Origin of the sequence: Streptomyces sp. NPDC088766, from assembly GCF_044750845.1 — a bacterium.
In the GTDB taxonomy this organism is placed as follows: domain Bacteria; phylum Actinomycetota; class Actinomycetes; order Streptomycetales; family Streptomycetaceae; genus Streptomyces.
The window spans coordinates 57352-100953 of record NZ_JBIVKQ010000021.1; the positions used below are offsets into that span (position 1 = coordinate 57352).

Sequence of the window (43602 nt, forward strand, 5' to 3'; positions counted from 1 at the left end):
AACCGATCTCGCCGGTGCCGCCGGAGGCCCCCCGGCGCAGGGCGCCGTCCAGGACGACGGCCGCGCCCGTGCCGTGGCCCAGCCACAGCAGTACGAAGGTGTCGCGGTCCTGGGCGACGCCCTCGCGCTGTTCGGCCAGGGCGGCGAGGTTGGTCTCGTTCTCGACGGTGACGCGGGCCGCGGGCAGCCGTTCCTGGAGGGCGGCCACCAGGCGGCGGTGCCAGGCGGGCAGGCCGGAGGAGTCGCGCAGTTCGCCGCTGGCGGGGTCGATCAGGCCGGGCGCACCGATGCCGACGGTGTGCAGCCGGTCGGCCCCGGCCTCCTTCACGGCCCGTTCGACCAGGGTCACCGCCTGCTCCACGGCGGGCCCCGTGCCGATGTCGCCTCCGATGGGCACGGACGCCTCGGCGAGCACCCGCCCCACCAGGTCGGAGACCAGCACGGCGACGCCCTCGGTGCGGACGTCCAGTGCCGCCAGGTGGGCCCGGCCCGCGACGATGCCGTAGAGCCGGGCGTTCGGGCCGCGCCGCTGCTCCCCCGCCTCGCCCACGACCTCGATCAGGCCGGCGGCGGTGAGGCGTTCGACGAGGTCGGCGACGGTGGGCCGGGACAGGCCGGTGAGCTGTTTCAACTGCCCTGCCGTCAAGGGACCTTCGTCCTGCAGGAGCCGCAGGGCGAGCCGGTCGTTGATGGCCCGGGCGGTGCTCGGGGATGCGGGCATGCGCGGAATCCTCCCATGGGCGCCGGAGCGTCGCCGTGGACCGGCCTCTATTTATCAGGCAGGGTTCCTGATAGTTTACGCGGACGCCGCGCGGAAGCGGCCTGCGCACGGCACCGCGCCGGGCGGCACACCGGCGAGGAGGGGCCCCGGGAATGAGCAAAGTGACATACGCACCGTCAGAGGTGCGTCGGGCCCGGTACGCGGTGGCCGCCGTGTTCACCGTGCACGGCGCGGTCACCGGCTCCTTCGCCACGCGGGTGCCGTGGATCCAGGACCACGCCTTTGTGAGCGCCGGCCAGCTCGGCTTCGCCCTGGCCTTCACCGCGTTCGGCGCGGCCTGCGCCATGCCGCTGGCCGGCCGGATCACCCACCGCCTCGGCAGCCGGGCCGCCCTGCGCGCACTGCTCGCGCTGTGGACGCTGGCGCTGGTCCTGCCCTCCCTCGCGCCGGACATGCTCACCCTGTGCCTGGCGATGTTCGTCTACGGCGCCACCGCGGGCATGGCCGACGTGGCGATGAACGCCCTCGGCGTCGAGGTCGAGCAGCGGCTCGGGAAGTCGATCATGTCGGGGCTGCACGGCATGTGGAGCGCGGGCGCGCTGCTCGGCTCGGCGGCCGGCACCCTCGCCGCGCACCTGGGCACGGACGCGCGCCTGCACCACGCCCTGGCGGCGGCCGCGCTCACCGCGCTCGGCCTGCTGGCCTGCCGGTGGGTGCTCGACCTGCGGCCCGCCGAGGACGAGGAGCCCCCGCCGCGCTTCGCCCTGCCGCCCCGCTCGGCGCTGCTGATCGGGGCGGTCGGGTTCTGCGCGGTGTTCGCGGAGGGCGCGAGCCTGGACTGGTCGGCGGTCTACCTGGACGACCGTCTCGGCGCCTCGGCCGGTCTCGCGGCGGCCTGCACGACCGGCTTCATGCTGACCATGGCGGTGGCCCGGATCGTGGGGGACGCGGTGGTGAACCGGTTCGGCGCGGTCCGCACGGTCCGTGCGGGCGGGATGCTGGCCACCGCGGGCGGGCTGCTGATCGTGGTGGCGGACCACCCGGCGGCGGCCATCGGCGGGTTCGGGATGATGGGCCTCGGCATCGCCGTCGTCGTCCCGCTGTGCTTCGCGGCGGCCGGGCACAGCGGTCCGAACCCCAGCCAGGCCATCGCGGGCGTCGCGACCATCACCTACACCTCGGGGCTGATCGCGCCGAGCCTGATCGGCGGGGTGGCGCAGGCGACCAGCCTGGTGGTGTCGTTCGGCGTGGTGACGGTGCTGGCGTTCGGGCTCGTCGTGTTCGCGGGCGTGCTGCGCGGCGGCGAGCGCAGGCTCGTGAAGGTCAGTGCGCCGGACGCAGCAGTGCCCGGCCCGCGCTCCTGAACGTCTCGCTCCACGGCGCCGGGCGCATGGTCGCGGGATCGAGGCGGACCAGGACGCGGGTGCCCCGCGCGTAGGTGAGCGCCCCGTCGGCCGAGCAGAACCGGAAGCCGTAGGTCAGGCCGGTGTTGCCGAGCCGCTCCAGCCACAGGTGGACGGCGTAGGTGCCCGGCTTGGTGACGGGTGCCTCGTAGCCGATGCGCAGTTCCTTCACGGCGTTGCAGGCGTCGCCGGCCGCGGCCCAGTCCCCCTCGAAGCGCACGCCGTGCTCCTGCCACAGCTCGGTCCAGGCCCGCTCGACCATCAGCGGATAGCGGGCGTTGTGCAGCAGTCCGAGCGCGTCGAGGTCGTCGAAGTGGACGGTGACGGGCATCAGCCGGCCGTGGGACAGGGCGGGGGCGGCCGGGGCTTCGGCGGTCACGGGCGGGGCTCCTGGGGGACGAAGGAAGATGTACGAGGCAATCACCCCTATCCTAAGCGGTCGCTCACCCTCCGGATTCGCGTGAGAATGGGCCGGACATCCACACCGCGCCGGACGACTTCCGCACCGCACCGGAATGGCTTCCGCACCGGGACGACTTCCGCACCGGGACGGCTCCGGCGCCGCACGAACGAAAGCGAAACCCACCATGGATCTTGGCGTCCGCTGGAAACTGCACGGCGACGGGCGCACGCCGGAGCCCGGAGCGGTGGTCCGCCCCGACGAACGGCTCTCCTGGCCCCGCACGGCCGGCCTCGGCGCACAGCACGTGGTGGCCATGTTCGGGGCGTCCTTCGTGGCCCCCGTCCTGATGGGCCTGGACCCCAACCTGGCCATCATGATGTCGGGCGTCGCTACCATGATCTTCCTGCTCGCGACCCGTGGCCGGGTGCCCAGCTACCTCGGCTGCTCGCTGTCGTTCGTGGGCGTCGCGGCGGTCATCCGCGCCCAGGGCGGCACGAGCGCCACCGTCACCGGCGCGGTCCTCGTCGTGGGTGTCGCGCTGTTCCTGGTGGGCGTGGCCGTGCAGCGGTTCGGCGCCCGGATCATCCACGTCGCGATGCCACCGGTCGTGACGGGCGCGGTCGTGATGCTGATCGGCTTCAACCTCGCCCCCGTCACCGCCTCCACCTACTGGCCGCAGGACCAGTGGACGGCCCTGCTGGTCATGCTGTTCACCGGTCTGTCCGTGGTCTGCCTGCGCGGCTTCTGGTCCCGCATCGCGATCTTCCTCGGTCTGCTCTTCGGCTACGGCATCTCCTGGGCGTTCGACCGGATCTTCGGCCGGATCCACTCGGCGGACGCGAGCGGCAAGGTCGTCGACCACTGGCGGCTGGACCTCTCCGCCGTGGGCCGGGCCGACTGGATCGGCCTGCCGTCCTTCCACGGCCCGAGCTTCGAGTGGTCGGCGATCCTGGTGGCCCTCCCCGTCGTCATCGCGCTGGTCGCGGAGAACGCCGGGCACGTCAAGGCGGTCGGCGAGATGACCGACGATCCGCTGGACGACCGGCTGGGCACGGCGATCTCGGCCGACGGCATCGGTTCCGTGCTGTCCACGGCGGTCGGCGGCCCTCCCACCACCACGTACTCCGAGAACATCGGCGTGATGGCCGCGACCCGCGTCTACTCCACGGCCGCCTACTGGGCCGCGGCGGGCTTCGCGCTGCTGTTCGGCCTGTGCCCCAAGTTCGGCGCGGTGGTGGCCGCGATCCCGGGCGGCGTCCTCGGCGGCATCACCGTCATCCTGTACGGCATGATCGGCCTGCTCGGCGCCCAGATCTGGCTCAACGCCGGGGTCGACCTGCGCAACCCGCTGAACCTGGTCCCGGCCGCCGCGGGCATCATCATCGGCGTCGGCAACGTCACCATGGAGTTCACCGACACCTTCTCGCTCAGCGGCATCGCGCTGGGCACCCTGGTCGTCATCACCGGCTACCACGCCCTGCGCGCCTTCGCCCCCGCCCACCTCAAGACCCAGCCGGCGCTCCTCGACGAGGGCACCAGTTCCTACGACGAGTCCGGCTCGTAGGCGTACCCGCAGGGGCGCCCGCCCGATCACCGTCGCGGCCGGTGCGGCGGCGGGTGCGGCGCCCCGCCGTCCGCCCCGCGACCCGGGTGTGGCCCGCACGCGCCGTTCCGCCTCCCGCGCGACGGACCTGTTCGCCCGTTCCGGGGAAGCACCGGGCCTGCGGGCCCACGGGCCCGCCCGGGGCTGCGCCCCTTCCTGCATGCCGCACCCGGAACAGTTCGTCCCTCCCCTCGGCGCGTCCGTCGACGCCGGCGGGGTGCTCTCCCGTATGCGCGCCCTCCACGCGGCCCTCCCGCCACAGGACGGGACCGCCGTCTTCAACCGCGGCTGTCTCGCCGTGGCGCAGGAGGCGGACCGGCACACCGGCCGGTTCGGCGCCCTCGGGTCCGGGGTCGCGCTGGACGTCCGGTTCGCGGAGCGCTACCTCGCCGCCGTCGACGCGGCCACGGCCGACCGCCGTCCCCCGGCCTGCCGGCGCCCGCTGTTCCGGCTCCGCCACCATCCGGGCGTACGGCCACCGCAGTTCGCACCTGCGGGCATCAACGCCCACGTCGGGCACGACCTCGCGCTCGCCGTGGTGGACGTCTGCCAGAGCCCCGGCTGCGAACCGGCCGAACCGGAGGACGAGTTCGACCGGGTGGGCGATCTCCTGGCGGCGCTGGAGGAGCGCGTGCGCGAGGACCCGATGCCCGGCCCCGACCTGCTCCGGATCGCCGATCCGCTCACCCACCTGCTCGGCTCCCGGAGCCTGGAGCGGGCCCGCGACGCCACCTGGTCCGCGGCCCGCGCCCTGTGGGTCCCGCGCCGTCTCCCGGACGTCATCGGGGAGTTCACCGACCGCCTCGACGCGGCGGTCGGCTTCGCGGGCCGCATGCTCCTGCCCCCTGCCGGACCGGCCGGGCGGCGGAGGCCTGTCCCGGCTCCGAAGCCGGAGGGCCGACGGCTCCTGGGGTCTTTCGTTGGGATCAGGCCGAGCCCGGCATGATCCCAACGAGAGGCCCTAGTCCTCCGGGAGTTCGACCGGGGCGATCTCGTCGTACACGTCGCCCGGACCCGGATTGGTCGCGTCCGTCGTCCCGCCGAGGTGGTGCATCACGCCCCACACCGCGTTGAGGGCGGTCTGGACGGCGCCCTCGGCCCAGCCCGCGGTCCAGGAGATGTCGTCGCCGGCGAGGAAGATGCCCCGCTTGTCCTCGGGCAGCCGGTCCTGCATGAAGTGGGTGAACAGGCGCCGCTGGTAGCGGTAGTGGCCGGGCAGGTTGGCCTTGAACGCGCCCATGAAGTAGGGCTCGTTCTCCCAGGAGACGGTGACCGGGTTGCCGATGACGTGCTTCCTGATGTCGACGTTCGGGTAGATCTCGCCGAGCGACTTGAGCATGACCTCCATCCGCTCGTTCGCGGACAGCGGCAGCCACTTCAGGCTGTCGTCGCACCAGGTGTAGGACAGGCAGATCACGGCGGGCCGGTCCGGGCCGTCGTCGAGGAGGTAGGTGCCGCGGGTCATGCGGTCGGTGAGCGTCATCGACATGACGTCCCGGCCCGTGTCCGCGTCCTTGTCCAGCCAGAACGGCCGGTCGACGGGGACGAAGAGCTTGGAGCTCTCCATGTAGTGGGTGCGCTCGATCGCCGTCCAGTGGTCGATCGGGAAGAGCGAGTCGTCGCAGGCGATCTTCGACAGCAGCATCCAGGACTGCGCGGTGAAGACGGCGGCCCGGTAGGTGCGGATGTCCCCGTTCGCGTCGGTGACGGTGATGCGGTTGCCCGCGGTGCGGTTGAGGCGGGTGACCGCAGGGCGGGGCTCACCGCCCTCGTGCAGGCTCGCGAGCGAGGTGCCGTAGGGCCAGTGGACGATCTTCTCCGGCTCGCGCTCCCACAACCGCAGCGGCAGCTGCTGGGAGCCGCCGACGATGCCGCGGTGGTGGTCGTCGGCCTCGGTGTAGACGACCCGGAGGATCTCCAGGATGGAGTTGGGGAAGTCGGTGTCCCAGCCGCCGGTGCCGAAGCCGACCTGGCCGAAGATCTCGCGGTGCCGGAAGGACCGGAAGGCCTCGGAGTCGCAGAGGAAGCCGTAGAAGGTCTGGTTGTCGAGCTTCTCGACGAGCTTCGCCCAGATCTCGCGGATGCGCGGCACGTCGCGCTCGCGCATGGCCCGGTTCATGTCGGAGAAGTCGGCGCCCTCCTCGAGGCACTTGTTCCAGGCGGCGGCGACGTCCCGGTAGACCTGCGGCAGGTCGTCGATCGTCTCGGCGTAGTGGGACTCGCCCTTGAGGTCGACGACGGTCGAGGGCGTGGCCTCGGCGAGCGGGTTGGGGAACGGCCGGGTCTCGAGGCCCACCAGGTCGATGTAGTGCTGGAGGGCCGTGGAGGACGGCGGGAAGCGCATCGCGCCCATCTCGGCGGTCAGCGAGGGGTCGCAGCCGTCGAAGCCCACCGTGCGCAGCCGCCCGCCGATCCGGTCGGCCTCGTACACGACGGGCTTGAGGCCCATCTTCATCAGCTCGTAGGCGGCGACGATCCCGGACAGCCCGCCGCCGATCACGGCGACCTCGGTGCCGTGCTCGGTGGCCGGTATCTGGCCGAGGCCCGCCGGGTGGGCGAGGAAGTCGTCGTAGGCGTACGGGAAGTCCGGGCCGAACATCGTGATCGGCGGCTGCTGCTCGTCTGCGTGCTCGACGGCGTTGGGCACGGTGGACGTCATGGGGTGCGGACTCCTTGCGGCAACGAGGAAGGGAAGACAGGGGGGTTTCAGACCAGGGACCCGTAGAGGCCGGGGCGGCGGTCCTTCAGGTACGGGTTCGCCTCGCGGGAGGCGGCCACGAAGGCGGGGTCGGCGTCGGCGAACACGAGTTCCTCGTCGCGTCCGGCGCGGGCGCGGGCGACGCCGTCGGGACCGGCCAGGGTGGAGAGCCCGACGAACTCGAACTCCCCTTCCCGGCCCACCCGGTTGACGTAGGCGACGTACATCTGGTTCTCGAAGGCGCGCACCGGGATCATCGACTCGGCGACGAACTGGAAGGGGTGCATCTGCGCCGTCGGCACCACCAGCAGGCCGGTGCCGGCCAGGGCGTGGGCGCGGACGTTCTCCGGGAACTCGACGTCGTAGCAGATCATGAGGCCGACGGTCAGGCCGCCGAGTTCCGCCTGGACGACGGGCTGGTCGCCGGGCGTGAAGTGGTCGCGCTCGAAGCAGCCGAAGAGGTGGGTCTTGCGGTAGTTCGCGAGGCGGACCCCGTCGGCGGAGATCAGCTGCGCGGCGTTGTACACCGTCTCGCCGTCGCGCTCCGGGTATCCGTAGGCGACCGCGACACCGTGCCGCCCGGCGAGGTCGGCGACCGCGTCCGCGGAGTCGCCGTCGGCGGGCTCGGCGAGGCGGGCCACGTCGTCGCCGATCGCGTACCCGGTCAGGAACATCTCCGGCGCGACCAGCAGTGCGGCGCCCGCGGCGGCGGCGCGGCCCGCGGCCTCGTCGAGGACCTTGAGGTTCTCGACGACGAAGCCGGGGCGGCCGGAGCTCTGGAGCAGGGCGATGCGCATGCGTGTTCCTCACCGGAGGCGGAAGGGTGTGGGGGACACCTAGACGGTACGGTCCGCCGGCCAGGGCGGACAAGGAGGAGCCGTTGCGCGCCGGTGAGCTGTTCGTTGCGTGCGGGGGGCGCGGGGCGGCGATTCGTTGCGCGGCCCCGCGCCCTGGATCACCGCCGTGGAATCACCGCCGTAGGGTCACCGCCGCACGGCCACCAGCAGCGCGGTCACCAGGCAGGGCGCCGCGAGCAGCGCGAAGGCGGTGCCGTGCGCGGTCGCCGAGGCGAGCGGGGCGTAGGTGACGTACACCGCGATCGTGGTGAGTTCGGTGCCCAGGCCCGCGACAGAGGTGAGAGTGGCCCGGCCGGTGCCCTCGATGCGCCGCTGGAGGCGGGCGTCGGCCAGTACGGTCGCCAGCTGGAAGCCGCCGAAGGCCAGAGCCACCAGGGCCAGGCCGGCCGGGGTGCCGGCGCCCGCGCCGACGGCGAGAGCGAGCGCGGCGGCCGTGAGCAGGGCGGCGAACCCCTTGCGGCCCAGGCGCCCGGCCGGGCCGGCCAGGAGGCTTCCGGCGGTGACACCGGCCCAGATCATCATCAGCAGGTGGGGGATCGCCGCGTCGGGGGCGCCGGTGTCCCGCGCCAGCAGCGGGGTGTACTCGTCGAGCGCGCCCCAGACGGCGGCGACGGCCGGGACGAGCAGGAGGGCGCCGCGCACGGAGCGGTCGCGGCGGGCCTCGGCGAGGCCGGCCCGCAGGGTCGCCGCCCAGCCCTCGTCGTCACCGTCGGCGGGAGCGGGGGCGCGGTGTTCGGGGAAGCGGGTCGCCGTCGCGGCGCACAGCAGGCAGGCCAGCACACTGGCCGCGCCGACCGCCGGATAGCCGTACCCCGCGAACACCGGACCGGCCAGGGCCATCGCCGTCATCACCGCGGCCTGTCCGGCCGCGTGGGCCCGGCCCATGAGGCGGGCGTACCAGTCCGCCGCGCCGAGCCGCTCCAGCTCCTCGTAGACCAGGGCCTCCAGGGCGCCCGAGCCGAGCGCCCCGCGCGCGCCCCAGAGCACGAAGCCGGCGGCGAAGGCCCAGTACGACGGGAACAGCACCCACAGCGCGAAGCCGGCCGCGCCCAGCAGCGGACCCAGCCACAGCAGCAGCCGGCGCGAGACGGCGTCCGCCCAGGCGCCGGAGGGGACCTCCAGCAGGACGCCGGTCGCCGACCAGAGGACGAACAGCGAGGACATCTGCCCGACGGACAGCCCGGTGTCGGCGAACAGCAGCGCGTACACCGGGTAGAGCAGGACGAACTCGTCCAGGAACGCATAGCCGTACAGCGTGGTCGTGAGCCGCCGTACGCCCGGTGCGCCGATCGGCGCACGGGCAGGTGAGTGAGTCATGAGGCCTTCCCGCAGGGACGTTTCGGACACCGGGGGTACGGCGTCCGAGGCGGCCCTCGGGAGGCACGGCTGCTGGATCAATGTCGCCAGGTCATGGGACCGAGGGTAGACCTGGGCCCGGCCCGTTCACCACCGCTTTGCGGAGCCGGCGGCCGCGGAGCCGGCGGCCGCGGAGCCGGCGGCTCTCAGGCCGGCGAGCCGGAGGAGAAGCGGCGCAGCAGCGGGGAGAGCACCAGCACCGACTTCGTGCGCTCCACGAAGGGCTCCCCCGCGATCCGTTCCAGGACCCGCTCGAAGTGGCGCATGTCGGCGGCGAAGACCTGGGCGATCGCGTCCGCCTCCCCGGTGACGGTGGAGGCGGCCACGACTTCCTGGTAGCGCTCCAGGCCCCGCTGGATGGTCTCCGGCGAGGTGTTGCGCCGGCAGTAGATCTCGACGTACCCCTCGGTCTCCCAGCCCAGGGCCGCCGGGTCGACGCGCACCGTGAACCCGGTGATGGCTCCGGTGGCGCGCAGCCGGTCCACGCGCCGTTTCACGGCGGGCGCGGAGAGTCCGACGAGCTGCCCGATGTCCGCGTAGGAGCGGCGGGCGTCCTCGGCGAGGGCGTGCACGATGCGTTCGTCGAGATCGTTCAGCACTGCGGGTCGTTCACTTCACTTCGGATGACGCGAGGCGGGAGCGGCGGTGGCCGTAGAGGAAGTAGAACACGAGCCCGACCGCCATCCAGACACCGAAGACCACCCAGGTGACGGCGGAGAGGCTGCCCATCATCCAGACGCAGAAGGCGAAGCCCAGCGCGGGCAGCACCGGCGACAGCGGGACGCGGAAGGTGCGGGGCATCTCCGGGCGGGTCCGGCGCAGCACCACGACGGCCACGTTGACCAGGGCGAAAGCGAAGAGGGTGCCGATGCTGGTGGCGTCGGCCAGCCGGCCGAGCGGGACGGCGGCGGCCAGGACACCGCAGAACAGCGAGACGATCAGCGTGTTGGCGCGGGGCGCGCCGGTCTTCGGGTGCACGCGGGAGAACACCTTGGGCACGAGCCCGTCCCGGGACATCGCGAAGAGGATGCGGGTCTGGCCGTACAGGACGGTCAGGACGACGCTGGCGATGGCGACGACCGCGCAGAAGGCCAGCAGGGTGCCCCAGAAGGCCTGGCCGGTGACGTCGCGCATGATCTGGGCGAGCGCGGCCTCCGAGTCGGTGAAGCCCCGCCAGGGCTTGGCGCCCACGGCGACGGCGGCGACCAGGACGTACAGGGCGGTCACGATGACGAGGGACAGCATGATCGCGCGGGGCAGGTCGCGCTGCGCGTTCGTCGCCTCCTCACCGGCGGTGGAGGCGGCGTCGAAGCCGATGTACGAGAAGAAGAGGGTGGCTCCGGCGGCGCTGACGCCGGCCATGCCGAGCGGCATGAAGTCGGCGTAGTTGCCGGAGCGGAAGCCCTGGACGCCGATGGCGCAGAAGAGCACCAGCGCGGCGATCTTCACGACGACCATGACGGTGTTGGCGCGGGCGGACTCGCGGGCGCCGCCGAGCAGGAACGCCATCGCGAGCAGGACGACGATCAGCGCCGGCAGGTTGAAGACGCCACCGTCACCGGGCGGGGCGGACAGCGCGGCCGGGATGGTGACGCCGATCGCGCCGTCGAGCAGTTCGTTGAGGTACTCGCCCCAGCCGACCGCGACCGCGGCGACCGACACGCCGTACTCCAGCACCAGGCACCAGCCGCAGACCCAGGCGATCAGCTCGCCCATCGTTGCGTACGCATACGAGTAGGAGGAGCCGGCGACCGGGATGGTGCCCGCCAGTTCGGCGTAGGACAGGGCCGAGAACAGCGCCGTGAGTCCGGCGATCACGAAGGACAGCGTGACGGCCGGGCCGGCCTTGGGGACCGCCTCGCCGAGGACGACGAAGATGCCGGTGCCGAGCGTCGCGCCGATGCTGATCATGGTCAGCTGCCACAGTCCGAGGGAGCGCCGCAGGGCCCCTCCCTCGCCCTGGCCACCCTCGGCGACCAGGCGTTCCACGGGCTTGCGCCGCATCAGGCGCGCGCCGGGCCCGGGGGGTGCGGGGACGGTCCGACTGCGCTGTTGCGGGGGTGCGCCTTGGTCGAGCACGCGCTGACTCCTTCGTCGCTGCCGATCGGAGCGACGGGGACCGGCGGCACCCCTGCGCGAACAGGAACCCACCGAGCGGGGTCCCCGCCACGCCTTGTACAGCGCACGACCCTACGAGGGGGAGCGTTGCCGGTGTAATGCAGCAACCTTGCGCGTATCCGCAAGATCGTTGCGTCTGTCGCGACGGAGTGCCCATTCGTTGCGCGGTGGCGGCGGAGCCCGTCGGCGGCGCGGAAGGGGACGGGCCCGGCGACGGCCGGACCCGCGCTGTCCCCGCGGCGGGGGCACCGCCCCGCGGGATGCTCAGCTCCAGCTGGCGTGCAGGGGCTGGCCCTCCGCGTAGCCGGCCGCGCTCTGGAGGCCGACGACGGCCTTCTCGGCGAACTCCTCCAGGGAGGCGGCACCGGCGTAGGTGCAGGAGGAGCGGACGCCCGCGACGACCGAGTCGATCAGGTCCTCGACGCCCGGACGGCCCGGGTCGAGGAACATGCGCGAGGTGGAGATGCCCTCCTCGAACAGCGCCTTGCGGGCCCGGTCGTACGCCGACTCCTCGGAGGTGCGGTTGCGCACGGCGCGTGCGGACGCCATGCCGAACGACTCCTTGTAGAGCCGTCCGCCGGCGTCCTGCTGGAGGTCGCCCGGGGACTCGTAGGTGCCCGCGAACCAGGAGCCGATCATCACGTTGGACGCGCCGGCCGCGAGGGCCATCGCCACGTCGCGCGGGTGGCGGACGCCGCCGTCGGCCCACACGTGCTTGCCGTACTTCCTCGCCTCGGCCGCGCACTCCAGGACCGCGGAGAACTGCGGCCGGCCCACGCCGGTCATCATGCGGGTGGTGCACATGGCGCCGGGTCCGACGCCGACCTTGATGATGTCGGCGCCCGCGTCGACGAGGTCCTTGACGCCCTCGGCGGAGACGATGTTGCCGGCGACGACCGGGATCTGCGGATCGAGGTCGCGCACCAGCCGGATCGCGCTGATCATGGATTCCTGGTGGCCGTGGGCCGTGTCGATGACGAGGGTGTCGACGCCCGCGTCCAGCAGCAGCTTGGCCTTCTCGGCGAAGTCGCCGTTGATGCCGACGGCGGCGGCGATCCGCAGCCTGCCCCGCGCGTCGGTGGCGGGCCTGTACAGGGTGGCGCGCAGGGCGCCCTTGCGGGTGAGGATGCCGGCCAGCCGGCCGTCCGCGTCGACCGCGGGGGCGTAGCGCCGGTTGGCCGCGTCGAGGGTGTTGAAGGCCTCACGGGGGTCGATGTCCGCGTCCAGGAGCAGCAGGTCCTTGGACATGACCTCGGTGAGCTGTGTGAAGCGGTCGACGCCGCTGAGGTCCGCGTCCGTGACGACACCGACGGGGCGGGAGTCCCCGTCGACGACGACGCCCGCGTTGTGCGCGCGCTTGGGCAGCAGGGCGAGCGCGTCGGCGACGGTCTGGTGCGGGGCGAGCACGATGGGGGTGTCCAGCACGAGGTGGCGGCTCTTGACCCAGGAGATGACGTCGGTGACGACGTCGATCGGGATGTCCTGGGGGATCACCACGAGGCCGCCGCGCCGGGCCACGGTCTCGGCCATCCGGCGCCCGGCGACGGCGGTCATGTTGGCCACGACCAGCGGGATCGTGGTACCCGTGCCGTCCGGGGAGTTGAGGTCCACGCCCAGACGCGATCCGACCGCGCTGCGGCTCGGGACCATGAAGACGTCGTCGTACGTGAGGTCGTACGCGGGCTGGATGTCGTTGAGGAAACGCACGTGCCGCACATCCCAGTCGATCAGAGGTGACCCCCGGACCGGCCGGCCAGGGGGAAGAGCACGTACTTCATTGTCCCACGAGAGCCGTGATGCCCGGCCCGGGACGATCGTCCAGGCTGGTCAGGGCGGTGTTCGGAGGATCGTCCGAGGGATGCCCGCGAGGTCCGCCGGTCAAGCGCCCGGGACGCCCCCGAGGGCGAGCGCCACCGACAGCCCCGGCGTCCGGTCCACGGCCTGCGTGAACACCTCCTCGGCGACCGCCCACTCCCGCGCGTTCTCCCGCGCGTACGGCCGCCAGCCCCGTACGACGAGCAGCAGCCCCCGGCCGGCGCACCCGGCGGGCCAGACGCCGGGGTCGGCGAGGGAGTCGGCGAGCGCGTCCCAGTTGCGCCCGAACCACTCCGGGAGGTCCAGGGCACGGGCGGCACGGTCCATCAGGCCCGCCTTGTCCGTGATCCCGTCGAGGTCCAGCGTGACCTGGTGCTGCGTCATCTCGGTACCGTCCTGAACGAGTCGTGGTGATCGTCGGTGCGGCAGCCCCGGGTGGGCGGGGAAGCACACGGGGGACGCACCGCGGCAGCGTGCGTCGACACTGTCGCGGTGCGTCCCCCCATGACCTGCCGTCAGGGGCGGTCAGGCCCCGTCGGGGTCCGCCCGGTTCAGGGCGGGCCTGGGCGTCGGACCCGCCGTCATCAGGTAGTCCGCGGCCGAGGTGTCGGTCACCAGGCTGGTGACGAGCCCCGAGCGCAGCACCGCATCGATCGCGGCCGCCTTGCGCTGCCCGCCCGCGATCGCGACGACCTCGGGGATACGGCGGAGCTGGTCCGCCTTGACGGTGATGCACCGCTCGCCGAGGTCCCGGCCGACCCGGCGCCCCTCGGAGTCGAAGAGGTGCGCGGACATCTCCGCGGCGACGCCGAGCGAGGCGTAGTGCGCCCGCTCCTCGTCGCTGAGCATGTCGTGCACCGTCGAGATGCCCGGCTCCCAGGAACCGATGGAGACACAGGCGACCGTGACCTTGTCGAAGTACTCGAAGGCCCGGGCGATCCCGGTCTGGTGGCGCAGCGCGATCGCGGTGGCCGCGTCCGGCAGCAGCATCGGCGCGTAGATGGGGTGCGCGTCGCCGCCGGACACCTGGGCGGCGCGGCGGACGGCCTCGACCGAGCCGCGCTCGGCGGTCCCGGCGTCGTACACGCCCGTCAGCTGCACCACCGTGCAGGGCGGCAGCCGGTCCAGCGCCGCCGCCATGTGGATGGTGGACCGGCCCCAGGCCAGGCCCAGGACGTCCCCCTCGTTGAGCAGCTCGCCGAGCAGGTCGGCGGCCACCTCCCCGAGGTTCTCGGGGTCGGGCGACTCCTCGGCGTCGGCCGGGGACTCGACCACCACGGCGTGCCTGAGGCCGTACCTGGCGCGGAGCGCGTCGGAGCGCTCGGCGTCCAGCTCGGCCGGCACGCGGATCTCGATCCGTACGAGATCCCGTTCGAGAGCGGTCTCCAGGACCCGGGCCACCTTGAAGCGGCTGACGCCGAACTCCTCGGCGATCTGGATCTTGGATTTGCCCTCGAGGTAGAAGCGGCGGGCCATGGCCGCCGCCTGCACCAGCTCAGCGGGTCCCATCCGCATGGCTGACCGGCCCGCCGACATACCCGACACGGCGATCTCCTCACTGCTGTTCACACTCTGGATTCGCCGTTCATCCTTGCAGATGCGGCGCACTCGATCGGCCCTGATCGCGGCCGTTCACGTTCCCTTGGTCCCGCGGTCGCCCACCCGTGCGTCAGTGGGCGCACGCCCAGGACGCCTCGGCGGTCGCCCCCTCCGCCCGTGTGCGCAGTGCACGTACCGCCTCGGCCGGGTCCGATGCCCCGTAGACCGCCGAGCCGGCGACGAAGACGTCGGCGCCCGCCTCGGCGCACCGCTCGATGGTGGCGGCCGAGACCCCGCCGTCCACCTGGAGCCAGAGCTCGAGACCGTGCTTGCTGATCAACTCGCGGGTACGGCGAATCTTCGGCAGCATGATGTCGAGGAACGCCTGTCCCCCGAAGCCCGGTTCGACCGTCATGATCAGCAGCATGTCGAGTTCGGGGAGCAGATCCTCGTACGGCTCGACGGGCGTCGCCGGCTTCAGCGCCATCGAGGCGCGCGCCCCCTTGGCACGGATCTCGCGGGCGAGCCGGACCGGCGCGGCGGTCGCCTCGACGTGGAAGGTGACGGAACCGGCCCCCGCCTCGACGTACTGGGGCGCCCAGCGATCGGGGGCCTCGATCATCAGGTGGCAGTCCAGCGGCGTGTCCGTCGCACGGGCCAGAGACTCCACGACCGGCACACCGAGCGTGAGGTTCGGGACGAAATGGTTGTCCATGACGTCGACGTGAAGCCAGTCGGCTCCCTCGACCGCCTTCGCCTCGTCCGCGAGGCGGGCGAAGTCGGCGGACAGGATGCTGGGGTTGATCTGCGCGGCCATGACCCAAGACTGCCATGTCCGGGCACGTTCGTTCGCGCCGGTCCGTATCAAGGACGTTCATCGGATGTTCCACGGGGGCCGCACGTGCCCTTCCGGGCGCTCCACCGGCACCACGTCCGGGAACGGGGGCAACTGTGAGGCAGCTCGACGTCTGGAAACGGGGTGCCGTCCGGCTCGTCTGCGGACGGCGGTCCAAGTGGCTGGTCCTGATCCTCTGGCTGGTCGTCCTGGTGATCGCGGCGCCCTTCGGCGCGAAGCTGAACGACGCCCAGGACAACGACGCCCAGTCCTGGCTGCCGGGCTCCGCCGAGTCCACCCAGGTCCTCAGCCTCTCCGAGGAGTTCCGGCCGGAGCAGATCCCCGCGGTCGTCGTCTACGCCCGCGCCGACGGGCTGACCGCCCAGGACCGGCGGCGGATCGCCGAGGACGTCCGCCAGGTGAGCGCGCTGCGCGCGCACGGCATCCGCGGCGCGGAGGTCAAGGGCCCGTTCTTCGACCGGCCGACGGCACCGCGGGCCGCCCAGATCTACGTGCCCGTCACCATGGACGCGCAGGGCTGGCAGCGCATCGCCCCCGCGGTCGACTCCATCCGCGACGACGTGGGCCGGGGCGAGGACGGACTCACCGTTCACATCACGGGACCCGGCGGCACGTCGGCCGACTTCTCCAAGGCCTTCGAAGGCATCGACACGACGCTGCTGTTCTCCGCGATGGCCGTCGTGGTCGTGATGCTCCTGTTCACCTTCCGCAGCCCGGTCCTGCTGTTCGTGCCGCTGCTCGGGGTGGTGGCCGCGCTGTACACGGCCCAGGCTCTGATCTACTTCCTCGCCACGCACGCCGGCCTGACGGTCAACGGCCAGAGCGCGGGCATCCTGACGGTGCTCGTCTTCGGTGCGGGGACCGACTACGCGCTGCTGCTGGTCGCCCGCTACCGGGAGGAGCTGCGCCGCCACCACGACCGGCACGAGGCGATGGGGCTGGCCCTCAACCGCGCCGGCCCGGCGGTCGTCGCCTCCGGCGCCACGGTCGTGCTGAGCATGCTGGTGCTGCTGGTCGCCGAGATGAACTCGACCCGGGGCCTGGGCCCGGTCGCCGCCATCGGTGTCGCGGTCGCCCTGCTGGCGATGCTCACCCTCTTCCCGGCCCTGCTGCTCGTCTTCGGCCGCTGGATCTTCTGGCCGGCCGTTCCGCACGAGGGGTCCGCCGATCCCACCGTGGGCGGCGTGTGGGCCCGTACCGGCCGCGGTATCGCCCGCCGTCCCCGCATGGTGTGGGGCATCACGGCCGCGGTGCTGGCGGCCCTGTCCCTCGGTCTGTTCCAGCTGCGCGCGGCGGGCATCGCCAACGCGGACGCCCTCACCGGCGAACCGGACTCGATCGTCGGGCAGAAGGTGTCGGCACGCTACTTCCCGGCCGGCGCAGGTGATCCGCTGGTGATCGTGTCGAACACGGACCGGGCCGAGCAGGTGGGCCGCACGGTCGCCGCGGACCCGGGTGTCGTCCCGGCGAGCATCGGCGTACCGGCCGGAACCGCGCCCGAGCACGACGGGAAGGTGCTGCTGGAGGCGACGATGCGCGCACCCGCCGACAGTTCCGAGGCCAAGGCGACCGTGGAGCGCGTACGCGATGCGGTGCACGCCGTGCCCGGCGCCGACGCGCAGGTGGGCGGCGGCACCGCGGCCCTGCTGGACATGGACGAGGCCCAGACCCACGACAACTACCTGGTCATCCCCCTCGTCCTGGTCGTGGTGCTGATCGTGCTCAGTGTGCTGCTGCGCGCCCTGGTGGCGCCGCTGCTGCTGATCGGGACGGTGGTGCTGTCCCTGGCCACCGCGCTCGGCCTGAGCGCCCTCGTCTTCCGGCACGTCTTCGACTACGCGGGCGAGGACGTGGCCTTCCCGCTGTTCGTGTTCGTGTTCCTGGTGGCGCTGGGCATCGACTACAACATCTTCCTGACGACACGCATCCGCGAGGAGTCGATCCGTCAGGGCACCCGGCCCGGCGTGGTCACCGGCCTGGCCACGACCGGGGCGGTGATCACCTCGGCCGGTCTGGTCCTGGCCGGCACCTTCGCCGCGCTCGGCACGCTTCCCGTACTGGGCTTCGCCGAGATCGGCTTCGCGGTCGCGCTGGGCGTCCTGCTGGACACCTTCGTCGTCCGGTCCGTCCTGGTCACCGCGCTCTTCCTCGACGTGGGCGAGAAGGTGTGGTGGCCGCACCCGATGGCCCGCCGGGACGGCGCGGCAGCGCGGACGGGCCGGCCGGAGGCGCCGGTCAGCCGGTCCTCCGAATGAGCGCCAGGTACATCGCGTCGGTGCCGTGCACGTGCGGCCACAGCTGGACGTCGGGCCCGTCGCCGAGGGCGGGCACGCCCGGGAGCAGGGGCCTGGCATCGACCAGTTCGGCCGCCGGGAACTGCTTGAGCAGGTCGGCGACGACGGCCCGGGTCTCCGCGAGATGCGGGGAGCAGGTGGCGTACCCGACGACGCCCCCGACCCGTACGGACTCCAGGGCGGTCCGCAGCAGGCCGCGCTGCAGGGGTGCGAAGCCGTCCAGGTCCTCGGGCCTGCGCCGCCAGCGCGCCTCGGGCCGGCGGCGCAGGGCGCCGAGTCCGGTGCAGGGGACGTCCATCAGCACCCGGTCGAAGGAACCGGGCCGCCACGGCGGCCGCGTCCCGTCGGCGGCGACGACCTGGTACGGCCCGGGGTTCCCGGCGAGCGCCTTGGCCACGAGCCCGGCCCGGTGCGGCTGCTTCTCCGAGGCGAGCAGCACGGCGCCGCGTTCGGCGGCGAGCGCCGCCAGCAGCGCGGCCTTGCCACCGGGCCCGGCGCAGCCGTCGAGCCAGCGCGTGTCGGAGCCCTCCAGCGGCGCGTTGGCGAGCGCGAGCGCCACCAGCTGGCTCCCCTCGTCCTGCACGCCCGCGCGCCCGGACCGCACGGCCTCGATCGCGCCGGGTTCGCCGCCCTCGGTGAGCCGCACGGCGTACGGCGACCAGCGTCCGGGGACGGCGGCCTCCTCGCGCAGCAGCTCCTCCGTCGTGGCCCGGCCGGGCCGGGCGACCAGGGTCACCTCGGGCCGCTCGTTGTCGGCCTCCAGCAGTTCCTCGATGCCGGCCCGGCCGCCGCCGAGGGAGTCCCACAGCGCGGAGACGACCCAGCGCGGGTGCGAGTGGACGACGGCGAGATGGTCCTCGGGGTCGTCGTCGTAGGGCGGGGCGATCTTCTCGATCCAGGTGTCGAGGTCGTGCTGGGCGACCTTGCGCAGGACCGCGTTGACGAACTTGGCCCGCCCGTCGCCGAGCACCACCCGCGCCAGCTCGACGGAGGCGGACACGGCGGCGTGCGTCGGGATGCGGGTCCCCAGCAGCTGGTGCGCACCGAGGCTGAGCACGTCGAGGACGGGCGGATCGACCTCCCGCAGCGGCCGGTCGACACACGCGGCGACGATCGCGTCGTACGTCCCCTGCCGGCGCAGCGTCCCGTACACCAGCTCGGTGGCGAGGGCGGCGTCCCGCGCGTCGAAGTCCCCGCTCGCCCGCGCCTTGCGCAGCAGCGGCGGCAGCACGAGGTTGGCGTAGGCGTCCCGCTCGTCCACGGCCCGCAGCACCTCGAACGCGAGGAAGCGGACGGGGTCCTTCTTGGGCCGACGGTGGGGCTTGCCGGTGGTGCGGGGACGGCGGGGCTGCTCGCTCACGAAAAAGGTGCTCCGGATTGCAGGATGACGGTACGCCCAGCCTACGACGGGCGGGCGGGCCCCGGTGCGGGAGCGTCGCTCCCCCGGCCGCTCCGCCGGCTGCCCCTCCGGTCGCGCCCTCTGCCGCTCCCCCGGCTGCCCCTCCGGTCACTCCCCGGGCTGCCTGCCCGGCCACCGTTCCGGTCGCCCCTGCGACTGCTCCCGGCGGCTGCCGCCCCGGCCCCGGCGTCGGCTACTCGCCCGCCCGCTGCCCGGCGGGCTCCCCGACCCGCTCGCCGTCCGTGATGCGCACCCCGCGGGCCCAGTCGGCCGCCCGCATCGGCTTCTTGCCCTGCGCCTGCACCCACAGCAGCTCGACGGCGTGCGATCCGGTGCCGACGTGCACGCTGTTCTTGCCGACGGCCAGGGCACCCGGCGCGAGGTCGTCACGTCCCGGCGCGGTCTGCACCTGGACGAGCTTGAGCCGCTCACCGCGGAACGTCGTCCAGGCACCCGGCGCGGGAGTGCACCCGCGCACGACCCGGTCGACGCGCAGCGCCGGAACGGCCCAGTCGACCTGCGCGTCCTCGACGGTGATCTTCGGCGCGAGGGTGATGCCGTCCTGCGGCTGCGGTACGGCCTGCAGCGAGCCGTCCTCGATCCCGTCCATGGTGGCGGCGAGCAGCCCGGCGCCGGCGAACGCCAGCCGGGTGAGCAGGTCACCGCTGGTGTCGGTGGGCCGGATCTCCTCCGTCACCGTGCCGTAGACGGGCCCGGAGTCGAGCCCCTCCTCGATGAGGAAGGTGGAGGCGCCGGTGATCTCGTCCCCCGCCATGACGGCATGCTGCACGGGCGCGGCCCCCCGCCAGGCGGGCAGCAGCGAGAAGTGCAGGTTGACCCAGCCGTGGGCCGGGATGTCGAGGGCCACCTTGGGCAGCAGGGCGCCGTAGGCGACGACGGGACAGCAGTCCGGGGCGATCTCCCTGAGCCGCGCCAGGAACTCCGGCTCGCGCGGCCGGGCCGGCTTCAGCACCTCGATCCCGGCCTCCTCGGCCCGCTGCGCCACGGGGGAGGCGACCAGCCTGCGACCCCGCCCCGCCTGCGCGTCGGGCCGCGTGACGACGGCGGCCACCTCGTGCCGCCCGGAGGCGAGCAGGGCGTCCAGAGCGGGAACGGCGACCTCGGGGGTACCGGCGAAGACGAGCTTCATGGGTGGGCACGGGCCTCTCGAAGGGAACGGACGACGGGCGACGCACAAGTTTATTGCGCCACCGGGGAAAGCCGCCGACGGCACGGAACACCCACGGCGGGCCGAAGGCCGGCCGGCGCCCCTCGCCGGGGGCGTACGCGTATGTCCATACGCCCCCACACCGTGACCAGCGGAGCGCATCCGCGTTGGTCAAGACAGAGTTGACCACACCGGACCGCGCCTCACCGCGGGCCGCCCCTTATCTCTTCAACGCCGGTTCGAGAGGCTTGTTCATGGCCGACCACGCAACCCACGACGCCCAGGCCCGTGCCAGCCTGCAACTGCTGGTGCGGGACATCGAGCGGGTCCGCCGGCAGGTGGACGCGCTGCGCACCCTGACGGCCCAGCTGGGCAACGTCTACCGCCCGCGCCGCTCCGGCCCGTCCACGGGCTTCGTCGTCTACGGACGCGCCCCCGCCCCGACGGTCCGCCTCGCCCAGGAACTGCGGGACAGCGTCGAGACCCTGGTCACCGCGGCGGTGGACTTCGACCGCTCGCTCGGCTTCTCGTGGGACGCGGTGGGCTCCGCGCTCGGCGTGACCAAGCAGGCCGTCCACCGCCGCTACGGCGCCCGCCGTGCCGCCGCCCGGACGGACACGGAGGCCGACCGGACGGCGGCCGAGACACCGGCCTCCCGCACGGTCGACGTGGGCACCGGCATCTCCGTGGTCCCCACGGTCCCTGCGGCCCGCTCGATGCCGACCCAGCCGACGGCGGGCAGCTCGTCCCTGCGCGAGGACGTCAGATCCACGGCCTTCCCCGGCCTGCGGAACGGCTGACCCCTCCCACCTGCCCCCTCGGCGCGCCCGAGGGGGCAGACGCACGTCGTGGCAGCCGGGGCGGACGCACGTCCTGGCCGGCAGGGCGGACACATACAGCTGTCCTCGGCGGTGGTCCGCCGCGGAATCCGGCTCAGAGGCCTGTGGTGCCCGGACCCGCGCCCTGCATCACGGCGTCCTTGACGCTCTGCGGGTCGTCGACGGTGTAGTCGTAGTAGTCCGCCGGGTCCTCGACGCTGCCGCCCGTGACCGGTTCGCCGGTGTCGCCGACGAAGACGTTGTTCCGTTCGACGATGTTGCCCTCCGGTCCCGAGTAGCTGTTGGTCATGGGCTCTTCGACGTCGTCGAAGTAGTTGCCCTCGACGAAGCAGCCCGAGTCCGCGTTGCAGGCAGGGCCGGTGTCACTGTTGTCGAGGAAGTAGTTGTTGTAGATGTGGACCGGGTCGCCGAAGCGGGTGCGCGGATTGCGCTGCGAGGTACGGTCGTACCAGTTGTGGTGGTAGGTCACCTTCAGCCGGCCGATGTCCTGGGCGCCGTTCTTGTCGGAGTGGCCCAGCAGCATGTTCTTGGCGTGGTGATGGGTGCGGTTCCAGGAGACGGTGATGTAGCTGGAGCCCCGCTTGATGTCGATCAGCCCGTCGTACCCGGCGGACAGGTCGTTGTGGTCGATCCAGATGTGGTGCGAGAACATCTGGACGTTGATGGAGTCGTCACTGGCGTTCTTGAACGTCAGGTTGCGGACGATGACGTTGTGCACGGCGTTCGTGGGGGGTGAGGTGACGCTGTCACTCACCGGGAGGCCGATGTTCAGGCCGCCGCCGGTGATACCGGAACTCGCGCCGACACCGATGATCGTCTTGTCGGAGCTGACGTCGTACATCCCGGCAGGCAGCGTGATCATGCCGTTGACGCGGACGGTCGCCGGGCCCTCGGCCTTGACGGCGGCGATGAGGTCGGCGGCGGTGGAGACGGTCACGGTCGGACCGCCCGCGCCGCCGGTGGTGCCGTTCTGGCCCCATGCGTCGACGCTCGCGAATCCGGCCGGCGCCGACTCCGCCAGTACGGCAGGGGCCGAGGGAGTGGGTGAGGGAGCGGCCGCTGTGGCGGTCAGCGCGGCCAGGGCCGTGACGAGGAGGGTGCCTTTGCGATGCATCGTGTGTCCTCCGGGTTCAGGCGATCCTGCCGACACCGACGCCGGCCGGGACGGTGGTGGGAACGGTCGACGGGGCGTCGAGGGTGTACGCGTAGTAGGTGCGCGGCTCGATCACGGTGCCCAGCGTCTGGGGGGCTCCGGAGTTGACGTAGAGGTTGTTCCGCTCCACCACCCGGCCGGGCCCGCTCTCGTCGTAGCCGGAGTAGATCGGATGCGCGACGTCCTCGAAGTAGTTGCCTTCGACCAGCACGCCCGCGTCCTCGGTCGAGGCCACACCGTAGAGCCGGTTGTCGCGGTAGTAGTTGTTGTAGACGTGCACCGGCTCGGCGAACCGCACCCGCGGGTGGCGCTGGTCGGTGCCGTCGAAGAAGTTGTGGTGGTACGTCACGCGCAGCTTGCCCCGGTCGGCTGTGTGGCTGTCGTTGTGGCCGAGCAGACACGTCTTGCTGTGGTCGTGGAAGTGGTTCCAGGAGACGGTGACGAAGTCCGACTCCCGCTTGATGTCGAGCAGTCCGTCGTACGCCCGCGAGAAGTCGCAGTGGTCGATCCACACGTGGTGGGCACGGTTGGTGACGCTGACGGAGTCGTCGGAGCTGTCGCTGAAGCGGATGTTGCGGATGATGACGTTGTTGCCGGGCCTGGTCGTGGAACCGAGTTGGAGACCACCGCCGGTGATCTCAGCGGTGGAACCGACGCCGAGGACCGACTTGTCGGCCACCACGGTGATCATGCCGTCGATCTCGATGCGGCCGGACACCAGGACGACGTACGGGGAGTTGCGGCCCACGTAGTCGGCGAGCTGGGCACCGGTGTTCACCGTCACGGTGGGTCCGGCGACACCGCCCGTGGTGCCGGGCAGGCCCAGCGCGCTGACACTCGCGAAGCCGTCGGCGCTCTGCACAGCCACAGCGGCGAGCCGGCCCGGGCCGGTGGAGGCCGCCCGGGCGCGCGGGGCCGCGCCGACCGCCAGCAGGGCGGCGGAAGCCGCGGTGGCGGTGGTGCCTGCGAGCAGGCGGCGGCGGGTGATCGGGGGGACCGCCGGGGGGACTTCTGACACGAGAGCTCCTTCAGATCCGGCCGGCGCCGGCGCCGGCGGGCACGATGGCGGGAAGGTCAGCGGGGGCGTCGAGGGTGTACGCGTAGTAGGTGCGCGGCTCGATCACGGTGCCCAGCGTCTCGGGCGTCCCGCAGCGCACGTAGACGTTGTTCCGCTCCACCACCCGGCCGGGCCCGCTCTCGTCGTAGCCGGAGTAGATCGGATGCGCGACGTCCTCGAAGTAGTTGCCTTCGACCAGCACGCCCGCGTCCTCGGTCGAGGCCACACCGTAGAGCCGGTTGTCGCGGTAGTAGTTGTTGTAGACGTGCACCGGCTCGGCGAACCGCACCCGCGGGTGGCGCTGGTCGGTGCCGTCGAAGAAGTTGTGGTGGAAACTGATCCGCAGCTTGCCCCGGTCCTGGCTTCCGTTGGCGTCCGAATGACCGATCAGCATCGTCTTGCTGTGGTCGTGGAAGTGGTTCCAGGAGACGGTGATGTAGTCCGCGCCGCGCACGATGTCGATCAGACCGTCCGCGCCCGTGCTGAAGGTGCAGTGGTCGATCCAGATGTGGTGCGAGGACTGCTGGATGCTGAGGGAGTCGTCGTCGGCGCCGGTGAACCGCAGGTTCCGGATGATCACGTTCTCTCTGCGGTACATGTCGAGGCCGCCACCGGTGATCTCCGCGTCGTCGCCCAGCCCGACGATGGTCTTGTTGGAGCGGACGCCCTGCTTGCTGCTGATGCGCAGGGTGCCCGAGACCTGGATGACGTAGGGCTCGTTGCGGTCGCAGTAGTCCAGGAACGTGTCGGCGTCGGTGACGGTGACCACCGGTCCGCCGGCCCCGCCCGTGGTGCCGGACAGACCCAGCGCGGGAACGCCCGCGAAGCCGTCGGCGCTCTGCGCCGCCAGGGCGGCTCGCGTCCGTCGTACCGAAGCGGGTGCGGCGGCCCACGCGTGACCGTTACCGCCGGTGGCCGGCAGAGCGGCGAAGGCCGCGGTGGCGGCGGCGCCCGTGAGCAGGCCGCGGCGGCTGATGTGGGGGAGGTTCTTCATCGTCGACTCCGTCTCTCAGATCTTCCCGACGCCGGCCCCGGCCGGGACGACGGTCGGGACCTCGGCTGCCCGGTGCGGGGTGTAGACGTAGTACGTGCGCGGCTCGACGACCGAACCCCGCGTCTCGATGGCGTGGTTGCACTCGACGAGGATGTTGTCGCGTGCGACGAGTCGGCCGAGGTCACCGCTGAAGTCCACGCGGGCGGGGTTGTTGACGCTGTGGAAGTAGTTGCCTTCCAGCACCACCCCTGCGTCCATGGCGGAGGCCACGCCGTAACTGTTGTCGCGGTAGTAGTTGTTGTAGACGTGCACCGGCTCGGCGAACCGCACCCGCGGATTGCGCTGGTCGGAGGCGTCGAAGTAGTTGTGGTGGTAGGTGACGCGCAGTCGGCCGCGGTCCTGTGCGGCGTTGTCGTCGTCGTGCCCGAGCAGCAGCGTCTTGTCATGGTCGTGGAACCGGTTCCACGACACGGTGACGAAGTCCGAGCCGCGTTTGATGTCCACGGCGCCGTCGTCACCGTTGGAGAAGTCGTTGTGGTCGATCCAGATGTGGTGCGAGAACATCTGGACGTTGATCAGGTCGTCCGTGGCTCCGTCGAACGACAGGTTGCGGATGATGATGTTGTGCACCGCGTCGGCAGGTGGCGAGGTGACGCCTTCGCTCACAGGGAGGCCGATGTGCAGACCGCCGCCGGTCAGGCGGGCGGTGCCGCCCAGTCCGATGACGGTCTTGTCCGAAGCGACCGGGTGCATGCCGTCGCTGGAGCCGGTGGGCAGCGTGATCGTGCCGCTGACCTGCACGACCAGGGGTTCGGGGCGAGAGATGTAGTCGAGGAACTGCGCGGCGGTGGCAGCCGTGACGACCGGGCCGCCCGCGCCACCGGTGGTGCCGTTCTGACCGAGGGCGCTGACGGAGGCGAAGCCGTCGGCGGTCGCGGCAGAGACAGAGGGGGAGAGTGAGGGGGAGGGGGAGGCCGAGAGGGCCGTGGAGGAGGCGGAGGAGAAACCGACCGGCGAGGTGACGAGGAAGGAGGCGAGCAGTGCGGCGGCGGTCGGTCCGGCTCGAGACACGCGGCGTTCGAATAATCGCATGGGGGGACAGCCCTTTCTATGCCATCTTTCGATCATGTCGAAGAGGGTGCTCTTTGAGGGGCTGTGCTGCATGAATGGCGGCCCACTTCGGGGCAAGCGCTTTCTCCAGAACGTAAAACTGTTGTCTTGGGCACGTCAATAGTCGTGCACGTGCGGCGAAGGGACGACGGCCCGCGTCTCCGCTGTGGCCGGTGGGGTCGATGTCGTGGATTCGGCAGCCGCACAGGCTCTCCCCGTCTCGCGCACCCGTCCGAGAGCACACGCCGGCCCCGGCCGTCGACCCTGGCAGGTGCGTCGCGCGGCGGCCGGCCGGACCCGGGCGGCTCTTTCCCCGGCGCGCGAACCTGGAACGGCGGCCGGCCGCGTCGCCACCGCGGTACATCGCCCCCGTCATCTTTTCCGTGGCCCTGCAACGGGGCGCCTGGCCGCCGGGCCCGGTATGGCTGTGTGCCCCCTGTCGTACGGATGACCTGGGGAAGGTGTTGCCGCCGGGCTTCAGGACACCGCTTGACCGCTGACGAGGGGCCTGATGACCACCTGGTCCGACGTTCCCAAAAGCAGTATCAACCCCTGCAGGCCGACCTCACCGGGGTCGACGGAACAGACAGGGGCCCCAGCCGACCGTCACCCGGTGTCCGTCACCCGATGTCGGGCGGATCCACCCGCACCCACACCGCCCCCGAGGCTCCCTCGCCCCGCGAGGCCGCACCGCCCCGCGCCGTCCGTGCGGCCTGCGCCGCCTTGAGCGCGGCGGCCAGGGCGGCCCCCTTCCCCGGCGGCACCCGGACCAGCGCCCGCTCCCACTGCTCACCGGGCGGCGGCGCCCCCGGCCGCCGGGGCCGCCCCGCGGGAGTGACCGGCAGCGGGACGGGGCCCAGCAACTCGGCCTCCCCGGGCAGTTCCACGGAACCGAGGAAAGCAGCAACCGCCTCCCCCGTCCCGATGACGGCCGCCATCCGCGACACCGGAGGAAAGCCCAGCTCGGCCCGTTCCGACAGTTCGCGCACGGCGTGTCCGACGGGGTCCCACCGCACCAGTGCCTGCACCGGCCGCAGGGTCGGCTCGGCGACGACGACCACGGTCCCCCCGTCGGCCTGCGGCCGTACCAGGGAGGCGGCCGCGATCCAGCGCCGCAGCGCGTCCTCCCCGGCCCGCAGGTCGGGCCGTCCGACCATGGCCCAGCCGTCCAGCAGCAGGGCCGCCGCGTACCCGCCCTCGGCGACGGGCTCGGCACCCGGTGTGCTCACGACGAGCGCGGGTGTGCCCGGCACGGTGTCCAGCACCTGCTCCCGCCCGGACGTCCGCACCGGTACGGCGGGGAACGCCCGGCCCAGTTCCTCGGCGGTCCGCCGCGCGCCGACGACCTGCGCACGCAGCCGGAAGCCTCCGCACTCCGGGCAGTGCCAGGCCCCCTCCTCGCGCCCGCACCAGCCGCACCACAGCGCCCCGCCGTCCCGCGCCTCCAGGGGCCCAAAGCAGTGCCGGCACCGGGCGGGTGCCCGGCAGGCGGCGCACGCCATGCGCGGCACGTAGCCGCGCCGCGGCACCTGCACGAGCACAGGCCCGTGCCGCAGTCCCTCGCGGACGGCCTGCCAGGCGAGGCTGGGGAGCCGGGCGGCCCGGGCGGCCTCGTCGCGGGCGAGTTCCTGGTCCCCCACGGTCCGCACCAGCGGCACGGCCCGGCGCACCTGCTCCCGGGTGGCCACCAGGGGCCGCGCCCACCCGCTCTCGACGAGCTGCGCCCCCTCGACGGTGCAGCTCCAACCTCCCATCAGAAAGCCGCACTTGTCCTGCGCCGCCCGCAGCAGCAGCACATCGCGCGCGTGCGGCTGCGGGGCATGCTGCTCGCTGTGGCTGTCGTCCCCGTCGTCCCACACCGCGACCAGTCCCAGGTCGCGCACCGGCGCGAACATGGCGGCCCGCGTTCCGACGACCGCCCGTACGCTCCCGCGCCGCACGGCGAGCCATTCCCGGTACCGCTTCTCCGGCCCGGCGTCGGCCGTGAGCAGAGCATGACGCCCCTCCCCCAGCAGGGCCGTCAGGGCGCCGTCCACGCGCGCGGCGGCCCGCCCGTCCGGTACGACGACGAGCGCCCCGCGCCCCGAGGCCAGCGCCGCGGCGACGGCCCGCGCCAGTTCCTCGCTCCACTCGGGACCGGGCAGCGCGTTCCACACCGCCCTGGGGGACCCTCCCCGGGCCAGCGCGTCGAGGAACGCGGCCCCGTGCTCGTACCGCCCCCACGAGCCCGGTGGCGGGGCCGGTGGCGGGGGAAGCGGCGCGGGTGAGGGCCGCTGCTCGGCCCGGGCGCTGCGCGGCGGCACGGCCAGCTGGAGCACGTCCGCCAGGCTGCCCGCGTACCGGTCGGCCACGGACCGCGCCAGCCCCAGCAGTTCCGGGCTCAGCACGGGCTCGGGCGACACGACCTGGGCGAGGGCGGCCAGCGGCCCGGCGTAGTCCGACTCGGCGAGCCGTTCGACGAGAAACCCGTCGATCAGCCCGCCGCCCTCCCGGCGCCCCTCGCGCACCCGCCCGCGACCGGCACCGAACCGTACCCGCACCCGCACGCCCGGCTGGGCGTCCGCGTCCAGCTCGGCCGGCACCGCGTAGTCGAAGTACCGGTCGAGATGCAGGACGCCCTTGTCGACGAGCACCCGCGCGACCGGCAGCTTCTCGGCGAGCGCGGCCCCCCGCCAGGTCCGCGGCTTCGCCCGCGGCGCCTTGGCCTGCCGCACACTCTCGCGGAGAAGCGCGAGCTGCTCCGGCGGCGCACCGTCCCCGCCGCCACCGCCCTCCCGCTGCCCGTTCTCGCTGCTCACGCCTGCATTCATACCAAACGCCGCTGACAACGGCTGCTCCCGAGCGCCCGCACTCCCCGGTCCCGCCGGCCGCGGGCGACGCCGCGCAACGCCGAGGCCCGGCCTCCCCGAAGAAGTCGGGGAGGCCGGGCCCGGTGAGTCGCGGTGACGGTGGCCTCAGAGGCCCGCCGCCTCCTTCAGCGCGGCCACGCGGTCCGTACGCTCCCACGTGAAGTCGGGCAGCTCGCGGCCGAAGTGGCCGTACGCGGCGGTCTGGGCGTAGATCGGGCGGAGCAGGTCGAGGTCGCGGATGATCGCGGCCGGGCGGAGGTCGAAGACCTCGTCGATGGCCTTCTCGATCTTCTCGGGGTCGATCTTGTGCGTGCCGAAGGTCTCGACGAACAGACCGACCGGCTCGGCCTTGCCGATCGCGTACGCGACCTGGACCTCGCAGCGCGCGGCCAGGCCGGCGGCGACGACGTTCTTCGCGACCCAGCGCATCGCGTAGGCGGCGGAGCGGTCGACCTTGGACGGGTCCTTGCCGGAGAAGGCACCGCCGCCGTGGCGGGCGAAGCCGCCGTACGTGTCGATGATGATCTTGCGGCCGGTCAGACCCGCGTCGCCCATCGGGCCGCCGATCTCGAAACGGCCGGTGGGGTTGACCAGCAGACGGTAGTTCTCGGTGTCGATCTTGATGCCCTCGTCCAGCAGCGCCTTCAGCTCCGGCTCGACGACGAACTCGCGGATGTCGGGCGTGAGCAGCGAGTCCAGGTCGATGTCGGACGCGTGCTGCGAGGAGACGACGACGGTGTCCAGACGGACCGCCTTGTCGCCGTCGTACTCGATGGTGACCTGGGTCTTGCCGTCGGGGCGCAGGTAGGGGATGGTCCCGTTCTTGCGGACGTCCGAGAGGCGCTTCGACAGGCGGTGGGCCAGGAAGATCGGGAGCGGCATCAGCGTCGGCGTCTCGTCGGAGGCGTAGCCGAACATCAGGCCCTGGTCGCCCGCGCCCTGCCTGTCCAGCTCGTCGTCGTCACCCTCGACCCGCGTCTCGTACGCCGTGTCGACACCCTGGGCGATGTCCGGGGACTGCGCGCCGATGGACACCGAGACGCCGCAGGAGGCGCCGTCGAAGCCCTTCTTCGAGGAGTCGTAACCGATCTCCAGGATCTTGTCCCGGACCAGCTGCGGGATCGGCGCGTACGCCTTGGTGGTGACCTCGCCGGCCACGTGCACCAGGCCGGTCGTGATCAGGGTCTCTACGGCGACCCGGGACGTGGGGTCCTCGCGCAGGAGCGCGTCGAGAATGGTGTCGCTGATCTGGTCAGCGATCTTGTCGGGGTGACCCTCGGTCACGGACTCCGAGGTGAACAGGCGACGGGACACAACGCTCCCTGGGGTTGCAGCGGCTGCTGGCTGATCATGGGCGGACGTGACGGGAGCTGCGCCCGTCTTCGTCCGACAACAGTTTATCGGTCGCGCTTCACCACCGGCCCACCCGTCTCGCCTCTCGGGAGCGCTGTGACCTGCGGCACAGGCATTCTGCCGAATGCCTGCCACTGTTGGCCAGGGGCGGCACGCCGAACGGGCGATGCCCGGGGGACCGTGCGCATCAAACAATCACCCCAGCCGCCGCGTCACCAGGTCCCACACGATTTCGGCCAGTGCTTCCTTGGGGCCGTGCGGAACGGGGGTCTCGCTGCCGTCGGCGCCCAGGACGACCGCCTCGTTCTCCTCCGAGCCGAAGGTCCTGCGCTCCCCCACCTCGTTGACGACCAGCAGATCGCAGCCCTTGCGGCGCAGTTTCGTCCGGCCGTTGGCCAGCACGTCGTCGGTCTCGGCGGCGAAGCCGACGACCACCTGGCCGGGGCGGGCCCGCTCGGCGGAAATCTCCGCGAGGATGTCCGGATTACGCAGCAGCACGATGGGGTCCGGCTCCTGCCCGTCCTTCTTCTTGATCTTGCCGGGCGCGTAGGCGGCGGGCCGGAAATCGGCGACCGCGGCCGCCATGACCACCGCGTCGGCGTCGGCTGCCGCCTTCAGCACCGCCTCGCGCAGCTGCACGGCGGTGCCGACCTGGACGACGTCGACGCCGGCGGGGTCGGGCAGCGCGGTGTTGGCCGCGACGAGCGTGACGCGGGCGCCGCGGGCGGCGGCGGTACGGGCGAGGGCGTAGCCCTGCTTGCCGGAGGAGCGGTTGCCGAGGAAGCGGACGGGGTCGAGGGGCTCGCGGGTGCCGCCCGCGCTGACGACGACGTGCCGCCCGGCCAGGTCGGGCTCCCGCGGCCCGCGGGCCAGGACGCGTCGGCAGACCTCGAAGATCTCGGCGGGGTCGGGCAGCCTGCCCTTGCCGGTGTCGACGCCGGTGAGCCGGCCGACGGCCGGTTCGACGACGACGGCACCGCGGCGGCGCAGCGTCGCCACGTTCTCCCGGGTGGCCGGGTGCTCCCACATCTCGGTGTGCATCGCCGGGGCGAAGACGACCGGACACCGGGCGGTGAGCAGGGTGTTGGTGAGCAGGTCGTCGGCCAGCCCGTGGGCGGCCTTGGCGAGCATGTCGGCCGTGGCGGGGGCGACCACCACGAGGTCGGCGTGCTGGCCGATGCGCACGTGCGGGACCTCGTGGACGTCGTCCCAGACCTCGGTGGAGACCGGATGGCCGGAGAGGGCGGACCAGGTGGCGGCGCCGACGAAGTGCAGGGCGGAGGCGGTGGGGACGACGCGCACGTCATGGCCCGACTCGGTCAGCCTGCGCAGCAGCTCGCAGGCCTTGTAGGCGGCGATGCCACCACTGACCCCGAGCACGACCTTGGGTTTGTCCACCGTCTCTCCCCGGACCTCGGAAACCGTACGCCGCGGCTCCCGGCGCATGGGTCCATCACACACCACAGGCCCGGCAGTCGCGCCGCCGGGCCTGTGGAAAAACCTACTGCGAGCTGAAAATACTACTGAGCCGGGCCCTCGATGGCCTCGGACGTCAGCAGACCCGCGTTGATCTCGCGGAGCGCGATCGAGAGCGGCTTCTCGTGGACGTGGGTGTCGACGAGCGGACCGACGTACTCGAGGAGGCCCTCGCCGAGCTGCGAGTAGTACGCGTTGATCTGGCGGGCCCGCTTGGCCGCGTAGATCACGAGGCTGTACTTCGAGTCGGTGGCCTCGAGGAGCTCGTCGATCGGCGGGTTGATGATGCCCTCGGGAGCGGAGATGGAAGAGGACACGCTCTACCTTCCGATAGGTGGGAAAAGACGGGGCATGATCACACAGTCGTGATCACACAACATCCATCAAGGCTAGCAGCTCGCGCGCCACGTCCTCGACGGATGTGTTGACCAGGGTCTCGTGGAACTCCGGCTCGGCCGCGAGTTCGACCTTGGCCGCGTCCAGACGGCGTGCGACGACCTCGGGCGGCTCGGTGCCGCGGCCGGTGAGCCTGCGCACCAGCTCCTCCCAGGAGGGCGGAGCCAGGAACACCAGCTGGGCCTCGGGCATGGAGTCACGGACCTGCCGCGCGCCCTGGAGGTCGATCTCGAGGAGGACGGGCTCGCCCGCCTCCAGGCGCTCCAGCACGGCCGCACGCGGCGTGCCGTAGCGGTTGCCGGCGAACTCGGCCCACTCCAGCAGCTCGCCATTGGCGATCAGCTTGTCCATCTCGTCGTCGGTGACGAAGAAGTAGTGGACACCGTGCTTCTCGCCGGGGCGGGGCCTGCGGGTAGTCGCCGAGACCGAGAGCCAGACCTCGGGGTGTTCTTTGCGCATATGAGCGACGACCGTGCTCTTACCGACCCCGGAGGGGCCGGAGAGCACGGTCAGCCGCGGACGTGCGTCCGGGGGTTCGGGGGTCGTCCCCCGGGGTGTTACAGCCATGCAGCGATTATTCCAGTTGTCTCGCCGTGCCCGGGACGCTGTGCCCGGGGCACGTCGGACTCACTTGGCCGTGTCGCCGAACTCACGCTCCAGGGAGGCGATCTGGTTGGAGCCGAGCCCGCGCACCCGGCGGCTCTCGGAGATGCCGAGCCGCTCCATGATCTGCTTGGCGCGGACCTTGCCCACGCCCGGCAGGGACTCCAGGAGCGCGGAGACCTTCATCTTGCCGACGACGTCATTCTCCTGGCCCTGCTTGATGACCTCGTGAAGGGAGGCGCCGGAGTGCTTGAGTCGATTCTTGACCTCGGCCCGCTCCCGGCGAGCCGCGGCGGCCTTTTCGAGCGCGGCTGCGCGCTGTTCGGGGGTAAGGGGCGGAAGAGCCACGCCTACGTCACCTCGGATGTCGAACTGTCGGATACGGACCGGTGAGGAACCTAGTCGCCCCACACCTGGGGAGCCACGAGCAACACGCTCGCCCGTTGACCCTCCGCTCGGAGACTAGCGGCCAACTCCGCCAGAGTCAGCGAGAACAGCGGAAAAGTCCTGGTCAGCCTCAACCGGGACGGACATTTAAGACAAATTGCCCCGTATTTGAGAATGTATTCAGGCTCAAGTCGGCCCGCGGCCGTCCGGCAGAGGTCCCGGCCGGACGGCCGCGGGCGGTCAGGCGGCCTCGACCGCGGCCCTGACCTGTTGCGCGAACCGGTCCGCGGCGTCACGCAGCGCGACCACGCCGGGACCGTGGCGCAGCACTCCGCGGCTGACGTTCGGCACGACGTTGCGCACCGCGGCCCCGAAGACGTGCGGCAGGTCCGCCGGAGTGGCCCCCTGGGCGCCGATGCCGGGCGCGAGGATCGGGCCGTTGATGTCGAGGTCGTACGTCGACAGGTCACCGAGCGTCGCGCCGACGACCGCGCCGAAGGAGCCCAGCGGCTCCTCCCCGGCGTTCTCGGCCGCCAGGTGCGCCAGCATCGTCGCGCCGACGGTACGGCCGTCCGAGCGCACCGCGTGCTGGACCTCGCCGCCCTCCGGGTTGGAGGTGAGCGCCAGCACGAAGAGTCCGGCGCCGCTCTCGCGCGCGAGGGCCACGGCCGGCGAGAGCGACCCGTAGCCGAGGTACGGCGAGACGGTCAGCGCGTCCGAGAAGAGCGGGGCGTCCCTGCTCAGGAAGGACTCGGCGTAGGCGGCCATGGTCGAGCCGATGTCGCCGCGCTTGGCGTCCATCACGACCAGGGCGCCGGCCGCCCGCGCCTCCTCGACCGACCTCTCCAGGACGGCGACCCCGCGCGAGCCGAACCGTTCGAAGAAGGCGCTCTGCGGCTTCAGGACGGCGACCCGGTCGGCCATGGCCTCGACGACCGTCCGGCTGAACCGCTCCAGACCGGCGACGGTGTCGTCCAGGCCCCACTCGGCGAGCAGCGAGGCGTGCGGGTCGATGCCGACGCACAGCGGGCCGCGCTCGTCCATGGCGCGGCGCAGGCGGGCGCCGAAGGGTTCCAGGGTCATGCCGTCTTCCTCACGTCGGCGCCGACCGCGTCGGCGAGGGTGGCGTACGGGCTGGTGCGCAGGCGGGCGGCGAGCCCCTTGTGGATCGCACGGGCCCAGAAGGGCCCCTCGTAGACGAAGGCGCTGTAGCCCTGGACGAGGGTGGCGCCCGCCAGGATGCGCTCCCAGGCGTCCTCGGCGGTCTCGACGCCGCCGACGCCCACGAGGGTGATGCGGTCGCCCACGCGCGCGTAGAGGCGCCGCAGGACCTCGAGGGAGCGCGCCTTGAGCGGTGCCCCCGACAGACCGCCGGTCTCCTGCACCAGGGCGGGTGGCGAGGTCAGACCGAGGCCCTCGCGCGCGATGGTGGTGTTCGTGGCGATGATCCCGTCCAGGCCCAGTTCGACGGCAAGGTCGGCGACGGCGTCCACGTCCTCGTCCGCGAGGTCGGGGGCGATCTTGACCAGCAGCGGCACCCGTCGGTGGGCGACCGTGCGGTCGGCGGCCTCCCGCACGGCGCTCAGCAGCGGCCGCAGCGCCTCGGTGGCCTGGAGGTTGCGCAGTCCCGGTGTGTTCGGGGAGGAGACGTTGACGACCAGGTAGTCGGCGTACGGCGCGAGCCGCTCGGCCGACTTCACGTAGTCGGCGACCGCCTCGGCCTCCGGTACGGCCTTGGTCTTGCCGATGTTGACGCCGACGACGGTTTTGAAGACGGGCTCGCGGGAGGCCAGGCGCGCGGCGACGGTCAGCGAGCCGTCGTTGTTGAAGCCCATGCGGTTGATCAGCGCCCGGTCGGCGACCAGGCGGAACAGCCGCTTCTTGGGGTTGCCCGGCTGTGCCTCCCCGGTGACCGTGCCGATCTCGACGTGGTCGAAGCCCACCATGGCCATGCCGTCGACGGCGACCGCGTTCTTGTCGAAGCCGGCGGCGAGCCCGAAGGGGCCGTGCATGCGCAGGCCGAAGGCCTCGGTGCGCAGTTCCCGGTGGCGGGGGGCGAGTGCGGCCGCGACGAACGTGCGGAGCACCGGGATCCGGGCGGCGAGCCGGATCCAGCGGAAGGCCAGGTGGTGGGCCTTCTCCGGGTCCATCCGGGAGAAGACCAGACGGAAGAAGAGCTGGTACATGGGTGTGTCCTCGAAGACCTCATACAGAGGGGGACACCGTTTCCGGTGTCCCCCTGGGGCTGCTAGTCGCGGGCCGCGGTCAGATGCTCGGCGTGTTCCTGGAGGGAACGCACCCCCACATCCCCGTGGTTGAGGGCGTCGATGCCCTGGACGGCGGCGGCGAGCGCCTGGACCGTCGTGAGGCAGGGCACCGAGCGCGCCACCGCCGCCGTACGGATGTCGTAGCCGTCGAGACGGCCACCGGTGCCGTACGGGGTGTTGACGATGAGGTCGACCTGGCCGTCGTGGATGAGCTGGACGATGGTCTTCTCGCCGTTCGGGCCCACGCCCTCGGACTGCTTGCGCACGACCGTGGCGTTGATGCCGTTGCGCCTGAGGACCTCGGCGGTGCCGGAGGTGGCGAGCAGCTCGAAGCCGTGGGCGACCAGCTCGCGCGCCGGGAAGATCATCGACCGCTTGTCGCGGTTGGCGACCGAGATGAACGCGCGGCCCCTGGTGGGCAGCGGGCCGTAGGCGCCCGCCTGCGACTTGGCGTACGCCGTGCCGAAGACGGAGTCGATGCCCATGACCTCGCCGGTGGAGCGCATCTCCGGGCCCAGGATGGTGTCGACGCCGCGGCCGGAGGTGTCGCGGAAGCGGGTCCACGGCATCACGGCCTCCTTGACGGAGATCGGCGCGTCCAGCGGCAGCTCGCCGCCGTCACCGGTCGCCGGGAGCAGCCCCTCGGCGCGCAGTTCGGCGATGGTCGCGCCCAGGGAGATCCGGGCGGCGGCCTTGGCCAGCGGCACCGCGGTCGCCTTCGAGGTGAAGGGGACGGTGCGGGAGGCGCGCGGGTTGGCCTCCAGGACGTAGAGGATGTCCCCGGCCATCGCGAACTGGATGTTGATCAGACCGCGGACGCCCACCCCGCGCGCGATGGCCTCCGTGGAGACCCGCAGGCGCTTGATGTCGAAGCCGCCGAGGGTGATCGGGGGCAGGGCGCACGCCGAGTCGCCGGAGTGGATGCCGGCCTCCTCGATGTGCTCCATGACGCCGCCGAGGTACAGCTCCTCGCCGTCGTAGAGCGCGTCGACGTCGATCTCGATGGCGTCGTCGAGGAAGCGGTCGACGAGGACCGGCCGGGTGGGGCTGATCTCGGTCGACTCGGCGATGTAGGCGGACAGCCGGGTCTCGTCGTAGACGATCTCCATGCCACGGCCGCCGAGGACGTACGACGGGCGGACGAGGACCGGGTAGCCGATCTCGTCGGCGATGGCCTTGGCGCCGGCGAAGGTGGTGGCGGTGCCGTGCTTGGGGGCCGGCAGGCCGGCCTCGGCGAGGACGCGTCCGAAGACGCCCCGGTCCTCGGCCGCGTGGATCGCCTCGGGGGGCGTGCCGACGATCGGCACGCCGTTGTCCTTGAGCGCCTGCGCCAGGCCCAGCGGGGTCTGGCCGCCGAGCTGGACGACGACACCGGCGATCGGGCCGGCCTGCGCCTCCGCGTGGACGATCTCCAGCACGTCCTCGAGCGTCAGCGGCTCGAAGTACAGGCGGTCGGAGGTGTCGTAGTCGGTGGAGACGGTCTCCGGGTTGCAGTTGACCATCACCGTCTCGTACCCGGCGTCGGACAGCGCGAAGGAGGCGTGCACGCAGGAGTAGTCGAACTCGATGCCCTGGCCGATGCGGTTCGGGCCGGAGCCCAGGATGATGACGGCAGGCTTCTCGCGGGTCGCCACCTCGCTCTCCTCGTCGTAGGAGGAGTAGAAGTACGGCGTCTTCGCCGCGAACTCGGCGGCGCAGGTGTCGACCGTCTTGTAGACGGGGCGGACGCCCAGCGCGTGCCGGACCTCGCGGACGACGTCCTCGCGCAGGCCGCGGATCTCGGCGATCTGCTGGTCGGAGAAGCCGTGCCGCTTGGCCTCGGCGAGCAGGTCGCCGTCGAGGCGGTCGGCGGCGGCCAGGGCGTCCGCGACCTCCTTGATCAGGAACAGCTGGTCGACGAACCAGGGGTCGATCTTCGTGAACTCGAAGACCTCCTCCGGGGTGGCGCCCGCGCGGATGGCCTGCATGACGGTGTTGATCCGGCCGTCGGTGGGACGGACGGCCTCCGTCAGGAGCTGCTGCTTGTCGCCGGGCTCGCCGACGAACGTGAACTGGCTGCCCTTCTTCTCCAGCGAGCGCAGCGCCTTCTGGAAGGCCTCGGTGAAGTTGCGGCCGATGGCCATGGCCTCGCCGACGGACTTCATGGTGGTCGTCAGCGTCGAGTCCGCGCTCGGGAACTTCTCGAAGGCGAAGCGGGGGGCCTTGACGACCACGTAGTCGAGCGTGGGCTCGAAGGAGGCCGGGGTCTCCTGGGTGATGTCGTTCGGGATCTCGTCGAGGGTGTAGCCGACGGCGAGCTTGGCCGCGATCTTGGCGATCGGGAAGCCGGTCGCCTTGGAGGCCAGCGCCGACGAGCGGGACACGCGCGGGTTCATCTCGATGACGATGACCCGGCCGTCCTCGGGGTTCACCGCGAACTGGATGTTGCAGCCGCCGGTGTCCACGCCGACCTCGCGGATCACGGCGATGCCGACGTCGCGCAGGGTCTGGTACTCGCGGTCGGTCAGCGTCATGGCGGGCGCGACGGTGATCGAGTCGCCGGTGTGCACGCCCATGGGGTCGAAGTTCTCGATGGAGCAGACGACCACGACGTTGTCGTGCTTGTCGCGCATCAGCTCCAGCTCGTACTCCTTCCAGCCGAGGATGGACTCCTCCAGGAGCACCTCGGTGGTCGGCGAGAGCGTGAGGCCCTGGCCGGCGATGCGGCGCAGCTCCTCCTCGTCGTGGGCGAAGCCGGAGCCGGCGCCGCCCATGGTGAAGGAGGGGCGGACGACGACCGGGTAGCCGCCCAGCTCGTCGACGCCGGCGAGGACCTCGTCCATCGTGTGGCAGATGACGGAGCGGGCGGACTCGCCGTGGCCGATCTTGCGGCGGACCTCCTCCACGACGTCCTTGAACCGGTCGCGGTCCTCGCCCTTGTGGATGGCCTCCACGTTGGCGCCGATCAGCTCGACGCCGTACTTGTCCAGGACGCCGTTCTCGGAGAGCGCGATGGCGGTGTTGAGGGCCGTCTGGCCGCCCAGGGTGGGCAGCAGGGCGTCCGGCCGCTCCTTGGCGATGATCTTCTCGACGAACTCCGGGGTGATCGGCTCGACGTAGGTGGCGTCGGCGATCTCCGGGTCGGTCATGATCGTCGCCGGGTTGGAGTTGACGAGGATCACGCGCAGCCCTTCGGCGCGCAGGACGCGGCACGCCTGGGTGCCGGAGTAGTCGAACTCGGCTGCCTGTCCGATGACGATCGGGCCGGAGCCGATGACCAGGACGGACTGGATATCGGTGCGCTTAGGCACGCTGGCCCTCCATCAGGGAAACGAAGCGGTCGAACAGGTAGGCGGCGTCGTGCGGGCCCGCTGCCGCTTCGGGGTGGTACTGGACGGAGAAGGCAGGCTGGTCGAGCAGCTGGAGCCCCTCCACGACGTCGTCGTTGAGACAGACGTGGGACACCTCGGCGCGGCCGAACTCGGTGTCGCTGACCTTGTCGAGCGGCGCGTCCACGGCGAACCCGTGGTTGTGCGCGGTGACCTCGACCTTGCCGGTCGTACGGTCCTGGACCGGCTGGTTGATGCCGCGGTGGCCGTACTTCAGCTTGTAGGTGCCGAAGCCGAGGGCGCGGCCGAGGATCTGGTTGCCGAAGCAGATGCCGAACAGGGGCGTCCGGCGCCGGAGCACCTCGGTCATCAGTTCCACGGGACCGTCGGCGGTGGCCGGGTCGCCCGGGCCGTTGGAGAAGAACACGCCGTCGGGGCCGACGGCGTACACCTCGTCCGGCGTGGCCGTGGCGGGCAGCACGTGCACCTCGATGCCGCGCTCGGCCATGCGGTGCGGGGTCATGCCCTTGATGCCGAGGTCGATCGCGGCGACGGTGAACCGCTTCTCGCCGACCGCGGGGACGACGTACGCCTCCTTGGTGGCGACCTCCTCGTAGAGGCTCGCGCCCTTCATGTGCGGCTGGGCCTGCACCCGTGCGAGCAGCTCGGGCCCGGCCGCGACCGCCTCGCCGGAGAAGATGCCGGCGCGCATCGAGCCGCGCTCGCGCAGGTGGCGGGTGAGGGCGCGGGTGTCGATGCCGGAGATGCCGACGACGCCCTGCGCGACCAGCTCGTCGTCCAGGGATCGCTTGGAGCGCCAGTTGGACGGCACGCGCGCGGGGTCGCGGACGACGTAGCCGGAGACCCAGATGCGGCCCGACTCGTCGTCCTCGTCGTTCCAGCCGGTGTTGCCGATCTGCGGCGCGGTCGCCACGACGATCTGACGGTCGTAGGAGGGGTCGGTCAGGGTCTCCTGGTAGCCGGTCATGCCGGTGGAGAACACCGCTTCGCCGAAGGTCTCCCCCACGGCCCCGTAGGCACGGCCGCGGAAGGTGCGGCCGTCCTCCAGGACGAGTACGGCGGGAGCCGCCTTGTGCCTCTGTGAGGCGATCCCCTGGATGGAGGTCGTCATCGTGCGCCTTCCGTTTCCCTCTTGTTGATCATGGAGTTGATGGCCTCGACCCACTCGGTGTGCTCGGCCGCGTGGTCCGAGCGGAAACCGGAGTCGATCAGTGTGCCGCCGTGCTCCCAGGTCACCAGGAGCAGTCCGCCCTCGGTGAGGACCTTGCCGGCGATGCCCTTGCCGAGCACCGCCTCGCGCAGCGCGCCGGCCGGGACGAAGAAGTCGTTCGCGCCGGGGCGTACGACGTGCAGTCCCGCGTCCGTCAGGGTGAGCTGGACCCGGCTGCGGGTGCCCAGACCGTGCGCCACGATGCGGTCCAGCCACTGCCCGGCGGTGGTGGAGCCGTGGTAGCGGCCGCTCATCGACAGCACGGTCGGTCTCGCCCCGCCGGGCTCGGAGGGCGCGGCAGGCAGCTCCGGCAGGTCGCCCTGGAGCGTGCCGCGCCACTTCCAGCCCTCGCGCATCAGCCAGTAGACGAGCGCGACGAAGAGGCCGAGACCGACGACCCAGCCGACGCGGGCGGCCCAGTCGGTCACTTCGGCCGATTCCCTCTCGGCCGCGAGCAGGATTACAGGTGTCACGTGAGCTTCCCGTCGACGAGCGTGGCCTTGCCCCGGAGCCAGGTGTGCGTCACACGGCCCGGCAGCTCACGCCCCTCGTACGGGGTGTTCCGGCTGCGCGAGGCGAAGCCCGCGGGGTCCACCTGCCCACGGTATGCCGTGTCGACGAGCGTGAGGTTGGCGGGCTCACCAGCCGAGACGGGGCGGCCGTGCCCCTGGGCCCGTCCGATGCGGGCCGGCGTGAAGGACATGCGGTCGGCGACCTGGGCCCAGTCCAGCAGGCCCGTCTCCACCATCGTCTCCTGGACCACCGACAGCGCGGTCTCCAGGCCGACCATGCCCATGGCGGCCGCGGCCCACTCGCAGTCCTTGTCCTCGTGCGGGTGCGGGGCGTGGTCGGTGGCGACGATGTCGATCGTGCCGTCGGCGAGCGCCTCGCGCAGGGCGTGCACGTCACGCTCGGTCCGCAGCGGCGGGTTCACCTTGTAGACCGGGTCGTAGGAGCGCACCAGCTCGTCGGTGAGGAGGAGGTGGTGCGGGGTGACCTCGGCGGTGACGTCGATGCCGCGGGACTTGGCCCAGCGGACGATCTCGACGGAGCCGGCGGTGGACAGGTGGCAGATGTGGACGCGCGAGCCGACGTGCTCGGCGAGCAGCACGTCCCGCGCGATGATCGACTCCTCGGCGACGGCCGGCCAGCCCCCGAGTCCCAGCTCGGCGGAGACGACGCCCTCGTTCATCTGGGCGCCCTCGGTCAGCCGCGGCTCCTGCGCGTGCTGGGCGACGACGCCGCCGAAGGCCTTCACGTACTCCAGCGCGCGGCGCATGATCACGGCGTCGTCCACGCACTTGCCGTCGTCGGAGAAGACGGTGACGCCGGCGGCGGACTCGTGCATCGCTCCCAGCTCGGCGAGCTTCCTGCCCTCCAGGCCGACGGTGACGGCGCCGATCGGCTGCACGTCGCAGTAGCCGTGCTCCCGGCCCAGTCGCCAGACCTGCTCGACGACGCCGGCGGTGTCCGCGACGGGGAAGGTGTTGGCCATGGCGAAGACGGCCGTGAAACCGCCGCTCGCGGCGGCGCGGGTGCCGGTCAGGACGGTCTCGGAGTCCTCGCGGCCCGGCTCGCGCAGATGGGTGTGCAGGTCGACGAGGCCCGGCAGCAGCACCTTGCCCCCGGCCTCGACGACCTCGGCGCCCTCGGCGGACAGCCCGCTGCCGACGGCCTCGACGACCTCGCCGTCGATCAGGACGTCCTGCGGCTCGCCGCCGAGGACCCGCGCACCACGGATAAGGATCTTGCTCATGGTTCTTACTTCTCCTCGGTGGTACGGGCGTGGCTGACGGCGGGTTCGTTCCCGCCCAGGAGCAGGTAGAGGACGGCCATCCGGATCGACACCCCGTTGGCGACCTGTTCGACGACGGTGCAGCGGTCGGAGTCGGCGACCTCGGCGGTGATCTCCATGCCGCGGACCATCGGGCCGGGGTGCATCACGATGGCGTGCTCGGGCATCCGCGCCATCCGGTCGCCGTCGAGGCCGTAGCGGCGCGAGTACTCGCGCTCGGTCGGGAAGAACGCGGCGTTCATCCGCTCGCGCTGGACGCGCAGCATCATCACGGCGTCGGACTTGGGCAGCGTGCTGTCGAGGTCGTACGACACCTCGCAGGGCCAGGTCTCGACGCCGACCGGCACCAGAGTGGGCGGGGCGACGAGGGTGACCTCGGCGCCGAGGGTGTGCAGCAGGTCGACGTTGGAGCGGGCGACCCGGCTGTGCAGCACGTCGCCCACGATGGTGATCCGCTTGCCGGACAGGTCCTGGCCGAGCCCGGCGTCGCGGCCGACGAGCCTGCGGCGCATGGTGAAGGCGTCCAGCAGCGCCTGGGTGGGGTGCTGGTGGGTGCCGTCACCGGCGTTGACGACGGCCGCGTCGATCCACCCGGAGGTGGCGAGGCGGTACGGCGCTCCGGAGGCGCCGTGCCGGATGACGACGGCGTCGACGCCCATGGCCTCCAGGGTCTGGGCGGTGTCCTTGAGCGACTCGCCCTTGGAGACGCTGGAGCCCTTGGCGGAGAAGTTGATGACGTCCGCGGACAGGCGCTTCTCGGCGGCCTCGAAGGAGATCCGGGTCCGGGTGGAGTCCTCGAAGAAGAGGTTGACGATCGTGCGGCCGCGCAGGGTCGGCAGCTTCTTGATGGGCCGGTCCGCCACCCGGGCCATCTCCTCGGCGGTGTCGAGGACATGGACGGCGTCGTCGCGGGTGAGGTCGGCGGCCGAGATGAGATGACGCTGCATCTGTCAGGCTCCGTAGGGCATGGGGAGTTTTCGGGCATGCGGGCGCGTGGGGGCACGCACTCGGGGGCGTACGTCGGAGTGCTAGTGCTGTGCGCCCGGGGCGGTCTGCCGGACACCGAGCAGCACGGTGTCGCGACCGTCCTCCTCGGCCAGCTGGACCTTGACCGTCTCCCGCAGTGACGTGGGGAGGTTCTTGCCGACGTAGTCGGCGCGGATGGGGAGTTCGCGGTGACCGCGGTCGACGAGGACCGCGAGCTGCACCGCGCGGGGGCGCCCGATGTCGTTCAGGGCGTCGAGGGCTGCGCGGATGGTGCGGCCCGAGAAGAGCACGTCGTCGACGAGGACGACCAGCTTGCCGTCGATCCCGTCGCCGGGGATCTCGGTGCGGGCGAGCGCCCGCGGCGGGTGCATGCGCAGGTCGTCGCGGTACATGGTGATGTCGAGGGAGCCGACCGGGATCTTGCGGTCGGTGATCTGCTCGAGCTTGGCGGCGAGCCGGCGGCCGAGGAAGACGCCCCGGGTCGGGATGCCGAGGAGGACCACGTCGTCGGCGCCCTTGGCGCGCTCGACGATCTCGTGGGCGATGCGGGTCAGCACCCGTGCGATGTCGGGGCCTTCGAGGACGGGCCGCGCGTCGGAGCGCGGTTCCTGCCGCGCGTCCTGGGCGGCGTGCGGGCCCTGCGGCTCTCGCCCGTCCTGATTGTCGTACGTGTCCATGGGAAACGGACCTCCTTCTCCGCCTCACGGGACGGACCTTAAAGGACGTCGGATTTGCGCCATCTACGGTAGCAGGCCGGGGGGACACCTCCGTTCACCCCATTGGCCCAATGGGCCGCGGATACCACGGAAGAGTCGGTGTGGACCATTCGGCTTGACGCAGAAGAATCACGCTGCGTAACCTCACAGTGAGTTACCAGCCGCGCGGCATGGAAACCTCACCCAGTCGCGTCGACCCAGTGCCGGGGAGCTATATGTCCAGCGAATACGCCAAACAGCTCGGGGCCAAGCTCCGGGCGATCCGCACCCAGCAGGGCCTTTCCCTCCACGGTGTCGAGGAGAAGTCCCAGGGACGGTGGAAGGCGGTCGTGGTCGGTTCGTACGAGCGCGGCGACCGCGCCGTGACCGTGCAGCGCCTTGCGGAGCTGGCCGATTTCTACGGTGTTCCCGTGCAGGAGCTGCTCCCGGGCACCACTCCGGGCGGTGCGGCCGAGCCGCCGCCGAAGCTGGTCCTGGACCTGGAGCGGCTGGCCCACGTGCCGGTCGAGAAGGCCGGTCCCCTCCAGCGCTACGCAGCCACGATCCAGTCGCAGCGCGGCGACTACAACGGCAAGGTGCTCTCGATCCGCCAGGACGACCTGCGCACCCTCGCCGTCATCTACGACCAGTCGCCCTCGGTCCTGACCGAGCAGCTGATCAGCTGGGGCGTCCTGGACGCGGACGCGCGTCGCGCCGTCTCCCACGAGGAGGGCTGAGCGCCGCGGCGACTCAGCAGAAACGTGGCGCCGGGGGGGGCGGGCCCCAATTTTACGGGCACCCCCGCGGCGTTTTGACCGCCCCCGGTGGACCCGGGCCCCCGCACCCCCCCGCGCCCCCCCACCCCCCGGGGA

General features: G+C 72.0%; 37 protein-coding genes (1 of these 37 only partly in view). 6 read left to right on the forward strand and 31 right to left on the reverse strand.

What is annotated here, in order from left to right:
- A protein-coding gene (locus ACIP5W_RS25990) for an ROK family transcriptional regulator (RefSeq protein ID WP_401478155.1) crosses the window boundary here: on the reverse strand, positions 1–721 show its 5' portion. Its footprint begins 521 nt before the window's first position; 721 of the gene's 1242 nt are visible here — the first part of the coding sequence; it begins with the start codon at positions 719–721; its stop codon lies off the left edge, out of view.
- A 152-nt stretch (positions 722–873) separates the two neighbouring features.
- Here ACIP5W_RS25990 and ACIP5W_RS25995 point away from each other — a divergent pair, with 152 nt between their 5' ends.
- Complete coding sequence (locus ACIP5W_RS25995) at positions 874–2085, forward strand: MFS transporter (protein WP_401478158.1); 1212 nt, start codon at positions 874–876, stop codon at positions 2083–2085.
- Here ACIP5W_RS25995 and ACIP5W_RS26000 read toward each other — a convergent pair.
- The gene (locus ACIP5W_RS26000; protein WP_401478161.1) at positions 2045–2503 is read right to left on the reverse strand and encodes an acyl-CoA thioesterase; all 459 of its coding nucleotides are present in this window, start codon (positions 2501–2503) and stop codon (positions 2045–2047) included. The genes ACIP5W_RS25995 and ACIP5W_RS26000 overlap by 41 nt on opposite strands.
- Positions 2504–2711: 208 nt before the next feature.
- On the opposite strand from ACIP5W_RS26000, the gene ACIP5W_RS26005 reads away from it, so the two are divergent.
- Both ACIP5W_RS26005 and ACIP5W_RS26010 read left to right on the forward strand, forming a co-directional pair.
- The gene (locus tag ACIP5W_RS26005; RefSeq protein ID WP_401478164.1) at positions 2712–4091 is read left to right on the forward strand and encodes a uracil-xanthine permease family protein; all 1380 of its coding nucleotides are present in this window, start codon (positions 2712–2714) and stop codon (positions 4089–4091) included.
- Between the two features lie 199 nt (positions 4092–4290).
- Entirely contained in the window at positions 4291–5076 is a 786-nt protein-coding gene (locus tag ACIP5W_RS26010; protein ID WP_401478167.1) for a DUF5995 family protein, read from the forward strand.
- Positions 5077–5091: 15 nt separating this feature from the next.
- Here ACIP5W_RS26010 and ACIP5W_RS26015 read toward each other — a convergent pair whose 3' ends face one another.
- The 9 genes from ACIP5W_RS26015 to rpe form a co-directional block, all read right to left on the reverse strand.
- Positions 5092–6789 (reverse strand): flavin monoamine oxidase family protein, encoded by a 1698-nt coding sequence (locus ACIP5W_RS26015; RefSeq protein ID WP_401478170.1) that lies wholly within the window; start codon positions 6787–6789, stop codon positions 5092–5094.
- 47 nt (positions 6790–6836) lie between these two features.
- The gene (locus ACIP5W_RS26020) at positions 6837–7625 is read right to left on the reverse strand and encodes a carbon-nitrogen hydrolase family protein (RefSeq protein ID WP_401478173.1); all 789 of its coding nucleotides are present in this window, start codon (positions 7623–7625) and stop codon (positions 6837–6839) included.
- Positions 7626–7811: 186 nt separating this feature from the next.
- Positions 7812–9002: an MFS transporter gene (locus ACIP5W_RS26025; RefSeq protein ID WP_401478176.1), complete on the reverse strand. Its 1191-nt coding sequence runs from the start codon at positions 9000–9002 to the stop codon at positions 7812–7814.
- 185 nt (positions 9003–9187) lie between these two features.
- Positions 9188–9640 carry an Lrp/AsnC family transcriptional regulator gene (locus ACIP5W_RS26030; RefSeq protein ID WP_401478179.1) on the reverse strand — a complete coding sequence of 151 codons (453 nt, stop codon included), beginning with the start codon at positions 9638–9640 and terminating at the stop codon, positions 9188–9190.
- Between the two features lie 10 nt (positions 9641–9650).
- Complete coding sequence (locus ACIP5W_RS26035) at positions 9651–11120, reverse strand: amino acid permease (protein WP_401478182.1); 1470 nt, start codon at positions 11118–11120, stop codon at positions 9651–9653.
- Positions 11121–11423: 303 nt separating this feature from the next.
- Complete coding sequence (locus tag ACIP5W_RS26040; RefSeq protein WP_401478185.1) at positions 11424–12866, reverse strand: GuaB1 family IMP dehydrogenase-related protein; 1443 nt, start codon at positions 12864–12866, stop codon at positions 11424–11426.
- Positions 12867–13037: 171 nt separating this feature from the next.
- The gene (locus ACIP5W_RS26045) at positions 13038–13358 is read right to left on the reverse strand and encodes a barstar family protein (protein ID WP_401478188.1); all 321 of its coding nucleotides are present in this window, start codon (positions 13356–13358) and stop codon (positions 13038–13040) included.
- Between the two features lie 141 nt (positions 13359–13499).
- Positions 13500–14543 carry a sugar-binding domain-containing protein gene (locus ACIP5W_RS26050; protein WP_366057796.1) on the reverse strand — a complete coding sequence of 348 codons (1044 nt, stop codon included), beginning with the start codon at positions 14541–14543 and terminating at the stop codon, positions 13500–13502.
- Positions 14544–14643: 100 nt separating this feature from the next.
- Positions 14644–15330 carry a ribulose-phosphate 3-epimerase gene (gene rpe, locus ACIP5W_RS26055; RefSeq protein WP_401478192.1) on the reverse strand — a complete coding sequence of 229 codons (687 nt, stop codon included), beginning with the start codon at positions 15328–15330 and terminating at the stop codon, positions 14644–14646.
- Between the two features lie 14 nt (positions 15331–15344).
- Here rpe and ACIP5W_RS26060 point away from each other — a divergent pair, with 14 nt between their 5' ends.
- The gene (locus ACIP5W_RS26060) at positions 15345–17624 is read left to right on the forward strand and encodes an MMPL family transporter (protein WP_401478195.1); all 2280 of its coding nucleotides are present in this window, start codon (positions 15345–15347) and stop codon (positions 17622–17624) included.
- Here ACIP5W_RS26060 and ACIP5W_RS26065 read toward each other — a convergent pair.
- Together ACIP5W_RS26065 and fmt are read right to left on the reverse strand one after the other, a co-directional pair.
- Complete coding sequence (locus ACIP5W_RS26065) at positions 17605–19023, reverse strand: RsmB/NOP family class I SAM-dependent RNA methyltransferase (protein ID WP_401478198.1); 1419 nt, start codon at positions 19021–19023, stop codon at positions 17605–17607. The genes ACIP5W_RS26060 and ACIP5W_RS26065 overlap by 20 nt on opposite strands.
- Positions 19024–19255: 232 nt before the next feature.
- Complete coding sequence (gene fmt, locus ACIP5W_RS26070) at positions 19256–20212, reverse strand: methionyl-tRNA formyltransferase (RefSeq protein WP_401478201.1); 957 nt, start codon at positions 20210–20212, stop codon at positions 19256–19258.
- A gap of 272 nt (positions 20213–20484) precedes the next feature.
- On the opposite strand from fmt, the gene ACIP5W_RS26075 reads away from it, so the two are divergent.
- A complete protein-coding gene (locus tag ACIP5W_RS26075) occupies positions 20485–21030 on the forward strand; it encodes a hypothetical protein (protein ID WP_401478204.1) in 546 nt (181 codons plus the stop codon).
- Positions 21031–21163: 133 nt separating this feature from the next.
- Here ACIP5W_RS26075 and ACIP5W_RS26080 read toward each other — a convergent pair whose 3' ends face one another.
- From ACIP5W_RS26080 to pyrR, 18 genes are all read right to left on the reverse strand, one after another.
- A complete protein-coding gene (locus ACIP5W_RS26080; RefSeq protein ID WP_401478207.1) occupies positions 21164–22183 on the reverse strand; it encodes a polysaccharide lyase family 1 protein in 1020 nt (339 codons plus the stop codon).
- Between the two features lie 16 nt (positions 22184–22199).
- A complete protein-coding gene (locus ACIP5W_RS26085; RefSeq protein ID WP_401478210.1) occupies positions 22200–23240 on the reverse strand; it encodes a polysaccharide lyase family 1 protein in 1041 nt (346 codons plus the stop codon).
- 10 nt (positions 23241–23250) lie between these two features.
- Complete coding sequence (locus tag ACIP5W_RS26090) at positions 23251–24273, reverse strand: polysaccharide lyase family 1 protein (RefSeq protein WP_401478213.1); 1023 nt, start codon at positions 24271–24273, stop codon at positions 23251–23253.
- 15 nt (positions 24274–24288) lie between these two features.
- On the reverse strand, positions 24289–25344 hold the full coding sequence (locus tag ACIP5W_RS26095) for a polysaccharide lyase family 1 protein (protein WP_401478216.1): 1056 nt from the start codon (positions 25342–25344) through the stop codon (positions 24289–24291).
- Between the two features lie 659 nt (positions 25345–26003).
- Positions 26004–28181 (reverse strand): primosomal protein N', encoded by a 2178-nt coding sequence (locus ACIP5W_RS26100; protein ID WP_401478219.1) that lies wholly within the window; start codon positions 28179–28181, stop codon positions 26004–26006.
- 156 nt (positions 28182–28337) lie between these two features.
- Positions 28338–29546, reverse strand: a complete 1209-nt coding sequence (gene metK, locus ACIP5W_RS26105) for a methionine adenosyltransferase (RefSeq protein ID WP_363091391.1) — start codon at positions 29544–29546, stop codon at positions 28338–28340.
- A 234-nt stretch (positions 29547–29780) separates the two neighbouring features.
- Positions 29781–30983: a bifunctional phosphopantothenoylcysteine decarboxylase/phosphopantothenate--cysteine ligase CoaBC gene (gene coaBC, locus ACIP5W_RS26110; RefSeq protein WP_401478223.1), complete on the reverse strand. Its 1203-nt coding sequence runs from the start codon at positions 30981–30983 to the stop codon at positions 29781–29783.
- A 122-nt stretch (positions 30984–31105) separates the two neighbouring features.
- Positions 31106–31378: a DNA-directed RNA polymerase subunit omega gene (rpoZ, locus tag ACIP5W_RS26115; RefSeq protein ID WP_003977348.1), complete on the reverse strand. Its 273-nt coding sequence runs from the start codon at positions 31376–31378 to the stop codon at positions 31106–31108.
- Between the two features lie 52 nt (positions 31379–31430).
- Positions 31431–32024, reverse strand: coding sequence for a guanylate kinase (gene gmk / locus ACIP5W_RS26120; protein WP_401478226.1), 594 nt, complete (start codon positions 32022–32024; stop codon positions 31431–31433).
- A gap of 60 nt (positions 32025–32084) precedes the next feature.
- Positions 32085–32408 (reverse strand): integration host factor, encoded by a 324-nt coding sequence (locus tag ACIP5W_RS26125; RefSeq protein ID WP_073493500.1) that lies wholly within the window; start codon positions 32406–32408, stop codon positions 32085–32087.
- A 279-nt stretch (positions 32409–32687) separates the two neighbouring features.
- Complete coding sequence (gene pyrF, locus ACIP5W_RS26130) at positions 32688–33530, reverse strand: orotidine-5'-phosphate decarboxylase (protein WP_401478230.1); 843 nt, start codon at positions 33528–33530, stop codon at positions 32688–32690.
- On the reverse strand, positions 33527–34633 hold the full coding sequence (locus tag ACIP5W_RS26135; protein ID WP_401478233.1) for a quinone-dependent dihydroorotate dehydrogenase: 1107 nt from the start codon (positions 34631–34633) through the stop codon (positions 33527–33529). Before ACIP5W_RS26135 ends, pyrF begins: the two co-directional genes overlap by 4 nt.
- Positions 34634–34695: 62 nt before the next feature.
- A complete protein-coding gene (carB, locus tag ACIP5W_RS26140) occupies positions 34696–38004 on the reverse strand; it encodes a carbamoyl-phosphate synthase large subunit (protein ID WP_401478236.1) in 3309 nt (1102 codons plus the stop codon).
- Positions 37997–39154 (reverse strand): glutamine-hydrolyzing carbamoyl-phosphate synthase small subunit, encoded by a 1158-nt coding sequence (carA, locus tag ACIP5W_RS26145; protein WP_401478239.1) that lies wholly within the window; start codon positions 39152–39154, stop codon positions 37997–37999. The genes carB and carA overlap by 8 nt, the downstream gene beginning before the upstream one ends.
- Positions 39151–39726 (reverse strand): hypothetical protein, encoded by a 576-nt coding sequence (locus ACIP5W_RS26150; RefSeq protein ID WP_401478242.1) that lies wholly within the window; start codon positions 39724–39726, stop codon positions 39151–39153. Before ACIP5W_RS26150 ends, carA begins: the two co-directional genes overlap by 4 nt.
- Complete coding sequence (locus ACIP5W_RS26155) at positions 39723–41009, reverse strand: dihydroorotase (protein ID WP_401478245.1); 1287 nt, start codon at positions 41007–41009, stop codon at positions 39723–39725. Before ACIP5W_RS26155 ends, ACIP5W_RS26150 begins: the two co-directional genes overlap by 4 nt.
- Positions 41010–41014: 5 nt before the next feature.
- Positions 41015–41995 (reverse strand): aspartate carbamoyltransferase catalytic subunit, encoded by a 981-nt coding sequence (locus tag ACIP5W_RS26160; protein ID WP_366057814.1) that lies wholly within the window; start codon positions 41993–41995, stop codon positions 41015–41017.
- 81 nt (positions 41996–42076) lie between these two features.
- A complete protein-coding gene (gene pyrR / locus ACIP5W_RS26165) occupies positions 42077–42712 on the reverse strand; it encodes a bifunctional pyr operon transcriptional regulator/uracil phosphoribosyltransferase PyrR (RefSeq protein ID WP_401478249.1) in 636 nt (211 codons plus the stop codon).
- A gap of 254 nt (positions 42713–42966) precedes the next feature.
- Here pyrR and bldD point away from each other — a divergent pair, with 254 nt between their 5' ends.
- Positions 42967–43467, forward strand: coding sequence for a transcriptional regulator BldD (gene bldD, locus ACIP5W_RS26170; RefSeq protein ID WP_020128858.1), 501 nt, complete (start codon positions 42967–42969; stop codon positions 43465–43467).
- Positions 43468–43602 lie beyond the last annotated feature (135 nt).

Excerpts from the sequence above, each read along its gene's own strand:
- ACIP5W_RS25995 (WP_401478158.1), top strand. The coding sequence starts at position 874 with ATGAGCAAAGTGACATACGCACCGTCAGAGGTGCGTCGGGCCCGGTAC.
- ACIP5W_RS26005 (WP_401478164.1), top strand. The coding sequence starts at position 2,712 with ATGGATCTTGGCGTCCGCTGGAAACTGCACGGCGACGGGCGCACGCCG.
- ACIP5W_RS26010 (WP_401478167.1), top strand. The coding sequence starts at position 4,291 with ATGCCGCACCCGGAACAGTTCGTCCCTCCCCTCGGCGCGTCCGTCGAC.
- ACIP5W_RS26015 (WP_401478170.1), bottom strand. The coding sequence starts at position 6,789 with ATGACGTCCACCGTGCCCAACGCCGTCGAGCACGCAGACGAGCAGCAG.
- ACIP5W_RS26020 (WP_401478173.1), bottom strand. The coding sequence starts at position 7,625 with ATGCGCATCGCCCTGCTCCAGAGCTCCGGCCGCCCCGGCTTCGTCGTC.
- ACIP5W_RS26025 (WP_401478176.1), bottom strand. The coding sequence starts at position 9,002 with ATGACTCACTCACCTGCCCGTGCGCCGATCGGCGCACCGGGCGTACGG.
- ACIP5W_RS26045 (WP_401478188.1), bottom strand. The coding sequence starts at position 13,358 with ATGACGCAGCACCAGGTCACGCTGGACCTCGACGGGATCACGGACAAG.
- rpe (WP_401478192.1), bottom strand. The coding sequence starts at position 15,330 with ATGGCCGCGCAGATCAACCCCAGCATCCTGTCCGCCGACTTCGCCCGC.
- ACIP5W_RS26060 (WP_401478195.1), top strand. The coding sequence starts at position 15,345 with ATGTCCGGGCACGTTCGTTCGCGCCGGTCCGTATCAAGGACGTTCATC.
- fmt (WP_401478201.1), bottom strand. The coding sequence starts at position 20,212 with ATGAAGCTCGTCTTCGCCGGTACCCCCGAGGTCGCCGTTCCCGCTCTG.
- ACIP5W_RS26075 (WP_401478204.1), top strand. The coding sequence starts at position 20,485 with ATGGCCGACCACGCAACCCACGACGCCCAGGCCCGTGCCAGCCTGCAA.
- ACIP5W_RS26080 (WP_401478207.1), bottom strand. The coding sequence starts at position 22,183 with ATGCATCGCAAAGGCACCCTCCTCGTCACGGCCCTGGCCGCGCTGACC.
- ACIP5W_RS26090 (WP_401478213.1), bottom strand. The coding sequence starts at position 24,273 with ATGAAGAACCTCCCCCACATCAGCCGCCGCGGCCTGCTCACGGGCGCC.
- gmk (WP_401478226.1), bottom strand. The coding sequence starts at position 32,024 with ATGGCTGTAACACCCCGGGGGACGACCCCCGAACCCCCGGACGCACGT.
- pyrF (WP_401478230.1), bottom strand. The coding sequence starts at position 33,530 with ATGACCCTGGAACCCTTCGGCGCCCGCCTGCGCCGCGCCATGGACGAG.
- ACIP5W_RS26135 (WP_401478233.1), bottom strand. The coding sequence starts at position 34,633 with ATGTACCAGCTCTTCTTCCGTCTGGTCTTCTCCCGGATGGACCCGGAG.
- carA (WP_401478239.1), bottom strand. The coding sequence starts at position 39,154 with ATGACGACCTCCATCCAGGGGATCGCCTCACAGAGGCACAAGGCGGCT.
- ACIP5W_RS26155 (WP_401478245.1), bottom strand. The coding sequence starts at position 41,009 with ATGAGCAAGATCCTTATCCGTGGTGCGCGGGTCCTCGGCGGCGAGCCG.
- ACIP5W_RS26160 (WP_366057814.1), bottom strand. The coding sequence starts at position 41,995 with ATGCAGCGTCATCTCATCTCGGCCGCCGACCTCACCCGCGACGACGCC.
- pyrR (WP_401478249.1), bottom strand. The coding sequence starts at position 42,712 with ATGGACACGTACGACAATCAGGACGGGCGAGAGCCGCAGGGCCCGCAC.
- bldD (WP_020128858.1), top strand. The coding sequence starts at position 42,967 with ATGTCCAGCGAATACGCCAAACAGCTCGGGGCCAAGCTCCGGGCGATC.